At 66.5% G+C, this 55,184-nt stretch carries 57 protein-coding genes and 2 tRNA genes (2 of these 59 running past the window's edge); 28 read left to right on the top strand and 31 right to left on the bottom strand.

Annotated elements, in window-relative coordinates; genetic code table 11:
• The 3 genes from ASE90_RS01030 to ASE90_RS01020 all read left to right on the top strand — a co-directional run.
• Positions 1-1,304 carry the 3' portion of a BamA/TamA family outer membrane protein gene (locus ASE90_RS01030; protein ID WP_055994746.1) on the top strand. The gene continues 832 nt to the left of window position 1, outside the view, so only the last 1,304 of its 2,136 coding nucleotides appear in the window; the start codon falls outside the window, past its left edge; it ends in the stop codon at positions 1,302-1,304.
• Entirely contained in the window at positions 1,304-5,533 is a 4,230-nt protein-coding gene (locus ASE90_RS01025) for a translocation/assembly module TamB domain-containing protein (protein ID WP_055994743.1), read from the top strand. Before ASE90_RS01030 ends, ASE90_RS01025 begins: the two co-directional genes overlap by 1 nt.
• Positions 5,534-5,692: 159 nt before the next feature.
• Entirely contained in the window at positions 5,693-6,259 is a 567-nt protein-coding gene (locus ASE90_RS01020; RefSeq protein ID WP_055994741.1) for a nucleotidyltransferase family protein, read from the top strand.
• Between the two features lie 66 nt (positions 6,260-6,325).
• On the opposite strand, the gene ASE90_RS01015 is transcribed toward ASE90_RS01020, so the two are convergent.
• Positions 6,326-7,486 (bottom strand): endo-1,4-beta-xylanase, encoded by a 1,161-nt coding sequence (locus tag ASE90_RS01015; protein ID WP_055994738.1) that lies wholly within the window; start codon positions 7,484-7,486, stop codon positions 6,326-6,328.
• 551 nt (positions 7,487-8,037) lie between these two features.
• Here ASE90_RS01015 and ASE90_RS01010 point away from each other — a divergent pair.
• Positions 8,038-10,176 carry an alpha-glucuronidase family glycosyl hydrolase gene (locus ASE90_RS01010; protein WP_200910762.1) on the top strand — a complete coding sequence of 713 codons (2,139 nt, stop codon included), beginning with the start codon at positions 8,038-8,040 and terminating at the stop codon, positions 10,174-10,176.
• A 103-nt stretch (positions 10,177-10,279) separates the two neighbouring features.
• Here the strand turns inward: ASE90_RS01010 and lexA are convergent, their stop codons facing one another.
• The 6 genes from lexA to ASE90_RS00980 form a co-directional block, all read right to left on the bottom strand.
• The gene (gene lexA / locus ASE90_RS01005; RefSeq protein ID WP_055994735.1) at positions 10,280-10,942 is read right to left on the bottom strand and encodes a transcriptional repressor LexA; all 663 of its coding nucleotides are present in this window, start codon (positions 10,940-10,942) and stop codon (positions 10,280-10,282) included.
• A 53-nt stretch (positions 10,943-10,995) separates the two neighbouring features.
• A complete protein-coding gene (locus ASE90_RS01000) occupies positions 10,996-12,174 on the bottom strand; it encodes a molybdopterin molybdotransferase MoeA (RefSeq protein ID WP_055994732.1) in 1,179 nt (392 codons plus the stop codon).
• Between the two features lie 410 nt (positions 12,175-12,584).
• The gene (moaC, locus tag ASE90_RS00995; protein ID WP_055994729.1) at positions 12,585-13,052 is read right to left on the bottom strand and encodes a cyclic pyranopterin monophosphate synthase MoaC; all 468 of its coding nucleotides are present in this window, start codon (positions 13,050-13,052) and stop codon (positions 12,585-12,587) included.
• Positions 13,049-13,825 (bottom strand): indole-3-glycerol phosphate synthase TrpC, encoded by a 777-nt coding sequence (gene trpC, locus ASE90_RS00990; RefSeq protein WP_055994726.1) that lies wholly within the window; start codon positions 13,823-13,825, stop codon positions 13,049-13,051. The genes moaC and trpC overlap by 4 nt, the downstream gene beginning before the upstream one ends.
• Positions 13,822-14,814 carry an anthranilate phosphoribosyltransferase gene (trpD, locus tag ASE90_RS00985; protein ID WP_055994723.1) on the bottom strand — a complete coding sequence of 331 codons (993 nt, stop codon included), beginning with the start codon at positions 14,812-14,814 and terminating at the stop codon, positions 13,822-13,824. Before trpD ends, trpC begins: the two co-directional genes overlap by 4 nt.
• Entirely contained in the window at positions 14,811-15,395 is a 585-nt protein-coding gene (locus tag ASE90_RS00980; protein ID WP_055994720.1) for an anthranilate synthase component II, read from the bottom strand. Before ASE90_RS00980 ends, trpD begins: the two co-directional genes overlap by 4 nt.
• A 109-nt stretch (positions 15,396-15,504) precedes the next feature.
• Here ASE90_RS00980 and ASE90_RS00975 point away from each other — a divergent pair, with 109 nt between their 5' ends.
• Positions 15,505-15,909 carry a hypothetical protein gene (locus ASE90_RS00975; RefSeq protein WP_056400943.1) on the top strand — a complete coding sequence of 135 codons (405 nt, stop codon included), beginning with the start codon at positions 15,505-15,507 and terminating at the stop codon, positions 15,907-15,909.
• Between the two features lie 4 nt (positions 15,910-15,913).
• Here the strand turns inward: ASE90_RS00975 and ASE90_RS00970 are convergent, their stop codons facing one another.
• The 4 genes from ASE90_RS00970 to ASE90_RS00960 all read right to left on the bottom strand — a co-directional run bounded on the left by ASE90_RS00970 (position 15,914) and on the right by ASE90_RS00960 (position 18,934).
• Entirely contained in the window at positions 15,914-17,029 is a 1,116-nt protein-coding gene (locus tag ASE90_RS00970) for a GGDEF domain-containing protein (protein ID WP_055994714.1), read from the bottom strand.
• A gap of 107 nt (positions 17,030-17,136) precedes the next feature.
• Complete coding sequence (locus tag ASE90_RS18880; RefSeq protein WP_082439004.1) at positions 17,137-17,286, bottom strand: DUF2256 domain-containing protein; 150 nt, start codon at positions 17,284-17,286, stop codon at positions 17,137-17,139.
• On the bottom strand, positions 17,286-18,386 hold the full coding sequence (gene aroB / locus ASE90_RS00965) for a 3-dehydroquinate synthase (RefSeq protein WP_055994711.1): 1,101 nt from the start codon (positions 18,384-18,386) through the stop codon (positions 17,286-17,288). The genes ASE90_RS18880 and aroB overlap by 1 nt, the downstream gene beginning before the upstream one ends.
• Positions 18,383-18,934 carry a shikimate kinase gene (locus tag ASE90_RS00960; RefSeq protein ID WP_055994707.1) on the bottom strand — a complete coding sequence of 184 codons (552 nt, stop codon included), beginning with the start codon at positions 18,932-18,934 and terminating at the stop codon, positions 18,383-18,385. The genes aroB and ASE90_RS00960 overlap by 4 nt, the downstream gene beginning before the upstream one ends.
• Positions 18,935-19,024: 90 nt before the next feature.
• Between ASE90_RS00960 and ASE90_RS20245 the strand changes: the two genes are divergently transcribed.
• Genes ASE90_RS20245 through ASE90_RS00945 form a run of 4 tightly spaced genes read left to right on the top strand, consistent with a single transcriptional unit; the run spans position 19,025 to position 22,803 of the window.
• Complete coding sequence (locus ASE90_RS20245; RefSeq protein WP_200910761.1) at positions 19,025-19,162, top strand: hypothetical protein; 138 nt, start codon at positions 19,025-19,027, stop codon at positions 19,160-19,162.
• The gene (locus tag ASE90_RS00955; RefSeq protein ID WP_055994704.1) at positions 19,143-20,939 is read left to right on the top strand and encodes a hypothetical protein; all 1,797 of its coding nucleotides are present in this window, start codon (positions 19,143-19,145) and stop codon (positions 20,937-20,939) included. Before ASE90_RS20245 ends, ASE90_RS00955 begins: the two co-directional genes overlap by 20 nt.
• A gap of 5 nt (positions 20,940-20,944) precedes the next feature.
• Positions 20,945-21,844: a tyrosine-type recombinase/integrase gene (locus tag ASE90_RS00950; protein ID WP_156361434.1), complete on the top strand. Its 900-nt coding sequence runs from the start codon at positions 20,945-20,947 to the stop codon at positions 21,842-21,844.
• A gap of 11 nt (positions 21,845-21,855) precedes the next feature.
• A complete protein-coding gene (locus ASE90_RS00945; RefSeq protein ID WP_055994702.1) occupies positions 21,856-22,803 on the top strand; it encodes an acetyl-CoA carboxylase carboxyltransferase subunit alpha in 948 nt (315 codons plus the stop codon).
• 64 nt (positions 22,804-22,867) lie between these two features.
• Here ASE90_RS00945 and ASE90_RS00940 read toward each other — a convergent pair whose 3' ends face one another.
• Both ASE90_RS00940 and ASE90_RS00935 read right to left on the bottom strand, forming a co-directional pair.
• Entirely contained in the window at positions 22,868-23,047 is a 180-nt protein-coding gene (locus ASE90_RS00940) for a Flp family type IVb pilin (RefSeq protein ID WP_055997017.1), read from the bottom strand.
• Between the two features lie 130 nt (positions 23,048-23,177).
• On the bottom strand, positions 23,178-23,369 hold the full coding sequence (locus tag ASE90_RS00935; RefSeq protein WP_055994700.1) for a Flp family type IVb pilin: 192 nt from the start codon (positions 23,367-23,369) through the stop codon (positions 23,178-23,180).
• Between the two features lie 83 nt (positions 23,370-23,452).
• Between ASE90_RS00935 and ASE90_RS00930 the strand changes: the two genes are divergently transcribed.
• Complete coding sequence (locus ASE90_RS00930; RefSeq protein ID WP_055994697.1) at positions 23,453-23,839, top strand: (deoxy)nucleoside triphosphate pyrophosphohydrolase; 387 nt, start codon at positions 23,453-23,455, stop codon at positions 23,837-23,839.
• Position 23,840: 1 nt separating this feature from the next.
• Here ASE90_RS00930 and ASE90_RS00925 read toward each other — a convergent pair whose 3' ends face one another.
• Positions 23,841-24,671, bottom strand: coding sequence for a class I SAM-dependent methyltransferase (locus tag ASE90_RS00925; protein ID WP_055994696.1), 831 nt, complete (start codon positions 24,669-24,671; stop codon positions 23,841-23,843).
• 10 nt (positions 24,672-24,681) lie between these two features.
• Between ASE90_RS00925 and ASE90_RS20425 the strand changes: the two genes are divergently transcribed.
• Genes ASE90_RS20425 through ASE90_RS00905 form a run of 4 tightly spaced genes read left to right on the top strand, consistent with a single transcriptional unit; the run spans position 24,682 to position 26,981 of the window.
• The gene (locus tag ASE90_RS20425) at positions 24,682-25,446 is read left to right on the top strand and encodes a double zinc ribbon domain-containing protein (RefSeq protein WP_414888723.1); all 765 of its coding nucleotides are present in this window, start codon (positions 24,682-24,684) and stop codon (positions 25,444-25,446) included.
• A 31-nt stretch (positions 25,447-25,477) separates the two neighbouring features.
• On the top strand, positions 25,478-25,735 hold the full coding sequence (gene grxC, locus ASE90_RS00915) for a glutaredoxin 3 (RefSeq protein WP_055994693.1): 258 nt from the start codon (positions 25,478-25,480) through the stop codon (positions 25,733-25,735).
• Complete coding sequence (locus tag ASE90_RS00910; protein WP_055994690.1) at positions 25,732-26,556, top strand: carbon-nitrogen hydrolase family protein; 825 nt, start codon at positions 25,732-25,734, stop codon at positions 26,554-26,556. Before grxC ends, ASE90_RS00910 begins: the two co-directional genes overlap by 4 nt.
• Positions 26,553-26,981: a DUF1178 family protein gene (locus ASE90_RS00905; protein ID WP_055994687.1), complete on the top strand. Its 429-nt coding sequence runs from the start codon at positions 26,553-26,555 to the stop codon at positions 26,979-26,981. The genes ASE90_RS00910 and ASE90_RS00905 overlap by 4 nt, the downstream gene beginning before the upstream one ends.
• Here ASE90_RS00905 and ASE90_RS00900 read toward each other — a convergent pair.
• The 4 genes from ASE90_RS00900 to folE all read right to left on the bottom strand — a co-directional run bounded on the left by ASE90_RS00900 (position 26,978) and on the right by folE (position 28,841).
• Complete coding sequence (locus tag ASE90_RS00900) at positions 26,978-27,427, bottom strand: hypothetical protein (protein ID WP_055994684.1); 450 nt, start codon at positions 27,425-27,427, stop codon at positions 26,978-26,980. The genes ASE90_RS00905 and ASE90_RS00900 overlap by 4 nt on opposite strands.
• 86 nt (positions 27,428-27,513) lie before the next feature.
• Positions 27,514-27,590: transfer RNA gene (locus ASE90_RS00895), tRNA-Arg, on the bottom strand.
• Positions 27,591-27,637: 47 nt separating this feature from the next.
• A complete protein-coding gene (locus ASE90_RS00890) occupies positions 27,638-28,183 on the bottom strand; it encodes a hypothetical protein (protein ID WP_055994681.1) in 546 nt (181 codons plus the stop codon).
• A gap of 34 nt (positions 28,184-28,217) precedes the next feature.
• Positions 28,218-28,841: a GTP cyclohydrolase I FolE gene (gene folE, locus ASE90_RS00885; RefSeq protein ID WP_055997010.1), complete on the bottom strand. Its 624-nt coding sequence runs from the start codon at positions 28,839-28,841 to the stop codon at positions 28,218-28,220.
• A gap of 205 nt (positions 28,842-29,046) precedes the next feature.
• Here folE and ASE90_RS00880 point away from each other — a divergent pair, with 205 nt between their 5' ends.
• Both ASE90_RS00880 and ASE90_RS00875 read left to right on the top strand, forming a co-directional pair.
• The gene (locus ASE90_RS00880) at positions 29,047-31,698 is read left to right on the top strand and encodes a TonB-dependent receptor (protein ID WP_055994679.1); all 2,652 of its coding nucleotides are present in this window, start codon (positions 29,047-29,049) and stop codon (positions 31,696-31,698) included.
• A gap of 159 nt (positions 31,699-31,857) precedes the next feature.
• On the top strand, positions 31,858-32,130 hold the full coding sequence (locus ASE90_RS00875; RefSeq protein ID WP_055761337.1) for an SWIB/MDM2 domain-containing protein: 273 nt from the start codon (positions 31,858-31,860) through the stop codon (positions 32,128-32,130).
• Between the two features lie 282 nt (positions 32,131-32,412).
• On the opposite strand, the gene leuA is transcribed toward ASE90_RS00875, so the two are convergent.
• Complete coding sequence (gene leuA, locus ASE90_RS00870) at positions 32,413-34,089, bottom strand: 2-isopropylmalate synthase (RefSeq protein ID WP_055994676.1); 1,677 nt, start codon at positions 34,087-34,089, stop codon at positions 32,413-32,415.
• 254 nt (positions 34,090-34,343) lie between these two features.
• Between leuA and ASE90_RS00865 the strand changes: the two genes are divergently transcribed.
• On the top strand, positions 34,344-34,727 hold the full coding sequence (locus tag ASE90_RS00865; protein ID WP_055994674.1) for a BLUF domain-containing protein: 384 nt from the start codon (positions 34,344-34,346) through the stop codon (positions 34,725-34,727).
• 18 nt (positions 34,728-34,745) lie between these two features.
• On the opposite strand, the gene ASE90_RS00860 is transcribed toward ASE90_RS00865, so the two are convergent.
• The 5 genes from ASE90_RS00860 to miaA form a co-directional block, all read right to left on the bottom strand.
• Entirely contained in the window at positions 34,746-35,351 is a 606-nt protein-coding gene (locus tag ASE90_RS00860) for a YceI family protein (RefSeq protein ID WP_055994671.1), read from the bottom strand.
• 349 nt (positions 35,352-35,700) lie between these two features.
• Positions 35,701-36,720, bottom strand: coding sequence for a ketol-acid reductoisomerase (ilvC, locus tag ASE90_RS00855; protein WP_055994668.1), 1,020 nt, complete (start codon positions 36,718-36,720; stop codon positions 35,701-35,703).
• Between the two features lie 60 nt (positions 36,721-36,780).
• Entirely contained in the window at positions 36,781-37,296 is a 516-nt protein-coding gene (ilvN, locus tag ASE90_RS00850) for an acetolactate synthase small subunit (protein WP_055994666.1), read from the bottom strand.
• A 44-nt stretch (positions 37,297-37,340) separates the two neighbouring features.
• A complete protein-coding gene (locus ASE90_RS00845; protein WP_055994664.1) occupies positions 37,341-39,086 on the bottom strand; it encodes an acetolactate synthase 3 large subunit in 1,746 nt (581 codons plus the stop codon).
• 90 nt (positions 39,087-39,176) lie between these two features.
• Positions 39,177-40,106: a tRNA (adenosine(37)-N6)-dimethylallyltransferase MiaA gene (gene miaA, locus ASE90_RS00840; RefSeq protein ID WP_235531609.1), complete on the bottom strand. Its 930-nt coding sequence runs from the start codon at positions 40,104-40,106 to the stop codon at positions 39,177-39,179.
• Between miaA and serB the strand changes: the two genes are divergently transcribed.
• Positions 40,105-40,986, top strand: coding sequence for a phosphoserine phosphatase SerB (gene serB / locus ASE90_RS00835; RefSeq protein WP_055997007.1), 882 nt, complete (start codon positions 40,105-40,107; stop codon positions 40,984-40,986). The genes miaA and serB overlap by 2 nt on opposite strands.
• A 136-nt stretch (positions 40,987-41,122) precedes the next feature.
• Here serB and ASE90_RS00830 read toward each other — a convergent pair whose 3' ends face one another.
• Positions 41,123-42,013 (bottom strand): SPOR domain-containing protein, encoded by an 891-nt coding sequence (locus ASE90_RS00830; protein WP_055994660.1) that lies wholly within the window; start codon positions 42,011-42,013, stop codon positions 41,123-41,125.
• Between the two features lie 153 nt (positions 42,014-42,166).
• Between ASE90_RS00830 and ASE90_RS00825 the strand changes: the two genes are divergently transcribed.
• Genes ASE90_RS00825 through ASE90_RS00815 form a run of 3 tightly spaced genes read left to right on the top strand, consistent with a single transcriptional unit; the run spans position 42,167 to position 44,498 of the window.
• Entirely contained in the window at positions 42,167-42,871 is a 705-nt protein-coding gene (locus tag ASE90_RS00825) for an AAA family ATPase (RefSeq protein WP_055994657.1), read from the top strand.
• Positions 42,872-42,873: 2 nt separating this feature from the next.
• Positions 42,874-43,269, top strand: coding sequence for a hypothetical protein (locus ASE90_RS00820; RefSeq protein WP_055994655.1), 396 nt, complete (start codon positions 42,874-42,876; stop codon positions 43,267-43,269).
• On the top strand, positions 43,266-44,498 hold the full coding sequence (locus tag ASE90_RS00815; protein WP_055994654.1) for an SPOR domain-containing protein: 1,233 nt from the start codon (positions 43,266-43,268) through the stop codon (positions 44,496-44,498). The genes ASE90_RS00820 and ASE90_RS00815 overlap by 4 nt, the downstream gene beginning before the upstream one ends.
• A gap of 43 nt (positions 44,499-44,541) precedes the next feature.
• On the opposite strand, the gene ASE90_RS00810 is transcribed toward ASE90_RS00815, so the two are convergent.
• The 4 genes from ASE90_RS00810 to ASE90_RS00795 are packed head-to-tail and all read right to left on the bottom strand — an operon-like array spanning position 44,542 to position 48,347.
• Positions 44,542-45,744 carry a dihydroorotase gene (locus tag ASE90_RS00810; RefSeq protein WP_055994652.1) on the bottom strand — a complete coding sequence of 401 codons (1,203 nt, stop codon included), beginning with the start codon at positions 45,742-45,744 and terminating at the stop codon, positions 44,542-44,544.
• Positions 45,741-46,730, bottom strand: coding sequence for an aspartate carbamoyltransferase catalytic subunit (locus ASE90_RS00805; protein WP_055994651.1), 990 nt, complete (start codon positions 46,728-46,730; stop codon positions 45,741-45,743). Before ASE90_RS00805 ends, ASE90_RS00810 begins: the two co-directional genes overlap by 4 nt.
• 40 nt (positions 46,731-46,770) lie before the next feature.
• On the bottom strand, positions 46,771-47,241 hold the full coding sequence (ruvX, locus tag ASE90_RS00800; protein WP_055994649.1) for a Holliday junction resolvase RuvX: 471 nt from the start codon (positions 47,239-47,241) through the stop codon (positions 46,771-46,773).
• Positions 47,238-48,347, bottom strand: coding sequence for a DUF3089 domain-containing protein (locus tag ASE90_RS00795; RefSeq protein ID WP_055994646.1), 1,110 nt, complete (start codon positions 48,345-48,347; stop codon positions 47,238-47,240). The genes ruvX and ASE90_RS00795 overlap by 4 nt, the downstream gene beginning before the upstream one ends.
• A gap of 105 nt (positions 48,348-48,452) precedes the next feature.
• On the opposite strand from ASE90_RS00795, the gene gatC reads away from it, so the two are divergent.
• The 4 genes from gatC (at position 48,453) to ASE90_RS00775 (ending at position 52,459) form a co-directional block, all read left to right on the top strand.
• Complete coding sequence (gene gatC / locus ASE90_RS00790; protein ID WP_055994643.1) at positions 48,453-48,740, top strand: Asp-tRNA(Asn)/Glu-tRNA(Gln) amidotransferase subunit GatC; 288 nt, start codon at positions 48,453-48,455, stop codon at positions 48,738-48,740.
• Positions 48,740-50,221 carry an Asp-tRNA(Asn)/Glu-tRNA(Gln) amidotransferase subunit GatA gene (gatA, locus tag ASE90_RS00785; protein WP_055994640.1) on the top strand — a complete coding sequence of 494 codons (1,482 nt, stop codon included), beginning with the start codon at positions 48,740-48,742 and terminating at the stop codon, positions 50,219-50,221. The genes gatC and gatA overlap by 1 nt, the downstream gene beginning before the upstream one ends.
• Positions 50,222-50,348: 127 nt before the next feature.
• On the top strand, positions 50,349-51,833 hold the full coding sequence (gene gatB, locus ASE90_RS00780; RefSeq protein ID WP_055994637.1) for an Asp-tRNA(Asn)/Glu-tRNA(Gln) amidotransferase subunit GatB: 1,485 nt from the start codon (positions 50,349-50,351) through the stop codon (positions 51,831-51,833).
• Positions 51,830-52,459 (top strand): peptidylprolyl isomerase, encoded by a 630-nt coding sequence (locus ASE90_RS00775; protein WP_055994634.1) that lies wholly within the window; start codon positions 51,830-51,832, stop codon positions 52,457-52,459. The genes gatB and ASE90_RS00775 overlap by 4 nt, the downstream gene beginning before the upstream one ends.
• A 1-nt stretch (position 52,460) precedes the next feature.
• Here the strand turns inward: ASE90_RS00775 and ASE90_RS00770 are convergent, their stop codons facing one another.
• Positions 52,461-52,679: a hypothetical protein gene (locus ASE90_RS00770; protein ID WP_055994631.1), complete on the bottom strand. Its 219-nt coding sequence runs from the start codon at positions 52,677-52,679 to the stop codon at positions 52,461-52,463.
• A 1-nt stretch (position 52,680) separates the two neighbouring features.
• Entirely contained in the window at positions 52,681-52,911 is a 231-nt protein-coding gene (locus tag ASE90_RS18870) for a hypothetical protein (protein WP_082449489.1), read from the bottom strand.
• Between the two features lie 137 nt (positions 52,912-53,048).
• Between ASE90_RS18870 and ASE90_RS00765 the strand changes: the two genes are divergently transcribed.
• The 3 genes from ASE90_RS00765 to ASE90_RS00755 all read left to right on the top strand — a co-directional run.
• Positions 53,049-53,133 (top strand) — tRNA-Leu (locus ASE90_RS00765).
• Between the two features lie 66 nt (positions 53,134-53,199).
• Complete coding sequence (gene tig, locus ASE90_RS00760) at positions 53,200-54,810, top strand: trigger factor (RefSeq protein ID WP_055994628.1); 1,611 nt, start codon at positions 53,200-53,202, stop codon at positions 54,808-54,810.
• Between the two features lie 110 nt (positions 54,811-54,920).
• Positions 54,921-55,184 carry the 5' portion of a glycosyltransferase family 2 protein gene (locus ASE90_RS00755; RefSeq protein ID WP_055994626.1) on the top strand. 663 nt of this gene lie beyond the right edge of the window, so 264 of the gene's 927 nt are visible here — the first part of the coding sequence; its start codon is at positions 54,921-54,923; its stop codon lies off the right edge, out of view.

Below are 55,184 nucleotides of genomic sequence, written 5' to 3'. Positions count from 1 at the left end.
ACATCCTGCTCGACGACACGGCCTATACCGGCGCGTACACCCTGCCGGTGACGACCGGGCCGCGCTCGTCGTTCGGAACCTATTCCACCATCGGCAAGCTGGCGTTCGATGCCGATCATGTCGGTGTGCTTGCGCGGTTCGAGCAGGGCGAACTCTATGACAATCGCAAGGTCGACGATTTGCGCGCGGCGCTGGTGTCGACGGGCCTGTTCTCCAGTGTCTCGGTCGAACCGCAGCGGACCGGGCAGCTTGCCCCCGACGGAACGGAACTCGTAAACCTGCTGGTGCGGCAGGATGCCGGGCCGGCGCGGACGCTGGCGGGTGAGGGGGGCTACGGCACGGGGCAGGGCATCCGCCTCGAAGGATCGTGGACCCACCGCAATCTGTTCCCGCCCGAAGGAGCGCTGATCGTTCGCGGTGTCGCCGGCACGCAGGAACAGGGCGCGGGCGTCACGTTCCGCCGGTCCAACGCCGGTCGCCGCGACCGGACGTTCCAGATCCTCGCCAATGCCAGCCGCACCAATTACGACGCGTTCGAGGCGTTCACCGGGACGCTCGGTATCCGTTGGTCGTATGACTCGACACCGATCTGGCAGAAGCGGTTTACCTATGCCTATGGTGCCGAACTGATCGGCACCAACGAAGACACCTACGACTTCGACGTCGGAGAGCGTCGTCGCAAGACCTATGGCATCGCCGCGCTGCCGTTGTTCGCCGGGTTCGACACGTCGGACAATCTCCTCAACCCGACCAAGGGCTTCCGCGTGAAGCTGAATGCCAGCCCAGAAGCATCGGTGCAGGGTGCAGTGCGCCCCTATGGCCGGTTCATGGTCGAGGGCACCGGCTATTACCCGATCGGTGAGAGCATCGTCATCGCCGGGCGCGCCCGTGCCGGATCGATCCAGGGCATTGCCCGCAACGATCTGGCCCCGTCGCGGCGCTATTATGCCGGTGGCGGCGGATCGGTCCGTGGCTTCGGTTTTCAGGAACTCGGCCCCCGCACGCCCGAGGTCGATGAGGATGGCAACAATCTGAACCGTCCGATCGGCGGCCGCAGCCTGAACGAATTCGCGATCGAGGCGCGCTACCGCTTCGGTGATTTCGGGATCGTGCCGTTCCTCGACGCCGGTCAGGTCTATGAATCGAGCCTGCCGAAGGGGTCGGACCTTCGCTTCGGTGCCGGTATCGGCGGCCGGTTCTACACCAATTTCGGGCCGCTCCGCGTCGATGTCGCCACGCCGATCGCCCGGCGACCGGGTGAATCGAAGATCGCCCTCTACATCTCGATCGGGCAGGCTTTCTGATGACCGACGCCGAACTGCCCGCCGCCGACGCTGTGACTGTCCGCGACCGTCCGCTCTGGGTCCGCATCCTGAAATGGATCGGCATCGCAATCGTCGGCCTGCTGCTCCTGGTCGTGCTGCTGGTGTTCGCGCTGAACACCGGACCTGGTCGCGGTTTCCTCGTCCGGCAGCTCGACGGCTACACCACGGCGTCGGGGCTGAAGGTCAATGTCGGGCGCATCGACGGATCGCTGTACGGCGCGATGACGATCCGCGACCTGCGGCTGAGCGATACGCGCGGCGTCTTCGCGGACTCGCCCGCGATCGCACTCGACTGGCGGCCGTTCGCCTTCACCAACAGCCATGTCGATATCCGCAGCCTGACCAGCCCGCTGGTCCGCTATGCCCGTAATCCGGTGCTGAAGGACACGCCGCCGGGCGACCCGAACGCGCCGTTGCTGCCCGATTATGATATCGACGTGAACCGTCTGCGCGTCGACCGGATCGAGGTCGGCCCGGCCGTGACCGGCCAGCGTCACATCGCCCGTCTCGACGGTGCCGTACATATCGCCGATCGCCGCGCGCAGGTGACCGCCAACGCCGCGACCATCGCCGCGCCTGGTGTCGCCGGCGGCGACCGGGTCAAGCTGAAACTCGACGCGGTGCCCGACGATAACCGGTTCGATATCGATGCCCGCATCGTCGGGCCGGCAAATGGCATGATCGCCGCGATGGCCGGGCTGAAGGCGCCGGTCGTGGCGACGATCGCCGGCAATGGTGACTGGAACAACTGGCGCGGCCGGCTGGCCGGCACGCTCGGCGGGCAGCAGCTTGCCGATCTGGCCGTGACCGGGCGCGATGGTCGCTTCACCGTGCGCGGTTCGACGCGTCCGGGCCTGATCCTGCAAGGCCCGGTCGAACGGCTGACCGCGCCGCGCCTCGACGTCGCGATCGACGCCGCGCTTGCCGATCGCAAGGCCGATACGCGGATCCAGCTCCGCTCCAGCGCGCTTGCGGTCAACGCCGCCGGTCTGCTCGACCTCGGCAACAGCCGGTTCGGCAATTTCCGGACCGAAGCGATGCTGATGACCCCCGGTGCGATCCTGCCGAACCTCAACGGTCGCTCGGTTCGTGCGGCGGTGGTCCTCGATGGCGGCTTCGGTACCCCGACCGTCGATTATAAGGTACAGGCAGCCGCACTCGGCTTCGGCGAGACCGTGGTCGAACAACTCTATGCCGAAGGTCGCGCCACCATCGATGCCGACCGTATCCTGATCCCGATCGCGGCAAAGGCGCGTCGCATCACCGGGCTGAACGCTGCCGTGGGCGGGCTCGTCACCAATGTCGCGATCAACGGCGACCTCGCCATCTCCGGCGATCAGGTGCTGTCCGACAATCTGCGCATCCGCTCCGATCGGATCGATGCGACCGCGATCGTCGCCGCCAACCTGACCACCGGCCGCTATACCGGGGCGATCAAGGGGCGGATCAACGATTACGAGGTCGCCAGCATCGGCATCCTCAACCTGTCGACCGATGCAAATCTCTATGCCGCACCGGGCGGCGGCTTCGGGATCAAGGGGCGGGTCGTTGCCCAGACCACGCGACTGTTCAACGAAGGGGTGCGCAACTTCCTCGGCGGCAATGTCTCGACCACGCGGGTCGATGTCGGCGTCGCCCCCGATGGGATCATCACCTTTTCCAACCTGCGGATGAACGCGCCGCAGTTCCGCATCACGAACGGTTCGGGCCGCTATGATCCGGCCGGTCCGCTGCTGGTCAATGCCGATGCCGTTTCGACGCAATATGGCCCGCTGTCGGCGCGGGTGACCGGATCGGTCGCCGCCCCGCAGGTGCTGTTGCGCGCGGCCCGGCCGGGCGTCGGCGTCGGGCTCGTCAACCTCGAAGCGCGGGTGCGCGGGCAGGGCGGCCGGTACGCGATCCAGGCGACCGGTGGCACCAATTACGGTCCGTTCCGCGCCGATGTGCTGGTGTCGACCGCGCCGCGCCTTGTCGCCGACATCCGGTCCGCGACCTTTGCCGGCGTGAATATCGATGGCCGGGTCGAGGCCACGAATGCCGGACCGTTCGCCGGCCGCATCAACTTTGCCGGATCGGGGATCGCCGGCATCGCTCGCCTGTCGGCACAGGGCCGCTACCAGCGCACCGACGTTAACGCGCAGGCTTCGAACGCCGCGATCCCCGGCAACATGGGCATCCGCATCGGCCGTGCGATCGTGACCGCCACCGCGGTGTTGTACGACCAGCCCGAAATCGTTGCCGATGCGCAGGTCGCCAACCTGTCGATGGGCGACTTCCTGCTCGAACGCAGCCGTGCGAAGATCAATTATCGCGGCGGCAACGGCACGGCACAGCTGTTCGCGCAAGGATCGTCGGGCGTGCCGTTCCGCGTCGCCGCCAATGCCCGCCTGCGCCCGAACGACTATCTGGTCGCGTTGCAGGGCGTAGCAAACTCGATCCCGTTCAAGACCGTGAATCCGGCACGGATCGTGTCCGCACCGGGCGGCTATCGTATGTACCCTACGCGGATCGATTTTGCGCAAGGGTCGATTCGCGCCGCCGGCGTCTATGGCAACGGCATGTCGATCCAGACCCGCCTCGACCGGCTCGACCTCACGATCATCAACGCCTTCATGCCCGGAACCGGCATCGGCGGCACCGCGACCGGCAGCCTAGATTTCGCACAGGCCGCGGACCAGAGCTTCCCGCGCGCCGATGCCCGCCTGACCATCCAGAACTTCCAGCGGACCAGCCTCGCCTCGGTTTCCGAACCGGTCGATATCGTGTTCGCCGGTGACCTGCGTCCCGAAGGCGGCAGCGGTCGTGCGCTGATCCGTCGCGGTACGACAACGGTCGGGCGGATGGTCGCTAACCTGCGGCCCCTGCCGCCGGGCAGCGGATCATGGGTCACGCGGATGCTGGCGGCACCGCTGTCGGGCGGCATACGCTATAACGGGCCGGCGGGCGTGCTGTTCTCCTTCGCCGGTCTCGCCGATCAGCAGTTGAGCGGGCCGATCGGGATTGCCGCCGATTTCGGCGGTCGGGTACAGGCACCACAGCTCAACGGCGTGGTCCGCGCCAACAACCTGACCTATGATAACGAGACGCTGGGCACCCGGCTGACCAATCTCGGCATCAACGGTCGCTTCACCAACGATCGGTTCGAATTGACCCAGTTGCGCGCGCGTGCCGGCGAAGGAACGATCGCCGCACAGGGTTCGGTCGGGCTGGCAGCGAATAGCGGATTCCCGATCGATATCCGTGCCCAGCTGCGCGATGCGCAACTCGCGCGCAGCGATGCGCTGGCGGGGTCTGCAACCGGCGATATCCGTATCCAGAACGGTGCCGATGGCGGGCTGATCTCGGGCGATCTCACCATTCCCGAGGCCCGCTATGAAATCATCCGTCAGGGTGCGGCCGAAGTACCCGAACTGACCGGGGTCCGTCGCAAGAGCGATGCAAATCGCGGCGCGGCGGCACCGCAACAACGTCCGGCGGCGGCTTCCGCCGGCCTGTTCCGCCTCGCGCTGCGCGTTCGCGCCGACAACCGGTTGTACGTGTCGGGCATGGGACTGGAATCGGAGTGGGAGGCCGATCTGCGGATCGGCGGCACCTCTGCCGCGCCGGCCATTACCGGTCAGCTGCAACTGGTGCGCGGTACCTATTCCTTCGCCGGCAAGCGTTTCGACGTCGAACGCGGGATCGTCCGCTTCGAAGGCGAGAATTACACCAATCCCTCGATCGACATCGCCGCAACGACGACGGCTGAGGGGATCACCGCCTCGATCAACGTCACCGGGTTCGCACAGGCACCGCAGATCGCATTCAATTCGACCCCGGCACTGGCGCAGGACGAGGTGCTGTCGCGGTTGCTGTTCGGTAGTTCGGTGACCAACCTGTCGGCTACCGAAGCAATCCAGCTGGCGGCGGCGCTCAACTCGCTGCGCGGGTCGAGCGGCGGCGGTCTCAACCCGCTCGGCAAGTTGCGCTCGGCGACCGGCTTCGATCGCCTGCGCGTGCTGGGCGGCGATGAGGCGACGGGCCGTGGGACGTCGCTTGCCGCCGGCAAATACCTGACCGACGATATCTATATCGAGATCATCACCGACGCGCGCGGTTTCACCGCCACGCAGATCCAGATCGCGCTGACCCGCACCTTGAGCGTGTTGTCGCAGACCGGATCGTTCGGCGGATCGAATGCGTCGGTGCGGTACAGCCGGGATTATTGACGGATCGGGGTGTTGACGCACTCCGATCCTCATCGCCGGCGAAGACGGCTTCGGCTCGACGGGGCGTTCTCGCGACGGGCGCGGGCGCAGGCCTGCCGATCATGCGGTCCACCCGGCACGACCGTACCGTCGGGAGCTTGACGGGGATAGCCGCGGGACATGGACGCGCATTCACAGGTCATTGCCATTCTGCGGGCTGATCCGCTTCGATGGCATCTACTGGGGGTGGTGCGTGCGCTGAACCTGCGGGACGGCTGGATCGCAGCGGGTTTCGTCAGGAACGCGGTATGGGATCATCTTCATGGCCGTGCACCTTCCGCATCGACGGGCGATGTCGACGTCATCTGGTACGATCCGATCGTAATCGATCCGGTCGAAGACCGCCGCTATGAAGCGATGTTGCGAGCGGCGGAACCGGGCATCGCATGGTCGGTGAAGAACCAGGCGAGGATGCATGTTCGCAACGACGATCGGCCGTATCTTTCCGCGACCGATGCGATGCGCCATTGGCCGGAAACGGCAACCGCCATCGCCGTTCGCCGCCGGGGCGAAGAGGGTTGCGAAGTAGCGGCCCCGCTGGGCCTGAACGACTTGATGCACCTTATCCTGCGGCCGACGTCGCGCTTCATCGACGAAAAACGCGCCATGTACGACGGGCGGGTCGCGTCGAAACGATGGATCGAGAGTTGGCCGCGTCTACGGCAAGAGCCCGGCGAGGGCCGGTAGCGACGCAGGACATTTGCAACTGCAAGGCAGCAATCGGCCCATGATGCGTGCGTCGGCCTCCCGAACCTACGCCGCCTGGCCCACTTGCCGCACGCCGCCAGCCAGCGCCGCCAGCATCGCCGCCAGCAACGGCTTGGCCTTCAGGTCCGTATCATAGGGACAGCCGCGCGTGACTTCGCCGTCGGGACGCGGCTCAAACCCACGCAACCAGCTGTAGCGGTCGCTCAATCCCCAGGCGAGAACATCGCCAAGCTGCGGATAGGACAGCATGATGTCCAGATAGGCGCGGGCGAAGTCGGCGACCCCCCGGTCGCGTGGGCCGATCGCCGCTGGCAATCCCTTGTCGCGCACGTCGAATTCGGTGATGACCAGCCGATATCCCATCGCGGTGACCCGGTCGAGAAATGCCCTCCATTCGGGTTCGAGCCGCTTTGCCACCACGCCGGCGTCGGTCGTCGGCTGGAACAGTCCGATATGCGATTGCACGCCCAGCGCATCGACCGGCGTGCCGCGCCGGCGAAAATCGGCCAACAGCGCCAGCACGCCGGCACGGTGTTTGGCGTTGCCGTCTTCCCAGCTCATATAGTCGTTATAGACCAGTTCGGCATGCGGCGCGGCGGCGCGGGCGGTGCGGAATGCATGGTCGAGCACGTTCGCCGTGCCGCCCATCGCCCGCGACAGCGATGTTTCGCGCAGGTTGCCCGTATCGGGATCGACCGCTTCGTTCACCACGTCATAGCTGTCGATCTTGCGGCCATAGCGCTTGGTTACGGTGTCGATATGCTGGTCGAGGATGCGCGCAGCCTCGATCGCGGGGCGCTGGCCAAAGTCATGGTTGTTCAGCCAGGCCGGGAACCAGCGCGAATATGCCCAGAACAGCGTATGGCCGCGCAGCGCGAAGCCGTTCGTCGTCGCCCATTCGACCATCGGATCGAACCGGCTGAAATCGAACCGGTCGGCGGCGGGACGAATCGCCTGCCACTTCATCTGGTTTTCGGGCACCAGCACATCGCAGTCACGCCGCAGCAATGCGGCATAGGCCGGGTTGGCGAACGATCCTGCATCAGCTCCGGCCGGGCTCCACGCAAAGGCCGACCCGAAACGGCGGCCCTTGCTTGCAGTGGCGGCCTTCAAGGTGCCGGCGGGCGCATCGGCGGCGCGGACGGTGGTCGCGGCGAGGAGCGCGGCGCTGCCCGCCAAGATGCCGCGACGATCGATCATGGTCATGCGACGGCCTTTCCATCGATAGGGGTGTAGTTGGTCACGATCGGGCGAAGGTCGGTCGCTGCCGGCAATAGGTGCAGGCCGTGACGCGGAAGATCGGCTGGTATCCGCGGACCGTTTGGAGAATCAGTCTCGCGCGCGTCGCCACTGACATTCGGGGGAGCGCACCAGCCGGTCCGCCGATGCCGCCGACCGATCCGGCCAACCAGCAGGGGCACAGGTCGCCAGGCAAAGCATGAAGCTTGAGGGAAACGTGCCGACGCCCGGTACGCGCCAGTCGGATCGGTCCGACCGCGACCCGTCTGCTGCGTACCTCGACCGTGCGGGCGATCGGCGCAACGCTGGACGTCGCCGTCGTGTGTCGGCGCCTGCATCCGTCCGGCCAGCGGGGCAAACCGGTGGCGGACGACGCGGTAGGACTCCCCTCGATCAGGCGGATTCAGGAACATGCACTCTCCGGTCCCACGCTCTAGCGACGTGATAGCGCTACCATGATCGGTATGATATGGCCGTGTCAACGCCGTCGGTCAGACGGGATGGATAGAGGATGCCCGATGCTGAAATGGTTGGGGTGGGTCGTGCTTGCCGGTGCACTATGGGCCGCACCGGCGCGGGCCGAAGATGGCTATGACCTGTGGCTGCGCTATCGGTCTTTGCCGACGGCGCAGGCTGGAGCCGTTGCGACGCAGGCGACGGCGATCGTGCGCGACGAACGTGACCCGACGATCGAGCTTGCCGCAGTGGAACTGGCGCGAGGCCTGTCGGGACTGACGGGGCGGGCGGTTGCCGACGGCACTGTCACCGATGGTGCGATCGTGATCGGAACGGCGAAGTCCGCGCGGATCGCCGGGCTGGGGTTGCCGTTGCAGTCGATCGGCCGCGAAGGGTTCGTGCTGCGGTCGGTTGCGATCGACGGCAAACGGACGACGGTCGTCGCTGCGAACAGTCCGATCGGCGTGCTGTACGGCGCGTTCCGGTTGCTGCGGATTGCGCAGACGACCGGCAGCCTGGCCAATATTTCGGTGACCGATCGGCCGAAGCTGGGCCTGCGATTGCTCAACCATTGGGATAATCTCGATCGCTATGTCGAGCGTGGCTATGCCGGCCGGTCGCTATGGGACTGGCAGAAATTGCCCGGTTTCGCGGACCCGCGCTATACCGATTACGCGCGCGCCAACGCATCGATCGGTATTAACGGGACGGTCCTGAACAACGTCAATGCCAGCGCCGATATCTTGAAGCCCGAGTTCATCGGCAAGATCGAAACGCTGGCAGGCATTTTTCGCCCATGGGGCATCCGGGTCTATGTCTCGGCGCGGTTCTCGGCACCGATCGAGATCGGGGGGCTGAAGACCGCCGACCCGCTCGACCCGCAGGTCGCGGCGTGGTGGAAGACGAAGGCCGACGAAATCTATGCCCGCATTCCCGATTTCGGTGGGTTCCTGATCAAGGCCAATTCCGAAGGGCAGCCCGGACCGGGCGATTACCAGCGCAGCCATGCCGACGGCGCGAACATGCTGGCGGCAGCGGTCAGGCCGCATGGCGGGATCGTGATGTGGCGCGCGTTCGTCTATGCTAGCGAAAAGCCCGAGGACCGGGTGCGGCAGGCCTATAGCGAGTTCGCGCCGCTGGACGGCAAGTTCGCCGACAATGTCATCGTGCAGGTCAAGAACGGGCCGATCGATTTTCAGCCGCGCGAGCCATTCCATCCGTTGTTCGGGGCGATGCCGCGCACGCCGCTGATGATGGAGGTGCAGATCACCAAGGAATATATGGGGTTCGCCACCCACCTCGTGTACCTCGGCACGATGTGGCAGGAGGTCCTGCGCAGCGACACCTATCGTCCGCGCAAGGGCACGACGGTCGCCGATGTGCTCGACCGGCCGGTGCGGCCGGGGGCGCTGACGGGAATCGCGGGCGTGTCCAATATCGGCACCGATCGCAACTGGTCGGGATCGCAGTTCGATCAGGCGAACTGGTATGCGTTCGGGCGGCTGGCGTGGAACCCCGACGGCGACGCGCGCGAGATCGCCCGCGACTGGGCGGCGATGACCTGGGGTGCCGCCGCAGCGGAGCCGGTCGTCCCGATGATGATGCGGTCGCACGAGGCGGTCGTGGATTATATGATGCCGCTGGGGCTGAACCACCTGTTCGCGACCGGGCATCATTATGGGCCGGGGCCATGGGTCGACGATCTGGCGCGGGCGGACTGGAACCCGGTCTATTTCCACAAGGCGGACCGGAACGGGATCGGGTTCGACCGGACGCCGACGGGGAGCGATGCGGCGGCACAATATGCGCCGGTGCTGGCCCGGCGGTTCAGCGATCCTAAGGCGGTGCCGGAAAACCTGCTGCTGTGGTTCCACCATGCGTCATGGGATCGGCGGATGGAGTCGGGACGAACGCTGTGGGAGGAACTGATCGCACGGTACGACCGGGGCGTGGCCGAGGTGACGGCGATGCAGGGGCAGTGGGCGGCGATCGAGGGGCAGGTCGATGCGCAACGCTTTGCCGAGGTCCGACAGTTCCTCGCGATCCAGCGGCAGGAGGCGCAGTGGTGGCGCGATGCGTGTATCGCCTATTTCGCCGAGGTGTCGGGCCGTCCGCTGCCGGCCGGGGTGACGCCGCCGCCGCATCCGGCAAGCTATTACAAGGCGATACGGACGCCATGGGCACCGGGGAACGGCAAGTAACGACGACGCCCCGCCCGGCGATCAGCGCCGGACGGGGCGTCAAAGGTCACGAAAGTCACACTCGCACGCGTTATGCGCGCAATTGCGAATCGCTCTTATTCATTCAATATCGGCGGAGCAGGCCGGCAAGCTTGCCCTGTACGCGCACTTGTTCGGGGCGATAGCGCTGCGGGTCGTAGCTGCGGTTGGCCGGATCGAGACGGATCATGCCCCCTTCGCGACGGAAATATTTGAGCGTCGCTTCGCTATCCTCGATCAGCGCAACGACGATTTCCCCATCGCGCGCCGTTTCGGTGCGGCGAACCAGCGCATAGTCGCCATCGAGAATGCCCGCCTCGACCATCGAATCACCGGCGACTTCCAACGCATAGTGATCGCCGGCCCCGAGCAGCGCGGCGGGGACGGGCAGCGTCGCCTGACCCTCGATCGCCTCGATCGGGACACCGGCGGCGATGCGACCGTGAAGCGGCAATTCGACGACGTCGTTGGCGGGCTGCGGCGCGGGCCGGGGCGCGGCGGCGGGCTTGGCCGCCACCTTCTTCGCAACGGGACGTTCGGGCATCCGCAGCACTTCGAGCGCACGGGCGCGGTTGGGCAGGCGACGGATGAACTCGCGTTCCTCCAGCGCCGAGATCAGGCGATGCACACCCGATTTCGACTTGAGATCGAGCGCCTCCTTCATCTCCTCGAACGAAGGGGAGACGCCGGTCGCGCGCAACCGGTCATCGATGAAGCAGATCAGCTCGTGCTGCTTACGCGTCAACATGGGGTTCTCCGTCGGAACAGACGTGGAACCAATAGGAAACGATTTTCTTGCCGTCAAGCGAGTTGCAGGATTTCCGCCGAGTCGCCCGCATCCGCCGCCGACGCGTGCGGCGCGCGCACGATCAGGCAGTCCGAGCGGGCGAGCGTCCGCAACATCGAACTGTCCTGAATGGCGGCGGTCGATGCCTGCCCGTCGATGAGCGTCGCTCGCAGATAATCCTGCCGCGGTCCGTTGGCGGGCAGCGGATGCGCCAGCGTGGCGCGGGACGTGCGGGGCAGCGGATCGGCGGCACCGGCCAGCCGCGCGACCAGCGGACGGACGAACAACAGCGCGGTGATATAGGATGACACCGGATTACCCGGAAGCCCGAGCACCGCCGCGTCGCCGATCGTTCCCGCCAGCATCGGTTTGCCGGGCCGCAGGGCGATCCGCCAGAAATCGAGCGTCCCGCCCGCCGCCGCCAGTGCGGGCCGGACCAGATCATGGTCGCCCACCGACGCGCCGCCGGTGGTCACGAGCAGGTCGCAGTCTACGCCGGCAAAAGCGTCGACCAGCGCCTCCATCCGGTCGGGCAGGATGCCGAGATCGATGCGGTCGACCGGCAGGTCGCCGAGCAGCCCCGCCAGCATCAAGCCGTTGGTTTCGGGCAGCTGGTCGTCGCCGATCGGCTGTCCGGCGGGGACCAGCTCGTCCCCCGTGGCGGCGATGGCGACGCGGACGCGACGACCGACCGACAGTGTGCCGTGCCCGGCGATCGCGGCCAGCGCGGCGCGGGCAGGGGTAATGCGTTCGCCTGCCGGGATCAGCAGCTCGCCTTCACGAAAATCGAGGCCGGCGCGACGGACATTGCCGCCCCGGACCGGACCTTCGCCCGACAGGTGCAGGCAGTCGCCGTCACGCGTCGCTTCCTCCTGCACCAGCACGCAGTCGGTGCCGGTCGGCATCGCCGCGCCGGTGAAGATGCGGGTCGCCTGACCTTCAGCGACGGTGCCGGCGAAGGAGGCGCCGGCGGCGCTTTCGCCGATGACGTCCCATGGGCCGGGCAGGTCGTCGAAGCGGATCGCATAGCCGTCCATCGCCGATAGCCGGCGCGCCGGCTGGGTCCGTCGCGCGACGATGTCCGTCGCGGCGAACCGACCGATAGTGTCGGCGATGGGGAGAGTTTCGGCGGCGGTGGCGCGACCGAGCGCGAGGACACGGCCTTGGGCTTCGGCGACGGGGAGGAGGCGCATGGGTCGGCCTTCATATCGTTAGGAGGGGAGTTTCGTTGCTCCGGACTTGATCCGGAGTTTCGCTTTTGTCGAGCGGCGAGAAGGTGGCGGGAGCCGGGATCAAGTCGGGGCTTTTGCGAACGTACTTATTCCTGCCCTTCCGTACCCCCGCGCAGGCGGGGGTCCAGCCGGCCTTGATGGCGAGGCTTTCGTCGAGCGTAGCGTACCCCCGCGCAGGCGGGGGTCCAGCGCCAGACAGAACAACGGCTTACGCTTGGAACCCTGGACCCCCGCCTGCGCTGGGGTACGGCAGAGGCGAGGGATCGGTACTTTCGTACAGATCTCCGTCAAGTCCGGGGCGGCGTTTGGTGGCGGAAGGGTGGTACTTCAACACAGGGCGAGAGCAGGCGGAATAACGCGCCTGCTGTCGATCACTCCCGCACCCAGTCTCCGGACTTGCCGCCCTGCTTTTCCAGCACGCAGATGCCCTCGATTACCATCGTCTTGTCGATCGCCTTCGCCATGTCATAGATGGTCAGCAATGCGGTGGAAGCTGCTGTCAATGCTTCCATTTCCACGCCAGTCTTGCCATCGGTCGCAGCAGTTGCGTGGACGCGGACCGCGGTTTCCTCGAATGCGAACTCGATCGACGCTTTGGTCAACGGCAGGGGGTGGCAGAGCGGGATCAGGTCGCTGGTGCGCTTGGCGGCCATGATGCCGGCGACACGGGCTACGGCGAGGACGTCGCCCTTCTTGACCAGCCCGTCGCGGATTGCGGCCAGTGCTTCGGGTGACATGGTGATGCGACCGGTGGCGGTGGCGACGCGCTGCGTCACTGCCTTGCCGCCGACATCGACCATGTGCGCGCTGCCTTCAGCGTCGAGATGGGTGAGGCTCATCCGATCATCGCGCGGGTCGCGGCCTCGACATCGTGATGCCGCATCAGCGCCTCGCCGATCAGGAAGCAGCGGACGCCGTGTTCGGCCATCGCGTCGAGATCGGCGCGCGTGCTGAGCCCGCTCTCGGCAACGAAGGTGCAGCCCGCCGGGGCGTGATCGACCAGTTCATAGGTCCGATCAAAACTTACCGAGAAGTCTTTGAGATTACGGTTATTTACCCCGATCAGACGCGATTGGAGGGCGAGTGCCCGGTCCAGTTCGGCGCGGTCGTGGACCTCGACCAGCACGTCCATGTCGCGTTCGATCGCCGCTGCCTCGATCTCGGTCATCTGCGCATCCGACAGTGCGGCTACGATGATGAGGATCGCATCGGCCCCGAGCGAGCGCGCCTCGGCGACCTGCCACGGATCGACGTTGAAGTCCTTGCGCAGGACCGGGAGGTCGCAGGCGGCGCGGGCAGCGACCAGATAGTCGTCGGCACCCTGAAAATACTCGATATCGGTCAGCACCGACAGGCAGGCCGCACCACCGGCCTGATAGGCGCGGGCATGGGCCGGTGGATCGAAATCGGGGCGGATCAATCCCTTGGACGGGCTGGCCTTCTTGATCTCGGCTATCAGGGCGTGGCCCGGTTTTGCGTCGAGCGCGGCGCGAAAGCCGCGTGGCGGGGTGCGTTCGCTGGCGCGGGCGTCGAGATCGGCGATGCTGGCGCGGGCGCTGCGGGCGGCGACCTCGCTCTGCTTGGTGGCGAGGATGGTGTCGAGCATCGTCATGCGTAGGCGATCCATTGGTCGAGCAGGCGGTCGGCCGCGCCGCTATCGATGGTGTCGGCGGCGCGTGCGGCTCCGTCGCGAAGGTCGGTGGCGGCGTCGGCAACAAGCAGCGCGGCGGCGGCGTTGAGCAGGACCGCGTCGCGATACGCGCTCTTCTCGCCCTTCAGCAGTGCGCGCAGCGCCGCGGCGTTATGCGCCGCGTCGCCACCGCGGATCGCGCTGATCGGATGGCGGGGCAGGCCGGCGTCTTCGGGGACGATGCGGTCGGCCATGGCCATGCCAACGGGAACGACGATGGTCGGACCGGCACCGGAAATTTCGTCCAGCCCTTCCTCCCCCGACACGATCAGCGCGGTTTCGGCGCCGAGCAGCTCCATCGCTTCGGCGTAGACGACCGCATAGTCGGGGCGGGCGATGCCGATCAGCTGGCGGGTGGTGCGGGCCGGATTGGCGAGCGGCCCCATCAGGTTGAAGATGGTGCGACGGCCGATGCGCTGGCGGATCGGGGTGATGCGCCGCATCGCCGGATGGTGGTTCGCGGCGAAGAGGAAGGCGATGCCGATATCGCGCAGGCTGGATTCGGCCATCGCACCGGCCAGCGTCATGTCGAGCCCGAGCGCTTCGAGCGTGTCGGCGGCCCCGGCCTTGCTGGACGCGGCGCGGTTGCCATGCTTGGCGACGGGTACGCCGGACGCCGCGACGACGAGGCTGACGGCGGTCGAGACGTTGAGCGTGTGGTGGCCGTCGCCGCCGGTGCCGCAGACGTCGATCGCGTTGGCGACGGGGGCGATCGGAATCATCCGTTCGCGCAGCGCGCGGGCGGCTTCGGCGATCTCGATGCTGGTTTCGCCTCGGATGGCGAGGTCGGTCAGGAAGGTGGCGATGGCATCGTCGCCTACCGTGCCGTCGAGGATCGCGGCGAACGCTTGCGCCGCGCTTTGATGGCTGAGCGGCGTCGACGGATCGGGGAGCAGGGTGGTGACGGTCATGCGGGCATCGTCGCGGCCAAGCCGGCATGTTTCAGGAAGTTGGCGAGCATGGCGTGGCCATGTTCGGTGGCGATGCTTTCGGGGTGGAACTGTACGCCGTGGATCGGCAACTCGCGGTGGCGCAGCCCCATGACGCTGGCATCGGACGCGGTCGCGTTGACGGCGAGGCACTCGGGAATCTCGGTGACGATCAGCGAGTGATAGCGGGTGGCGGTGAAGGGCGAGGGCAATCCTTCGAACACGCCGGTGCCGTCATGTTCGACCGGACAGGTCTTGCCGTGCATCAACCCGCCGCGCACGACCTTTCCCCCGAAGTGCTGGCCGATCGCCTGATGACCGAGGCAGACGCCAAGCAGGGGCCGGCGCGCTTCGGCGCACGCCGCGACGAGGTCGAGCGAAATGCCCGCTTCGGTCGGGGTGCAGGGGCCGGGCGAGATCAGGAAACCGTGCGCGTTGCTGGCGAGCGCGTCGGCGGCGGTCATCGCGTCGTTGCGCTCGACGCGAACCTCGACACCCAGTTCCATCAGGTAATGGACGAGGTTCCAGGTAAAGCTGTCGTAATTGTCGATGACGAGGATCATGGCACCGCCATAGCGTGTAGCGGCGTGCGTGCAACGTCCCGAACGTGCGGTGCGTTCAGCCTGCGCTCATCCGGGACGGCGGTTATGACCGGGAGCGAGGAGAGTGACGATGACGCGTTGGGTTTTGGCGGGACTGGCATTGGCGATCGCGGGTCCGGCGATCGCGCAGGACGCGCCGGCCGATCCGCCGCAACGGGTGCGCAACGCAACCGTCTATGGTGACGAGCAATGCCCGAAGCCCGATGGCGACGACGAGATCGTGGTGTGCGCCCGGCTGAACGAAAACGAGCGCTATCGCATTCCGAAGCGCTTCCGCGATCCGCCGTCGCAGCGGTCGGCGGATGCAAGCTGGGCGCAGCGGGCCGATTTCGCGATGGAAGCGGCACGGGCGACGCGGCCCAACAGCTGCTCGGTGATCGGCACCGGCGGCCAGACCGGCTGTACCCAGGCGATGCTGCGCCAATGGTTCGCCGAGCGGCGCCAGCAGCAGTCGGCGGGCAGCGGCGTCCCCTGACCGTTCAGGCGACGTGGGTGAGCGCCGCCTGCGGATCGTACCGCCGGACCCCGCTGCCGCGTTTGGCGGAATACAGCGCATCGTCGGCGCGGTTGCGCAGGACGGAGAGCGAGGTCGCGTCGTCGGGGAAGCAGGCATAGCCGATGCTGACCCCGACCGTGATCGTTTCGCCGGAGTCGATGGGGTAGCTGCTGCCCGAAATCGTACGCGCAAGTTGTTCGGCGAGAGACTGTGCCTGTCCGGGTGACAGGCCGGGGAGGGCGAGCAGGAATTCGTCCCCGCCCAGCCGCACGATCAGTGCCTGTTCCCCAGCCACCGCGTGCAGCCGTTCGGCGACCCCGACCAGCACCGCATCGCCGGCGGCATGGCCGAACCGGTCGTTGATCGGCTTGAACCGGTCGAGATCGAGGCACAGCAGCGCCAGCGGATGTTCGGGTGAGGCGGTAAGCCGGGCCAGTTGGGCGTCGAGATCGTAGCGATTTGCGAGGCCGGTCAGCGGATCGTGTCCCGCCAGCAAGCGGTTGCGTTCGGCGGCGTTGAGCGATGCGGCAAGGATCGTGGTGAAATTGCGTAGCAGGACGCGAACGCTGGCCAGCAAGGGCACGGACAACGGGATCAGAATCCACAGGATCGGATGCCCGGTCAGCGCCAGTCCGATCTTGAACGGAACATCGCACAACAACACCAGCGTTACCGCGAGTCTGGGCGCGGGGTGGTTACGCGCGCAAATCGGTGCGACGAGGCCAAGGATGAAGGCGGTTTCGATGACGATCGTCGCCAGATCGCCGCTCAGCCCGATGGCGAAGGCGATAATACCCTGCAACGCGCACCAGGCGATCGTCAGCAGGACCGATCGATCGATCGTCGGGAGCGTCCCGGCCCGGAAATGACGCTGGCAGCGCCGGACCGCACGCAGGCGGAGCAGCAGCAGCGCGATGTCGATCGCGGCGAAGATCCAGAATTGCGTCAGCCCGGTGCGAATGGCTGCGGCGACGGTAATCAGGAGGCTGCTGAGTACGCCGATGACGACGACGCCCGGGGCGGCCAGCAGCGCGCCGTACAGGAGCGGACGGGCATCGCGGGGAATGTCGGTTGTCGGGTCGACCAGCCAGGCAAGCACCCCGCAGTTACCGCTGAGCCGCGCCCTTCGTTGATGATCCATGACGGCCAACCCACGCTCCAATTACCAGGAACGTCGCCGGATATCGTATGGCGCCTTCGATCGCGTTAACGCGGTGTTCCCGTACGGCGGCAACGGTCCGAACAATAAACGACATTGTCCCAGTCGCGTGCCCATTTCTTGCGCCACGCGAAGGGGCGTTCGCACACCGGGCAGATCTTGGTCGGCAGATCCCGCTTGGCGACGCCCTGCGGCATCAGCGGGGCTGACGGTTCAGGAATGCGGCGACCTGATCCAGATCGACCGAGCGATCGAGATAGGTCTGGCCGATGCCGCGAACGAGCAGGAAGGGCAGCGTGCCGCCTTCGCGCTTCTTGTCGTGGAGCATGTGCGCGACCAGCGCTTCGCCCGATGCGGTGATGCGGGCGGCGGCAAGTCCGTCGGGCAGACAGGCGGCGCGCAGATGCACGGCGACGCGATCGGCATCCTGCCGGCTGCACAATCCCTGTTCGGCGGAATAGGCGAAGGCCAGCGCCATGCCGGCGGCAACGCCCTCACCATGCAGCAGCGACCCGTCGAAGCCGGCCTCCGCCTCCAGCGCATGGCCGAAGGTGTGGCCGAGATTGAGCAGCGCGCGGGTGCCGGTCGTCTCGCGTTCGTCGGCACCGACGATCCGCGCCTTGGCTGATACCGAGCGGGCGATGGCATAAGCGCGGGCGGCGGGGTCGCCGGCCAGCAAGGCCGCGCCATTCGCCTCGCACCATCCGAAGAAATCCGGGTCGTCGATCAGCCCGTATTTGACGACCTCGGCATAGCCCGCGCGCACTTCGCGCGGCGGCAGCGTGTCGAGGGTGGTCGGGTCGATCAGGACGAGGGCCGGCTGATGAAAGGCACCGACCAGATTCTTGCCGGCGCGGGTGTTGATCCCGGTCTTGCCCCCGACCGACGAATCGACCTGCGCCAGCAAGGTCGTCGGCACCTGTACGAAGCCGCAGCCGCGCTTCAGGATCGCCGCCGCGAAACCGACCAGATCGCCGATCACGCCGCCGCCCAGCGCGACGATATGGTCGCCTCGCTCGATCCCCAGCGCAAGGAGCGAATCGAGCAGGCGTTCGAGCGTCGCCCAGCTCTTCGAGCCTTCGCCCGCCGCGATCTCGATCGCTTCGCTGTCCACGCCTGCCGCCGACAGCGAGTCGCGCAGCGTTGCCAGATGCATCGGCACATTGGCGTCGGCGACGATCACCATCCGCCGTCCGCGCGCGATGGGGCCGAGATAGTCGCCGGCACGGGCGAGCACGCCGTCCTCGATCACGATGTCGTAGCTGCGGTCGCCAAGCGCGACGGGGATGACGGTCATTGGCCGATGGCTTTCAGGATCGCGGAGACGGTGGCGTCGTGCGGTGCGTGCTGGCTGACGATATGGATCGGTGCAAGCGCGTAGACCGGATTGCGAACGCGGGCGAGTTCGGTCAGCACTTTTCGCGGGTCCTTTCCGCGCAGCAGCGGGCGCGTGTCGCGGCGACGGACCCGTTCGGCCAATATGTCGGGCGAGGCGTCGAGCCAGATCGCCAGCGACTGGTCGAGGATCAGCGTCCGGGTCTCCTCCTGCATGAACGCACCGCCGCCGGTCGCGATGATCTTGGGCGTACCATCGATCAGGCGGGCGATGACGCGGCGTTCGCCGTCGCGGAAATGCGCTTCACCGAACCGTTCGAAGATTTCGGAGACGGTCATGCCGGCGGCATGTTCGATCTCGTGATCGGCATCGACGAAATCGAGCTTCATCCGCTGGGCCAGACGCCGGCCCACGGTGGATTTACCGACGCCCATCAACCCGATGAGGACGATCGGACGCCCGGTCCAGGGCGGCGGCGGTTGGGGGATGGATTCTTGAATTTGCAGCATTGAACGATGGGCTATACAGCCGCCCAACCGATCGGGCAAAAGGCGCTTCGCCATCTTTGTCCGACCCAAATTACCGGGACGATTTGATCCATGTCGCGTTCGCTTGTCATTCTTCTCGTCGTCGTGGTCGCGCTGATCGCGGGCATGTTCCTGCTGGCGGGGCGGTCGACCGAGCAGCAGTCGACCCAGATCGAAAAGGCGGTCTCGCTTGAAAATCTCGCCAACTGACCGGTTGCGGATCGGCGTCGCGGCCGCGGCGCTGATCGCCATCGCGGTACCGGCGATCGGGCAAGACGTACCCGAATCGCTGTTGCCGCCGGGGTTCGGCGATGCGCCGGCTGCGACGCCGACGCCCAGACCCAGTGGATCGGCGGTGCCGGGCGGGCCGATCCTCGCGCCGCCCGCGCCGATCGTCCAGCCGTTGCCGGGCGTCCCCGGCGCGCTGCCGACCCCGACGCCCACGCCATCGGCATCGACGGTGCCGATCGATGCCGCGGCGTTGCGGCAATATGAATTGCCCGACTTCGCCCGCCGGTCGCTGAACAATATCGGCATTGCCGGACAGGGCAGCGACTTCGCGCGCGATGCGTTCGGCGCGGCCGACGGTCCGTGGCTGGAACGGATCATGCGCGCGCTCGACGCGCCGGTCGCGTCGCGCTGGGTCTCGATCGCGTTGCGCCGCGCACTGGTCGCCGATCTCGATACGCCGACCGGCGTCGACGGCGCGGACTTCGCCGCCGAGCGGGCGTGGCTCCTGGTTCGCATGGGCGAAGCACCGGCGGCGCGCGCGCTGGTCCAGTCGGTCGATCTCGATAACTACACCCCCAAATTATACCAGATCGCGATGCAGTCGCTGCTGGCGACCGGCGATCCGGGGGGGCTGTGCCCACTGGTCCAGCCGGCGATGCGGGTTTCGAACGAGCGCGGCTGGCGACTGGCGAACGCCGTCTGCCTCGGTCTGTCGGGGCAGCCGCGCGAAGCCGGGCGGATCGTCGATCAGGCGCGGCGACAGGCGCCGGGCGGCGGCGCGATCGACGTCGCGCTGGCGGAAAAGCTGGTCGGAAAGGGCGCGCAGGGTCGCCGGGCGGCGACGATCGAATGGGACGGCGTCGACCGGTTGACGGCATGGCGATACGGCATGGCCGCCGCCAGCGCGACGCCGGTGCCGCCCGCGATGTTCGACGGGGTCGGGCCACAGGTCCGCTACTGGCATGCGACCGCGCCGCAATTCGCGCCCAATGTCCGGCTGACCGATGGCGAGTTCGCGGCGGCGCAGGGCGTCTTGTCCAGCGAGGCGCTGGTCGACCTGTATGCGCAATTGCTGGCCGACGAGGATGCCAGCAGTTCGCAAAGCGCGCTCGCCACCGATTTGCGGACCGCCTTTACCGGTAGCGACGACGCGCGGCTGGCGGTGTTGCGGCAGTTCTGGGAACCGGCGGCGACCTCGCCGCTGGGCCATGCGCGCCGGGTGCTGACCGCGCGGGCGGCGGCGATGATCGCGCCGGTGGCCGACCATGTCGCCGATGCCGATTCACTGATCGCATCAATGCTGACCGCCGGGCTCGACCTGCCGGCGCTACGCTGGCGTTCGGTGGTGCCGGTCGGCAGCGACGGCTGGGCGATGCTGGCGCTGGCCGATCCGATGGGACGGTCGGTCGCGGTGGGGGCCGTATCCGACTATGCCGGGCAGAACGGGCGCAAGGGACAGCTGCTGTTCGCGGGGCTGGCCGGTCTCGGGCGGTTGCCGCAGGATCAGGTGCAGGGGCTGGCCCGCGACCTGAACGTCGCGATCGGTGCGCGCAACGCCTGGACCGACGCGATCGACCGGTCGGGCGTGCGGGGCGAGGCTGGCACGGTATTGCTGCTCGCCGCTACGGGTATGCAGACGCGCGACTGGCGCGGCGTGTCGCCGGTGGCGCTGTTCCACATCGTCGCGGCGCTGCGCGCGGCGGGGCGTGAGGGCGAGGCGCGGATGATCGCCGCCGAGGCGATCGCACGGTCGTGAGCGGCATCGGCGGCGATCGGGTGCTGATCGACCGCTTCCTCGAAATGATGGCGGCGGAGGCGGGGGCGGCACGCAATACCGTCGCCGCCTATCGCACCGATTTGTCGCTGGCATCGGCGACGCTGGGCGGGACACTGGCCGAGGCGGATGCCGCCGCCATCGGGCGGCTGGCCGATGGCTGGGCGACGCTGGCCAAATCGACCGTCGCGCGCAAGGCGTCGGCGCTGCGGCGGTTCTATGCGTTCCTTGCCGAGGAAGGGTTGCGCGCCGACGATCCGGGAAGCGCACTGCCCCGGCCGGGCACGTCGCGGCCGCTGCCCAGGACGCTGTCGGGCGGCGACATCGAGGCGATGTTCGCGGCGATCGACGTGCGGATCGCGCGGGTGCCGCCCGATCGCAACGACCTGCGGCTGTCGGCGCTGTTCGAGCTGCTCTATGGATCGGGGCTGCGGGCGACCGAACTGGTGTCGTTGCCGCGCGGGGCGATCGTGTCGGACCGGCCCTATCTGATCCTGAAGGGGAAGGGCGGGCGGGAGCGGATGGTGCCGCTGTCGGATCGCGCGCGCGCCGCCGTGGTCCGCTGGCGCGCGCATGTGCCGGCGGCCAGTCCGTGGCTGTTCCCGTCGGGCAAGTCGCACCTCAGCCGGATGCGGCTGTATCAGGTCGTGCGGGCGCTAGCGGGAGAGGCGGGGATACCGCCCGACCGGATCAGCCCGCACGTGTTGCGCCACGCCTTTGCCACGCACCTGCTGGAGGGCGGCGCCGATCTGCGCGCGTTGCAGGCGATGCTGGGCCATGCCGATATCGCGACCACCGAAATCTATACCCATGTCGATGCGTCGCGGCTGGTCCGACTGGTGAGCGAACTCCACCCGCTGATTGACGCCGGGCGGACACGGCCATAGGGCGCGGACCCATGGCAAGCTTCCTTGATTTCGAAAAACCCATCGCCGAATTGCAGGCGCGGATCGACGAACTGCGCGATACCGCCGCGGACGGCGAACTCGACATCGCCACCGAAATCGGGCGGTTGCAGACCAAGTCCGACCGGCTGCTGCGCGAAACCTATACCAGATTGACCCCGTGGCAGAAGACGCAGGTCGCGCGGCATCCCGAGCGGCCGCACTTCAAACATTATGTCGCGGGACTGATCGAGGATTTCATGCCGCTGGGCGGCGACCGCGCCTTTGCCGACGACTCGGCAATCCTCGGCGGGATGGGCCGTTTGCGGGGCCGCAAGGTCGTGGTCATCGGGCATGAGAAGGGCGACGACACCGCCAGCCGGCTGCGCCACAATTTCGGCATGGGCAAGCCCGAGGGCTATCGCAAGGCGATCCGGCTGATGCAGCTGGCCGACCGGTTCGGCCTGCCGGTGGTGACGCTGGTCGACACGTCGGGGGCATTTCCCGGCATCCAGGCCGAGGAGCGCGGACAGGCGGAGGCGATCGCGCGGTCGACCGAGGCGGCGCTGAACCTCGGCGTGCCGATGGTGTCGGCGATTCTCGGTGAAGGCGGGTCGGGTGGCGCGATCGCGCTGGCGGCGGGCAATGTCGTGCTGATGATGGAGCACGCGGTCTATTCGGTGATCTCGCCTGAGGGCTGCGCGTCGATCCTGTGGCGCACCGCCGACAAGGCACCCGAAGCGGCCGAGGCGATGCGCGTGACCGCGCAGGACCTGAAGTCGCTGGGCGTCATCGACCGGATCGTGTCCGAACCGCTGGGTGCGGCACATCGCGACAAGGGTGCGGCGATCACGGCGCTGGGCGATGCGATCGATCAGGCGCTGGGCGAACTGGCGGGTATGGAAGCCGCGTCGTTGCGGCAGACACGGCGTCAGAAGTTCCTGAAGATGGGCAGGCTGTAATCCGAAACAAAAGGGCGGCGGAACCGAAGTCCCGCCGCCCCCTTGCATCCGGCGATGGCGGATATCAGCCGCCGGCCTTCGTCGCACCCATCTGGCCCGAAACGTTGTTGAAGGTCTTGCTGAGCTGATTGCCCAGACCCTGCATGGCGGTGATGGCGGCAACGGCGATCAGCGCGGCGATCAGGCCGTATTCGATCGCGGTGGCGCCCTTGCTGTTCTTCAGGAAGGTGCGGATCTTCTGCATCTGGGTCTCCATGGTTCTGCGTACTTCAATTTCCCGGCCGTTCGGACGATGCCCGGTCAGCATGCGGACAGTAGGAAGAACTCGGTTGATAAAGTTTTAAGCAGAACGGTTACCGGCGATATTTTGATGGTTAACCGATCCGGCTGTGTGCAATGACGTTGGTCGCGACGCTATTCCAGATGCCGCCGTTCACATCGCCCAGCCCGGCGACGGCGGCAGAGATCGCGACGGCAATCATGGCGAGGAGGATGCCATATTCTATGGCGGTGGCCCCGCGCCGATCCCGCCAAAGACCGCGCAACAGGCGCAGCGTGCATCGCATGGATCACCTACTCCGCTATGACCGGACCGATCCCTACGGCGCAGGAGGTTAAGAAATTGTCGACTCGGAACTCCAATTTCCTGATGGTGAGCGCCGCCGCGATGATCGACGGCGATGGCCGCGTGCTGGTCCAGCAACGTCCGCCGGGAACGGCGATGTCCGGTCTGTGGGAATTTCCCGGCGGCAAGATCGAACCCGGCGAGACGCCGGAGGCGGCGCTGGTCCGCGAACTGGACGAGGAACTGGGGATCGTCGTCGATCACAGCTGCCTCGCGCCTGCCGCCTTTGCCAGCGAACCGCTGGGCGATCGGCATCTGCTGCTGCTGCTGTACGCCCTGCGCAAATGGCAGGGGATGCCGGTCGCGCGCCATGCGACCGCGCTGCGATGGCTGCGGCCGGTGCAGCTGCATGCGTTGGCCATGCCACCCGCCGACCGGCCGCTGATCGGCCTGCTCGAAGCGCTTGTCTAACCTATCTGGGCCGCAGCGTGTCCGCGAGCGAGGCGGTGGCGCTGCCGCGACGGGCCGGTTGCGGCTGGCTGGGGGCGGGGGCCCAGCCGGTCAGGTAGATCACCTCGAACTGCTCGGCGGTCCGGCCATCGGCATCGGCGCGATCGGCAAAGGCGCTGGCCGCTGCCATCAGCCCGGCCCGGCCGAGCGGGGCAGGTTCGAGCAGGCCGGTCGTACCCATGCCGCGCAGATCGTCGACCAGCTTGCCCATGCCGGCATAACGCACCGTCAGCGTTTCCGAATCGGCGACCGGCAAGGCAAAGCCGGCGCGGACCAGCAGGTCGCCCGCCGACCGCAGGTCGATTTGTGGATGGACCCGCGCAGCCGGCCGATCGGCCTCGGCCGTCAACAGCGACTGGCGCAGCGTCGATAGCGTCCGCCCGCCGGTAAAGGCGGCGAGGAACAGGCCGTCGGGGCGCAGCGTCCGCCGGATCAGCGTCAGCGCGCCGGGCAGGTCGTTGACGCTGTCCAGCACCCCGACCGACACCACCAGATCGAAGGCTCCATCGGCGAACGGCAACCGATCCTCGTCGCCCTGCACGCCGCCTGCCGCCCGCGCGAAGGCGAAGCCCGGATCGAGTCGTGCGATGCGGGTACCCGCCGGGGGCGTGAAGGCGGCATCGTGGCAACCGAGGTCGAGCACGTCGGTGAACTGACGGGTCACCGCCTGCAACCGTTCCTCGATCCCCTCCAGCATGTAACGATGCAGGAAATCGGCGCGCGCGAAGCCGGGCTGGGCGCGGTCGCGGTGCAGGCGGCGGCGATGGCGGGCGAAGAGGTCGGGGGCGGTCACGCGGCTGCTTGTGCCGGGCGGCGTGGGCGGCGACAAGGGGGCGATGCTGCTCGCCCGCGCCCCCGTCGCCGCACTGACCCGGCTGGTCGCGCTGGCGCTGCCGCCGCGCTGTCCGGGCTGTGGCGAGGTGGTCGAGGCGGACCATCGGTTCTGCGCGCTATGCTGGTCGGCATTGCGCTTTCTCGGCGATCCGGCCTGCGTCACCTGCGGCGCGCCGTTCGCGATCGATCGGGGACCGGGTCTGCGATGCGCGCCGTGCCTCATCCGGCCACCGGCGCATGACGGGCTGCGGGCTGCCGTCGCCTATGGCCCGGTGGCGCGCGATGTCGCGCTGAAGCTGAAATATGGTGGACGGCTGGCGCTGGCGACGACGATGGCGCGGTTGATGCACCGCCATCTGGCGAGCGATGCGACGCTGCTCGTGCCGGTGCCGTTGCACCGGCGGCGGTTATGGACGCGCGGCTATAATCAGGCGCTGTTGATCGCAGCCGGATTGTCGCGGCTGTCAGGTGTGCCGGTTGCGCGCGACGTGCTGCGGCGAACCCGCGCCACCCCGCCGCTCAAGGGCATGAACAGCCGCAAGCGTGCACAGGCGGTGCGCGGCGCATTCGTCATGGTCGATCCGGCGCGGGTCACCGGTCAGTCGGTGGTCCTGATCGACGACGTCCACACCAGCGGCGCGACGGTCGCGGCCTGTGCAAGGGTGCTGCGCGCGGCGGGTGCGGAGCGCGTCATGATCCTGTGCTGGGCACGGGTCGTCGGTCCGGACGATTGACAAGCCCGGTCGCCGGCCACACCTCAGCAGCATGACCAGTATCCTCATCTACACGAAGGCGTTCTGCCCCTATTGCACGCGCGCCAAGCGGCTGCTCGATGAAAAGGGCGCAGCCTATGAAGAGATCGATATTACCATGGGCGGGCCGCAGCGGCAGGAGATGCTGGCGCGATCGAACGGCCGGACGACGGTGCCGCAGATCTTCGTCGGCGATACCCATGTTGGCGGGTCGGACGATCTGGCGGCGCTGGAACGCGCAGGCAAGCTGGATGCGCTGCTGAACGCATGAAGCTTGCGCTGCTTCAGATGACGGCGGGGACCGACCCGCACGCCAATGCAGCGGTGCTGGTGGATGCGATCGAACGGGCGGCGGCGGGCGGCGCAGCGATGCTGTTCACCCCCGAAATGTCGGGGTTGATCGACCGCGACCGCGACCGTGCCGCCGCGTCGATCGCGACCGAGGACACCGATCCGGTATTGCGGGTGGTCTGCGCGGCAGCGGCACAGTCCGGCATCTGGGTTCATCTCGGGTCGCTGGCGATCCGGCTGGCCGACGGGCGACTCGCCAATCGCGGCTATATGATCGATCCGGCCGGCGCGATCCGGGCGCGGTACGACAAGCTGCATTTGTTCGACGTGACGCTGCCAACGGGTGAAAGCTGGCGCGAATCGGCAAGCTATGCGCCGGGCGAAAGCGCCAGCGTCGTCGCCACGCCGGTCGGGCAGGTCGGACTGGCGATCTGTTACGATCTGCGCTTTGCCGACCTGTTCCGGGCATTGGCCGATGCCGGTGCGACGCTGCTGTCGGTGCCGGCGGCATTCACCGTCCCGACCGGGCAGGCGCATTGGCATGTGCTGCTGCGCGCGCGGGCGATTGAGGCGGGGGCGTTCGTCGTCGCCGCGGCACAGACCGGGCAGCATGCGGACGGCCGCACGACCTTCGGTCATTCGCTGGTCATCGATCCGTGGGGCAAGGTGATGCTCGACATGGGTGAGGCGGCCGGGGTCGGGTTCGTCGATATCGATCCGGCGCAGGTCGATGCGGTGCGCGCGCGGATACCGGTGCTGGCGCATCGCCGGACGATCCCGCCGGTCGGGATCGTCGCGTGATCGTGTTCGACCTGCGTTGTAGCAACGCGCATGTGTTCGAGGCGTGGTTCGCATCGAGCGGTGCCTATGTCGATCAACGCGCGCAGGGGCTGATCCGCTGTCCGTTTTGCGACGACGTCACGATCGAGAAGGCGGTGATGGCCCCCAATATCAGCCCGAAAGGCGGCCGCTCCGCCGGACGGCCGCCCGAGGCAATGAAGGCGGCGTTGCAGGCTTTGGCGCAGGCGCAACAGGCGGCGCTGTCGAACAGCGAGTGGGTCGGTACCGCCTTTGCCGATCGCGCGCGGGCGATGCATGTCGGCGATGCCGAACCGGCCACGATCCATGGGCAGGCGACCCGGGCCGAGGCGAAGGCACTGGTCGAGGAAGGCGTGCCGGTCGCGCCGTTACTGTTGCCGGTCGTGCCGCCGGAACGCGCGAATTAACCCAAGTACGCGCGAACGGATGTCGGTCGGGGTCGGTCGGCTTCGACGTACCAGATGAACCAGAGGCAGTCGCCGAGGTTGCTGGCACTGGCCTCATAGGCCTGAAACGCAGCGGGGAATGCGTCGCGCCCTTCTGAAAGGAAGTCGTACCGATTGCCGATGTCCGCAAACTGCTGTCGGGCGACGGTGGCGGCGCGCGCGACGCGTTCGGTCCAGCGCAGGCCCCTTGGTTCCTGCGCCACGGCGTCGACCTCGACCCAATAGCATTCGCACGTGGCTCCCGGCATGCGGAACTGCAATTGGCCACCGATATTGAGCAGGCCTGCCTGTTCGGCGGCATCGACCACCTGCGGTATCGCGTCCGGTCGCCAGCCCCATTCGCTGTCGTTGCGACTGGCGATCGATCGTATCGTTTTCGGCAGGAGCATCTCGGGACGGTCGTGCATGGCAGGTTCCAGTCGGCGGCAGGATCAGGGCGATATCGCGACGGTTACACCCGGTTCGCCGACCGCAGCGGATCGTGGACGATGACTGGTGGCCTCGGAGGGACTCGAACCCCCGACGCCCGCTTTAGGAAAGCGGCGCTCTGTCCAGCTGAGCTACGAGGCCATTGACGCGCTGTAGAATGCCATCGCCGATGACGCAACGCCCGGCGATCAGCTGCCGCATTCCCAGCGACCGTCGCGATAGATGCGCTCGCCGCTGTCGGCGGTGCGCATCGTCAGCGTCGCGGGCCATGCGCGGGACGATCCCCCCGATGGCATGGCATCGCCCGGTTGACGGGCAAGGGTGAACGACACGCCGTCGCCGGCAAGGATCGCGCCGACTTCTATCGCCTCCCGGCCCGGCGTGGCGGCGGTGATGCGGTGGAAGCGCTTGTTATATTTGACCAGCCCGTCGCCTTCGTCCCGGACCATCAACAACGTCGGCGCGCCGGCACCGGCGTGGAAGGCGCAACCCGAACCGAGCAGATCCTTATCCTTCAGATCGTCATGGACCAGCGGCTGCAATTCGGACGCCGGATGGAGCGCCGGTGAGGTCGGGACACCGCGGGTCGACGCGACGGCACTGCCCGCCACCGAATCGACGCCGCCAAGCGACCCGACCGGCATCGCCGCCTGGGTCGCATTCGTGGAAGCGGGCGGTTCGGAAGAACAGGCGGCCAGCGCCAGCGGGATCAGCAGGGCGATGCGACGGTTCATCCTGCGCAAACGTCGGCCGGTCGCTCCCGTTCCGTCAGCCGCGTCCCATCAGCGCCAGCACCTCCTTGCGGCTGCGTTCGTCGTCGCGGAACACCCCCATCATGCGGCTGGTGGTCATGGTGACGCCGGGGGTGCGCACGCCGCGCGCGGTCATGCAGCCGTGCGTCGCCTCGATCACCACTGCGACGCCGCGCGGTTTAAGGCCGTTCCAGATGCAGTCGGCCACCTCGGCGGTCAGGCGTTCCTGCACCTGCAACCGCCGGGCATAGCCGTGCAGCACACGCGCCAGCTTCGAGATACCGACGACGTGATCGCGGGGCAGATAGGCGATGTGCGCCTGGCCGACGATCGGTGCCATATGGTGCTCGCAATGCGACTGGAACGGAATGTCGCGCAGCAGGACGATCTCGTCATAGCCGCCGACTTCCTCGAACACGCGTTCGAGATGCCGGGCGGGATCGTCGGCATAGCCCTGCGTATATTCGCGCCATGCGCGTGCAACCCGCAGCGGGGTTTCGATCAGCCCTTCGCGCGCCGGGTCCTCGCCGGTCCAGCGGATCAGGGTGCGGATCGCCTCCACGACGTCCTCGGGTACGGGAATTTTCGGCGGCGATGCCATCAGGTCGCCGGTCGCGGCATCGTCATTCGCGTCACACATCGTTGTCGTCCATTCCCGATATTCGAACTTGTTCGCATCCGCCGCGAGAAATGCCTTTAAAGTCGCAACTGTGGCTTCCATACCCGTTCGCCGGTAAAAGCTGTCCGAGAATGCAGGTTGCCCGTTGACGCGGGATAGATGCTCCGTCACCAAATGCCAACTGCGTTAGCCGGATCGATATCGGCAGCGCGGAGGAGGGGATGTCATGATGAAGTTCCAATTGCTGGCCGCAACCGCTCTATCGATGGTCGCCGGGGCGAGCCCGACGATCGCGCAGACCGCAACGCCCGCGACCGAACCCGCCGCCGTCCAGTCGCAAGGCACGACGACCGCCGACGACGATTGGGGGAACGAGATCATCGTCACCGCCAACCGTCGCGCCGAACCGATTCAGGACGTGCCGATCGCGGTGACCGCGGTGAATGCGCAGTTGCTCGACGATGCCGGTATCCGCGACATTCGCGGCCTCGAACAGCTTGCACCGTCGCTCCAGACGACCACCGGCCAGTCATCGGCGGTATCGACGTCGCTGTCGATCCGTGGCGTCGGCACGGCGGGCGACAATCCGGGGTTTGAACCGGCGGTCGGCGTCTTCATCGACGGCGTGTTCCGTTCGCGCGCCGGTATCGCCATCGCCGAACTGCCGGAAATCGAGCGTGTCGAGGTGTTGCGCGGGCCGCAGGGGACGCTGTTCGGGCGCAATACCTCGGCGGGTGCGCTGTCGGTAACGACGGCAATGCCCAAATTCGATCTCGGTGGCTATGTCGAGGGGGAGTATGGCAACTTCGACGCCTATGAACTGAAGGGCGCCTTGACCGGGCCGGTGTCCGAACAGCTCGCGCTGCGCGTCGACGGTGGGTATCGCAAGCGCGACGGCTATATCGAGGACGTCAACTCCGACCGTGCGTTCAACGACATCAACCGCTGGTACGTTCGCGGCCAGGCGCTGTACGACACCTCGGCGTTCAGCTTCCGGCTGATCGGGGACTATTACAAGACCGACGAACAATGCTGCGGCGTGGTCAGCGGGACGCGGGGGGCGACGGCACCGGCGATTCAGGCGATCGCCGCACAACAGGGTCGCACCGGCATCTATACCGGTGCGCCGTCCGACCGGCGCATGGCCGCATCGCCCAACCGCGACTATGGCGAGGCGGTCCGCGACTGGGGCGTGTCGGGTGAAATCAACGCCGATATTGGCGACCTCAAGCTGACCTCGATCAGCGCCTATCGCGATTTCCGGGTGCTGCGGAACCAAGACATCGATTATTCGGGCATCGATCGCGCCTATCGCGACGGCTATCGCTCGTCGTTGCGCGATATCACGCAGGAAGTGCGCCTGCAGGGCCAGTTGTTCGACGGGAAGCTCGATTTCCTCGTCGGCGGCTTCTACCTGAACGAAAAGCTCCAGCTGCGCGATACGGTGCGGCTGGGCAACGACGCCAACCGCTATGTCGATACGCTGCTGGCTGGCGTGCTGGGGCAGCCGCCTTCGGCGGGCGGGATCGGGCGACAGGCGCAGTTTTTCGGCAGTTTCAACGTGCCGACCTTTACCCAGCTGGTGACGGCCTTGCGGGGCGGCGCGGCGCTCCCGACCGGTACGGTGCCGTTGTTCGGTCAGCTGCTCTATGCCCAGAGCCCGCAATTGCAGGCGGCGGCCCCGCCCGGATCGGCACTGTTCACCTATCTGAACACGCCGCTGACGCCGAATGTCGCCGGACAGGGCAACAACAACGACGATTTCCAGGTCGATACCAACGCGTTCGCGCTGTTCACGCACAATATCGTCAACATCACCGATCAGCTCTCGCTGACGCTGGGCTTGCGCTATAATTACGAGCGCAAGGAACTGGCGGCGAGCGTCAACAGCAACCCGGCGGCGTGCGGCTTCTTCCTCGGCAACGATCCGCGTGCGGTCACCTATCGCAACGCGATCCGCGCGGCGAGCCCGGCGCTGTTCCAGAACCTGTTCCTGCTGAGCTGCAACCCGGCGGTGTCGAGCGAATTCAACGGCAACTACACGCACGATCGTTCGGAAAGCCGCCTGACCGGCACCGCCAAGCTGGCCTACAAGCTGACGCCTGACATTCTGGGCTATGCCAGCTATGACCGTGGCTTCAAATCGGGGGGCTACAATCTCGATCAGGCAAGCTTCGACACGACGGTGCTGGGCGGTGACGGGGCACAGGCCACCGACCTGGAATTCGGGGCCGAAACCGTCGACAGCTACGAACTGGGGTTCAAGACCAGCGTCACCCGCCAATTCTCGTTCAACGCCGCGTTCTTCTACCAGAAGTTCAAGGGGCTCCAGTCGCTGATCTTCGCCGGCAACAGCTTCGTGGTGCAGAACGTGCCTCGGTCGACGGCCAAGGGGGTCGAACTGGAGTCGCTGATTCAGCCGATCCGGGATCTGACCTTCCGGCTGGGCTATACGCTGCTCGATGCGTCCTATGATGCCGATAACGATTTCAGCGGTACTCCGTTGCAGAACCAGCAGGGGCGGCAGTTCCTGAACCAGCCGCGTAACGTCGTGACGGTCGCGGCGACATGGCAACCGCGCCTGACCGGCACGCTGAACGCGCTGTTCCATGTCGATATGCGCTACAATAGCGACGTGTCGATCGTCCGCGATGGCACCGGCGCGACCACGGTTGGCAATGACGGCTATCCGCTGCTGAACGGCAAGGTCGGCATCGCGACCGACGATCGTCGCAGGCAGCTTGAATTCTTCGTCGAGAATATCACGAACCAATATTACAATATTTCGGGCTTCGCGATTCCGGAACAGACCGGCACATATGGGGTGTACCCGGCGATGCCGCGACTCTACGGTGTGCGTGCCCGGTTTGGTTTCTGAACGCAGCCGACGCGGTATAGGCGGTTGCGAGCGTGATTTCGTAGGATGGACGGTGCGGTTTGTCGCTTTTCCCCCGCGACAACCGCTTCGTAACCTTGCATAACCACCGATCTGCCGTGCCCACAGGGTGCGGCCCTGCAGGGGGATAGGAGAAATATTATGGCCAAGGAAACCACGACGACCGGCGGTGCCCGGGGCGGAATCGCGAAGCCGGTGACGCCGTCGGCCGATCTGGCGAAGATCACCGGGTCCGATCCGCTGCCCCGCAGCGAAGTCGTCAGCAAGATGTGGGAATACATCAAGAAGCATGACCTTCAGAACCCGAAGGACAAGCGCGAGATTCTGGCCGACGAGACGCTCGAAAAGCTGTTCGGCAAGAAGTCGTGCTCGATGTTCGAAATGAACAAGCTGCTCAGCGCACACATGAAGTAACGCAGGCCGGCGCCACATCCGGCGCCGCCGTTACGAACCAGACGCCGTCCGGCCAATGCCGGGCGGCGTTTTTGGTTTGAGAACAATGCTTTACGGCGTCGATATGGAAGACACCCGCGTTCATTTCTGAAAATGAACGTATCGGGGCCGCCCGCAACAGGATACAGCGCGTTGACGATGGTCGCCGCCATGGACCAGGTACCGGCGTGGGCGCGGATCGTCTTCTGACGCCGGTTCGACCCTATCCGCGCCGATGCGAGGACAGGGTCGTTACAACCGAAGTCAGCCCCGCGCCACCGCGTTGGCCGCGCTGAGCGCCGCGCGGACCGTGGCGGTCGCGACGTCGCCGTCGATGCCGACGCCGAACACGCGCCGACCATCAGGCAGGCTGCATTCGAGATAGGCGGCGGCCTGCGCATCGGCACCATGGCCGATCGCGTGCTCGCTGTAATCGATGACGTCCATGTCGATCCCGCCTTCTTCGCGCAGTGCCGCTAGCAGGCCCGACAGCAGGCCGTTGCCCTTGCCCGAAATCGATCGTTCCTCACCGTCCAGCCGGACCCGGCCGACGAACGTGCGCGGTGGCCCGCCGCCCGGTGCATGGGTCTCGGCATAGTCGATCAGCGCATAGCGATCCTTGCCTTGCGGCAGATACGCGTCGTGGAAAGCCGTCCAGATGTCGGCGGCGTTCAGTTCGCGGCCGAGCGCATCGGCCATCGCCTGCACGTGGCGGCTGAAATCGGCCTGCAACCGCTTGGGCAGTTTCAGGCCCTTGTCCTGTTCAAGCACCCACGCCACGCCGCCCTTGCCCGACTGCGAATTGACGCGGATCACCGCTTCGTAGCTGCGACCCAGATCGGCGGGGTCGATCGGCAGATAGGGCACTTCCCACAGGCCGTCGTTGCGCACCGCCTGTGCCGCCATCCCCTTCTTGATCGCATCCTGATGGCTGCCCGAAAAGGCGGTGAACACCAGATCGCCGGCATAGGGCGTGCGCGGATGGACGGGCAGGTTAGTGCAGTAATTGACCGTGTTCACGACCTCGTCGATGTCCGACAGGATCAGTTGCGGGTCGACGCCTTGGGTGTAGAGGTTCAGCGCGACGGTCACGAGATCGCAATTGCCGGTCCGCTCGCCATTGCCGAGCAGACAGCCCTCGACCCGGTCGGCCCCGGCCATCAGCCCCAGTTCGGCGGCCGCGACGCCGGTGCCGCGATCGTTATGGGTGTGCAGCGAGATGACGACGCTGTCGCGGTTCGGCACGTTGCGACAGAACCATTCGATCTGGTCGGCATAGACGTTGGGCGTCGCCGCCTCGACCGTCGCGGGGAGGTTCAGGATCAGCGGGCAGTCGGGGGTCGGCTGCAACACCTCCATCACCGCCGCACACACCTCGACCGAGAAGTCCAGTTCGGCGGTCGAAAAGGTTTCGGGGCTGTATTCGAACCGCCAGTCGGTGTTCGGGCGTTTGGCGGCTTCGTCGCGCAGCACCTTGGCACCGGCAACCGCGATCGCCTTCACCTCGGGGCGTTCCATGCCGAACACGATCCGGCGCCATGCCGGGCTTACCGCATTGTACAGGTGGACGATCGCCTGCTTCGCGCCATCGAGGCTTTCGAAGCTGCGTTCGATCAGGTCACGGCGCGACTGCGTCAGCACCTGCACCCATACGTCGTCGGGAATGCGATCCTGTCGGACGAGGCCTGAGATGAAATCGAACTCGGTCGCGCCCGCCGACGGGAAACCGACCTCGATCTCCTTCAGGCCGACCTTCAGCAGCAGGTCGAAGAAGCGGTTCTTCTTCTCCGCGCCCATCGGGTCGATCAGCGCCTGATTACCGTCGCGGAGGTCGGTCGACAACCAGCGTGGCGCGCGGGTGATCGTGCGCGACGGCCATTGACGGTCGGGCAGGTCGACGGTGGGGAAGGGATGGTATTTGGTCGAAGGATCGCGCAACATATCGTGGTCTAGCCTGTATTTGGCGCGGGGCGCCGGTATCTGCCGAAAGGTTCGATACTCCCTCAGGACAGGCGCACGCGCGTGCGATCCGGCCCTAAGGGCGGCTAAGTCGCAGTTGGTTGGCGAATGCGCGGACCATGGCGCGTCTGTGGGCAAAAGCGGTTTGAAAGTCCAGAGCCGATGGTGCCGATACCGGTTGGTAAGATTTGATCGGCTACCGTCGACGCATTGGACGGGCAACCTACCGGAGCGTCATGCTGCAATTGATCTACGTCAGTACCGCGCGCAACGGTCTGACGGTCGACCTCGACGATATTCTTGCCAGGTCGCGCCGCAATAATCGCCGTGACGGGATAACCGGCCTGCTCCACGCCAAGGGCCGCCGGTTCCTGCAGGCGCTGGAGGGCGATCCCGCGAAGGTCGAGGCGGCCTATGCGCGGATCGCGACCGATCCCCGTCACTTCGCGCTCGTCGTGCTGTCACGGCGCTCGGTCGAGGCGCGCGAGTTCGGGGATTGGGCGATGGCCGCCGACGACGGCAACGGCGGTGCAGTGGCGCAGGTCGCGCAACTGGTCGAACATGCCGCACCCAGCGTGCGCGGCACCTTCGAAGGGTTTGCGGGGATGCGCGCGGCCTGAACCGCGCGCACCGACCGGTCAGGCTGCGACGAACGCGGCGTTGATGGTCAAATCTACCTTGTCCGATACCGCCGGCACCGCAAACCCGAGGCCGAACTGGCTGCGCATGATGCTGCCGGTGGCGGTGAAGCCGACGTTCTTCTTTTTGTTCATCGGGTTCTCACCCGCGCCCATGAAGCGGACGGTCAGCTGAACCGGCTTCGTCTGGTCCTTGATCGTGAGGTTGCCGGTCATCATCCAGTGGTCGCCCATCGGCTGAATACGGGTCGAGACGAACTTGGCGGTCGGATAGGTCGCTACGTCGAAGAAATCCTTCGACTTCAGGTGGTTTGCGAATTGCGGGCTGGTAACGGTCAGCGCATCGGCGATGTTGAAATCGATGCTGACCTTGGTCGCGGCCGGGTTCTTGGGGTCGATCGTCGCCATGCCGCCGGTCGCGCCGAACAGGCCGTCGAGCATCGTGAAGCCCATATGGTTCACTTGCCACGCGACCTGCGTATGGGCGGTGTCGACGGTGTAGTTGCCGGCGGTGACGCGGGCCTTGTCCGGGGCGCCCGGCATCTGGGCGACGGTCGGGGCGGCAACCGCGAACAGGGCGGCGGCGAGGATCAGGGGCGTGCGCATGAGAAGTGTTCTCCGGTCGAGGCGAAAATCGATGCGCCCTTGTCGGTGGCGCAGCGTTTCGGGTCAAATGCCGGATGCGAAACGATCGGTTTCGGTTTCGGTGCCGTTGGTTTGGTAGGAATGGTACGCCCTTCAGCCGTCATCCCGGCGCAGGCCGGGATCCATTGTGTCGGGCGATATCGATGGATCGCGACATGGTCATGTCCATGGATGACGGCTTTCGCCGGGATGACGACGGGGTAAGATCACCGCCCGCCCGTCGGTCGCGACAAAGCCGCGCCCCGTGGGGCGGCTTTGTCGCGCCGGCCGGTCGAAGACTTGTTGAGTTCAGCGTTTTCGCTGCGCTCCGTCAATTCTTCGACTGATCCACGAGCTTGTTCGCACCGATCCACGGCATCATCGCGCGCAGTTCGGCACCGGTCTTCTCGATCGGATGCGCTGCCGCCTGCTTGCGCGCCGCCTTCAGCTCGGGCTGGCCAGCGCGGTTGTCGAGGACGAAGTTCTTCACGAAGCGGCCCGACTGGATGTCGGCGAGGACCCGCTTCATTTCCTTCTTGGTCTCTTCGGTGATGATGCGCGGGCCGGTGACGATGTCGCCATATTCAGCGGTGTTCGAGATCGAATAGCGCATGTTGGCGATGCCGCCCTCATACAGTAGGTCGACGATCAGCTTGGTTTCGTGCAGGCACTCGAAATAGGCCATTTCCGGGGCATAGCCGGCCTCAACCAGCGTTTCGAACCCGGCCTGGATCAGGTGGGTGACGCCGCCGCACAGCACGGCCTGCTCACCGAACAGGTCGGTTTCGCATTCCTCGCGGAAGTTGGTTTCGATGATGCCCGACCGGCCGCCGCCGACGCCGCTGGCATAAGCAAGCGCGATGTCGTGCGCGTTGCCCGACGCGTCCTGATGGATCGCGACGAGGCAGGGCACGCCGCCGCCCTTTACATATTCGCTGCGCACGGTGTGACCCGGACCCTTCGGCGCGATCATGATGACGTCGACATCGGCGCGCGGCTCGATCAGGCCGAAATGGACGTTCAGCCCGTGCGCGAAGGCCAGTGCGGCACCGGGGCGCAGATTGGCGTGAATGTCGTCGGCATAGATCGCGGCCTGATGCTCGTCGGGCGCGAGGATCATGAGGATGTCGGCCCATGCGGCGGCTTCGGCGTTCGGCATCACCTTGAAACCGGCACCTTCGGCCTTGGCGGCGCTGGCCGAACCGGGACGCAGCGCGATGGCGACGTTCTTGACGCCCGAATCGCGCAGGTTCTGCGCATGGGCATGGCCCTGCGACCCATAGCCGAGGATCGCGATCTTCTTGTCCGAGATCAGGTTCAGATCGGCGTCGCGATCGTAATAGACACGCATGTGGATTCCCTTTCGAAAATTTGGCGCGGCCCGCCCTTTGGCGGCACGCGATGGATGGGTTCAGGCGGCCTCTCGTCCGCGGGCGATGGCGGCGATGCCGGTGCGAGCAACCTCGACCAGACCGACTTCGGCCATCAATTCGGTGAACTTGTCGATCTTTTCGATCGATCCCGTCACCTCGAACACGAAACTCGATACGGTCGCATCTACCACGCGCGCGCGATAGACTTCGGCAAGGCGCAGTGCCTCGATCCTGTGCTCCCCGGTGCCGACGACCTTGACCAGCGCCAATTCGCGTTCGACATGCGCACCCTGTACGGTCAGGTCGACAACCTTGTGGACGGGCACGAGCCGGTCGAGCTGCGCGATGATCTGTTCCATCACCGGCGGCGACGCGCTGGTGACGATGGTGATGCGGCTGACCGCCTTATCGGCGGTGATTTCCGACACGGTCAGGCTCTCGATATTATAGCCACGGCCCGAGAACAGCCCGGCGATACGCGCGAGGATGCCGGGTTCGTTGTCGACGAGCACGGCCAGCGTGTGCCGTTCCACTGATTCCTGACGTATGTGCATGTTCGTTCCTGTTCCTCCCCGTGAACGGGGAGGAGCTTGTTATCTCAAACCAGCGCCTTGGCCTCGTCGTCCATTTCGCCCGAGACTTCGTTTGCCTGCAGGATCATGTCGGTATGCGCCGCGCCGCTGGGGATCATCGGGAAGCAGTTGGCGAGCTTTGCCACCATGCAGTCGACGATCACCGGGCCGTCATGGTCGAGCATCGCTTGAATGCCGTCCTCCAGCTGGTCGGGCGTTTCGATGCGAATACCCTTCCAGCCATAGGCCTCACCCAGTTTCACGAAGTCGGGCAGCGAGTCCGAGTAACTCTCCGAATAGCGCGAGCTATAGGTCAGTTCCTGCCACTGGCGGACCATGCCCATATATTCGTTGTTCAGGATGAACACCTTCACCGGCAGGCGATATTGCGTCGCCGTCGCCAGTTCCTGAATGTTCATCTGGATCGACGCCTCGCCGGCGATGTCGATGCACAGCGCCCCCGGATTCCCGAGCTGCGCGCCGATCGCGGCGGGCAGGCCATAGCCCATCGTGCCGAGACCGCCGCTGGTCAGCCACTTGTTTGGTGCTTCGAACCCGAAATGCTGCGCGGCCCACATCTGATGCTGGCCGACCTCGGTTGAGATGATCGGCGCGCGATGCTTGGTCGCCGCGTACAGCGCACGGATCGCACGCTGCGGCATGATCTCCCTGGTCGATTCGGGGAAGTCGAGGCAACGCTTCGCACGCCAGCCGTCGATCTTCGTCCACCATCCCGACAGGTCCGGCTTTGGATGCTGACGCGCTTTCCAGACGCGGACCATGTCCTCCATCGCATGGCCCGCATCGGCGATGATGCCCAGATCGGCGCGCACGATCTTGTTCACGCTCGACCGGTCGATATCGATATGGACCTTGCGGCTGCGCGGGGAAAAAGCGTCGAGACGTCCCGTCACCCGGTCGTCGAAACGCGCGCCGATGGCGATGACCAGATCGGCCTCGTTCATCGCCATATTCGCTTCATAGGTGCCGTGCATCCCCAGCATCCCCAGCCAGTTCGGGCTGGAAGCGGGCAGGGCGCCGAGCCCCATCAACGTCGAGGTGACCGGCGCGCCCGACACCCGGACCAGTTCGCGCAGCAGCTGCGACGCGCCCGGACCCGAATTGATGATGCCGCCGCCGGTGTACAGCACCGGCCGTTCGGCCGCCGCCAGCATGTCGACGACCTGCTCGATCTGCGCCCGGTCGGCCTTCACCTTCGGACGATAGGTCTTGTGCTGGATCGGGCCGGGCTTGGTGTAGCGCGCGGTCGCGACCTGCACGTCCTTCGGAATATCGACCACGACCGGGCCGGGGCGGCCGGCGGTGGCGATATGAAACGCCTCGTGAATGACATGGCCGAGCTTCGCAGGGTCCTTCACCAGATAATTGTGCTTGCAGCAGTGACGCGTAATGCCGACGGTATCGGCCTCCTGAAACGCGTCGGTGCCGATCAGCGCGGTCGGAACCTGTCCGGTGATGACGACCATCGGGATCGAATCGAGCAGCGCGTCGGTGATGCCGGTAATCGCGTTCGTCGCCCCCGGACCCGAGGTGACCAGCACGACGCCCGGCTTGCCGGTCGAGCGGGCATAGCCCTCCGCCGCATGGGTCGCGGCTTGTTCGTGACGGACGAGGATGTGCTTGATCCGGCTATGTTCGAACAGCGCGTCGTAGATCGGCAGCACCGCGCCGCCGGGATAGCCGAATACGACTTCCACGCCGAGGTCGACGAGGGCCTCGACCAAAATGGCGGCTCCACTCTTCTCGGTCATGGGTCTTCAACTCCTCAACATTTTCGCAGGCGCGAATAGCACCGTTGGAGCGGCGTCGCTAGTCGCCATAAATGTACGTGTCAACCATCTTTAACGTAATAAAGTGTCGAATTGTGATGATAGCGCGCATGTTTCGGTTTCGCTGGTGCGAAGCCAGTTGGCCGGCGGCTGGTTGCGGAACCACGTATACTGCCGTTTGGCATATTGCCGCGTTGCGAAGCGGGCGGCGGTCAGTGCTTCGTCGCGGGTCCATGTACCGTTTTGCCAGCGTTCGATCTCGATCACGCCGATCGCGCGTCTGACCGACGCCTGTGGTGGGATGTCGTCGCGCGCCAGTAACGTCTCGACTTCCTCGACCGCGCCGCCATCGAACATGGCCGACAGGCGACGGTCGCAGCGATCGGTCAGCCAGTCGCGCTCGGGCAGGAGAATCATGGTCGACAGTGCGATGCGGTCGCCGATCCCGCCGGTCCGGTCGCGCTGCCAGTCGGCCAGCGTCCGGCCGGTCGAGCGCACCACTTCCAGCGCACGGGCGATGCGGGTGGTATCGGCCGGGTTCAGACGGGCGGCGGCTGCCGGATCGGCGATGCGGAGCGCCTCGGCAGACTCGGCCACCGGCAGCGCACGGACGGCCTCTCGGATGGCAGGGTCGATGTCGGGGACGGGCGCGATGCCGTCGATCAGGGTCCGCAGATGCAGGCCGGTGCCGCCGACCAGCACCGGCAGCTTGCCTGCTGCATGGGCTACGTCGATCTCTCGGATCGCGTCCTTCGCCCATGCCGGCGCCGAATAGCTGTCCGCGCCGTCGACATGGCCGAACAGCCGGTGCGGTGCCTGTGCCTCTTCTTCGGGCGAGGGGCGCGCGGACAGGATACGCAGGTCGCGATACACTTGCGCGCTGTCGGCATTGATGACGACGCCGTTGTGCGCCCGGGCGATAGCGATCGCCAGCGCGGACTTGCCGCTGGCGGTCGGGCCTGCGATGAGCGCGACCCTCGGACGGTCAGGAGATTTCGCCATGTTCATCGCCACGCTGATAGCAGCCGAATCGATCGCCGCGGGCGATATTTCCGCCGCCGCCGATCGGCTGGACGTGGCCGGCTGTCTGGTCGAGGGCTGGACGTGGATCGACGAAGGCCGCGCCGCCGATATCCGGTTCGCCAGCGATGCAGCCGCAGCGCGGAAAGCGATCGAAGGCATTGTTGTGGGAGCCGACGTCGCCGTTCAGCCCGCTGCGAACCGTGAGAAGAAGCTGCTGGTCGCCGACATGGATTCGACGATGATCACCGTCGAATGTATCGACGAACTGGCCGACTATGCCGGGATCAAGGCGCAGATCGCCGAGGTGACCGAACGCGCGATGCGCGGCGAACTCGACTTCGCATCGGCGCTCGATGCCCGCGTCGCCTTGCTGGAAGGCTTGGACGAAAACGCGATCCAGCGGTGCCTCGACGAAAGGGTCAGGCTGATGCCGGGGGCGAAGACGCTGATCCGGACGATGCGCGCACGCGGCGCAACGACGATCCTCGTATCGGGCGGCTTCACCCGCTTTGCCGAGCCGGTCGGCACCGAGCTGGGGTTTCACCGCATGATCGCCAATCGCCTGCTGATCGAGGATGGCAAGTTGACCGGCAAGGTTGCCAAGCCGATCGTCGATGCGACGACCAAGGAAGTCACCCTGCTCGGTGCGATCGATGAATTGGGCATCGACGAGCAAGCGACACTGGCGGTCGGCGACGGGGCCAACGACCTGCCGATGATCCGCCGCGCGGGGCTAGGCGTCGCCTATCATGCCAAGCCGATCGTCGCTGCCGAGGCAGGGGTCCGGATCGACCATAATGACCTGACCGCACTGCTGTATATACAGGGGATCGCTCCGTCGGAGTGGGTGCGCGGCTGATCGCAGCGCGCGGGAACGTCCGGGTCGCGCGAACAGCGTTACTGCGCGTCGCGAGCGGCCGTCACATGGCGATGTCGGCGCAGGCTTGCAGCAGCCCGAGCGCCGATCTGCACCATAATCAGCGGGGCGGCGGCAATCACCGCTTTACCGGGACGCAGGTCGTCGGGCGGATCGTGGCACAGGCGCGGCTCGCCTCGGCACTGCTGGCAAACGGGCCGATCTGCAACCGGGTGACGCCGCCGGCATCGTCGTAAAAGGGCTGGCGACCGGCGAACTGTCCCGCGACTTCGGTCCACAGCCGCCGCGCATTGCCCGCATCGCGGAACGCGCCGAGCTGCACCCGCCAGTTACCCGCGGCAACCGACGACGCCGACGGAGCGGTGCGAGGGACCGGCTTGGGGGCGGGGGGAGCCTTGGCAATCTGAGTGGCCTTTGCCGCCTCGGGCGCGGCGGGCAGGGAGGGGCGTCCGGCACCCCGCTCCAGATCGCGCGCCATCGCCAGCGCCGCCTGCCGGTCGGGCAGCGGAACATACCGGTCCATCTGCGCCAGCGTCGCCGCCGCCTGCGGCAATCCCGCCGACGACGCGCGCGTCATCAACGCATAGGCGCGCCGCCAGTCCTTCGGCACGGCGTCACCGTTGAAGAGCATCGTGCCGAGGACGAACTGGTTTCTCGCTTCGCCGCGGTTTGCCGATTTTTCGAGCCATTGGACGGCTTCGGGGCGCTTGCCGTTCTGGAACAGGATCAGGCCGTAATTTTCCTCGGCCTGCCGGTGCCCCTGTTGCGCAGCGCGGGCATACCATTGTTCGGCTTCGGTCAGGTTCATCGGCACGCCACGACCGAGCTTGTACGCCTGCCCCAGATTGAACTGGGCATCGGCATCGCCCGCGACCGCCGGCTCGCGCCATTCGCCGACCGCCGTCGTCCAGTCGCCCCGCGCCCATGCCTCGACCCCGGCCTTCACATCGGCAAACGCCGGTGCCGCCAGCATTGCCGCCGCCAGAGCCGCCCCCATCGCACCGCGCATCCAAGTCCCCCTTGCGATCATCGCCGTCCATTATCAGCGCTTGCCGATCGGCGGAACGGCTTTCGCGATCGGTCGATCCCGTACAGGACGTTAACCGCATTTTAGTCCTGTCCGTGCAAATCCCGGCTGCAAGTGAAGGGAGACGTAAGCGGCATGCGCGTTCTGGCGGTGGCATCGCAAAAGGGGGGATCGGGCAAGACGACATTGTCCGGGCATCTCGCCGTGCAGGCCGAGCGGTCGGGCGCGGGTCCGGTCGTCATGGTCGACATCGATCCGCAAGGGTCGCTGGCCGACTGGTGGAACGCGCGCGTCACCGACGAACCGGCGTTCGCGCAGACGCTGGTCGCGCGCCTGGCGGCCGATCTGGAAACGTTGCGCGCACATGGTTTCAAACTGGCGGTGATCGATACCCCGCCGGCGATCACGATGGCGATCCAGAGCGTGATCGCGGTTTCCGAACTGATCGTGGTGCCGACCCGGCCCAGCCCGCACGACCTGCGCGCTGTCGGCGCGACCGTCGACCTGTGCGATCGTGCCGGCAAGCCGCTGGTCTTCGTCGTCAACGCGGCGACGCCGGGCGCCAAGATCACGGCAGAGGCAACGATGGCCCTGTCGCAACACGGCACGGTCGCGCCGGTGACGGTCCATCACCGCGTCGATTTCGCATCGTCGATGGTCGACGGGCGGACGGTCATGGAGATCGATCCGACGTCGAAGTCGAGCGCCGAGATCGAGGCGCTGTGGAACTATATCCAGGATCGCCTCGAAAAGAATTTCCGTCGTACCGTGTTCGCCGTGCCGACGCTGTCGGGTGGTCCGCGTACTGCCGGGGGCTTTGGCCGTCGGGTGCGGGGCTAGTCATGGCCACACCACGCAACCCTTCGCAGATCAATCCCGGCCTGCTGGCCCGCAAGGGAGAGGCACGTCCGGCGATGCGGCCGCACGGGACCGGCGATGCGACCGATCCTGGTGACGATCTCGGCTGGAACGATCTGGGCGAGCCGACGACGCCGGTTCCGGCCGTCCTGCGCGAGCGGGCGATGCTCCAGGTCGCGCCGTCAGCGGGGGAAGGATCGATCGTCCTGACGCTCGATGCCGACCGGCTGTTGCGGTTGCGGCTGGCGGCGACGGTACGCAACCTTTCCCCGGAGGCGTTCGTGCGCGAAGCGCTCGATCGGTCCCTCCCGTCGACCTCCGACATCGCGGCGCTCGTTCAGCGCCTTGCCCCCGATGGGGCCGCAAAGGGCACGCAATGAAGACCCATCTGCTGATATCGGTCGGTCTGGCCACGGCGATGCTCGGCGGTTCGCTGGCGTTGGTCGCCAGCGGCACCGTGGCGGTGGCATCGTCCGAACAGAACATGGCGCAGAAGCTGGCGGGCAAGGCGACCAAGGCGCTCGCGAAGCGGCGCGGCGACGAAGCCGTGACCTTCGCCGAACAAGCGGTCTCGCTCGCCCCGCGCGATCCCGCTTTTCGCACGCTGTTGGGCAAGGCCTATCTTCAGGCGGGACGGTTTGCCTCCGCCACTCAGGCGTTCAGCGACGTGCTGGCGCTGAACCCGGCCGATGGCCGCGCCGCATTGAACCTTGCGCTGGCGCAGACCGCGACCGGCGAATGGGTGGCGGCGCGCGTGACGCTGACCGCGCATGCCGCGCGGATCGCAAATGCCGATCGCGGACTGGCGCTGGCGCTGGCGGGTGATCCGGCCGGTGGTATCGCGTTGCTCAGCGAAGCTGCGCGCGATCCGGCGGCGACCGCGACGATGCGACAAAATCTTGCGCTTGCGCTGGCCCTCGACGGGCGCTGGGTCGAAGCGCGCACGGTTGCGTCGGTCGACATGTCGCCCGAACAGGTCGATGCGCGACTGGTCGAATGGGCGGGTTTCGCGCGGCCGCAATCGGCGGCGCAGCAGGTCGCGGCGTTGCTCGGCGTGACACCTGCCGTCGATCGGGGACAACCGACGCAGCTGGCACTTTCGGCACCGGGCGATGCCGCACCGGTGGCGGTCGCTCTGGCCGAGCCGGTCATGGACGAGCCGGTGGCTGCGCCGACGCAGGTGGCGACCGTCATTCGCCCGGCCATCACCTTCGCGCCCCGGCAGGAGGTCGTGCAGGCGTTGCCGAGCGATTATCGCCCCCGTGGCAATTCGATCGGCCCGGTCCGCATGGCGGCTGCACCGAAGTCGCGTGACATTGGTGGGTATTATGTGCAGCTTGGCGCGTTCGATACCCCGGCGGTTGCCCGGTCCGCCTGGCGGCGTTTGAGTCGAAACGTACCCCGGCTTGCCGGAATGTCGCCACAGGGTATGCAGGCGAGCGTCCGTGGCGCCAGTTTCTACCGGCTGTCGGTCGGCGGTCTCGCCCGTGCCGATGCCGCGTCGCTGTGCGGTCGCGTACGGGCAAAGGGCGAACGCTGTTTCGTTCGTACCCATGCCGGCGAGCAACTGGCGAATTGGGCCCGTCCCGAACGCCTCGCCTCGCGCTGATCCAGTTTCCCGAGCCTCTCCCAGGAGGAGGCGGCGCGTTCCTTTACAGGAACGCGCCGCCCTTTATCACCCGAACCGCGCGGCCCTGCACCGGCAGGCCATCGAACGGCGTGTTCGCCGCCTTGCCCGCCAGTGCGTCGGCGCGGACCTGCCACGGCGTGTCCTGATCGACGACGATCAGGTCGGCGGGCGCACCGGTGGCCAATGTGCCGGTATCGAGGCCGAGCAGCTTCGCCGGGTTCCGCGCCAGCAACGCGAAGAGGCGGTCGAGTTCGATCAGCCCGTCGCGAACCAGCCCCAGCCCAAGCGCCAACAGCGTCTCCGCCCCCGCCATGCCGGGTTCCGAATCGGCGAAGGGCAGGCGCTTGGCCTCGGGACCGCGCGGATCATGCCCCGAACACAACACGTCGATCGTCCCGTCGGCCAGCGCGGCGCGCGCGGCGCGACGATCGCCTTCGTCGCGCAACGGCGGCGAGAGATGGGCGAAGGTCCGGAAATCGCTCATCGCGATGTCGGAGAAATAGAGATGGGCGGGGGTGATGCCGCAGGTGACGCGAACGCCGCGTCGCTTGGCCGCCCGGATCAGATCGAACCCGGCGGCAGTCGTCACCTGTCGGAAATGCAGCCGCGCGCCCGTATCCTCCGCCAGCATCACGTCGCGCGCGATCGCCAGCGCTTCGGCGATGGCGGGTGCAGCGGGCAGGCCGAGCCGCGTCGCCGTCTCGCCCGACGTCGCCACCGCGTCGCCAGCGACGCCGCCGTCCTCGGCATGGGCGACCACGACCAGATCGCAGTCGCGCGCATAGGCCAGCACCTTGCGCATCACGCCGCTGTCGGCGATCCATCGCCGCCCGGTCGCGACCGCCACCGCACCCGCTTCGGCGTTGATCGCCATTTCGGCGAGGTCGGTGCCGCGCAGCCCCTGCGTCGCGGCCGATAGCGGGTGGATCCAGATATCGGGCTTGCCCATATGCGCCGCCCGCGCGACGATGCCCGGATCGTCGAGGACCGGGGCCTGATCGGGCATCAGTCCGACCCGGACGATCCCGCCCGCCCGGCACGCGGCGGCATCGATGCCGAATACGCCGAGATCGACGATCGCGGGTGCCAGCAGTTTGCCGGTTATGTCGATGCGTTCGGCGTCGGCGGCGTCGATCGCGATGGTATCGCCGATGATGGTCAGGTCGCCGTTGTTCACCCCGGCATCGGGACAAACCAGCGTGCCGCCGGTAAAGATCATGCTCATGCCCAGCCCTCCACGCCGCGGCTGCGTCGGGTCAGCACGTCGAGGCACGCCATGCGCACCGCGACGCCCATTTCAACCTGTTCGGTGATGGTGGAGCGTTCGGGATCGTCGGCGACGTCGCTGGTAATCTCGATCCCCCGGTTCATCGGTCCCGGATGCATGACGATCGCGTGTGGTTCGGCCCGTTTCAGCCGTTCGCGGGTCAGGCCGTAGCGGAGATGATATTCGCGGGTCGAGGGAATGAATCCGCCGTTCATCCGCTCATTCTGCAACCGCAGCATCATCACGACATCGGCCCCCTCCAGCGCGGCGTCGAAATCGGTGAAGGGGGTGACGCCCATCGATTCGATCGCCTGCGGCATCAACGTCGTCGGCGCGACGACGCGGACTTCGGCGGCAAGCGTGGTGAGGGCAAGGATGTTCGACCGCGCGACCCGGCTGTGCAGGATGTCGCCGCAGATCACGACACGCTTGTGGGCGATTTCCCCCAGCCGCCGGCGGATGGTCAGCGCATCCAGCAGCGCCTGCGTGGGATGTTCGTGCCAGCCATCGCCCGCATTCAGCACCGGGCAATCGACCTTGTCGGCGATCAGCTGCACCGCGCCCGACGAACCGTGGCGGATGACGATCACGTCGGCGCGCATCGCGTTGAGCGTCACGGCGGTGTCGATCAGCGTCTCGCCCTTCTTCACGCTCGATTGGCCGGCATGCATGTTGACCACGTCGGCCCCCAGCCGCTTGCCGGCGATCTCGAACGACAACAGCGTGCGCGTGCTGTTTTCGAAGAAGGCGTTGATCTGGGTCACGCCGTCCAGCCGGTGGTCGCTGGGACCGCGGCTGCGATTGGCGTCTATCCATTGTTCCGCTTCGTCGAGCAGGAACAGGATCTCATGAGGCTGCAACCCCTCGATCCCGGTCAGGTGGCGATGCGGGAAAACGGCACCCCCATCGATCATGGCGGCGGGGCGGTGGTCTGAGCTATGCATTGAGGCGACCGGTTAGGCCGGGCCACGCGCTTGCGCAAGGTCAGCCGAGCGGAACGTTGACCAGTGCGTCGATCGCCCCTTGCAGGATATAGGCGGCAGCCAGCTTGTCGACGCGTTCGGCGCGTTTGGCGCGGCTGAGGTCTTCGGCGATCATCTGCCGTTCGACGGCGACCGTCGACCAGCGTTCGTCCCACAGGAAGATCGGCAGGCCGCTGTCGTCGAGATTGCGGGCGAACGCCCGGATCGACTGCGTCCGTGGCGAATCGGTGCCGTCCATGTTGAGCGGCAGGCCGACGACGATGCCGCGCACCGATTGCTGGCGGATCAGGGTCGTCAGTTGCGCCTTGTCGGCGGTGAATTTGGTCCGGTTGATCAGGATCGCCGGGCTGGCGAAGCTCCATCCGGCATCGCACAGCGCGGTGCCGATCGTCTTGGTCCCGACGTCGAGCCCGATCAGCCGACCGCCTTCGGGCAGCGCGTCGCGAAAGAAGGCGCGGTCTTCGGTAATCATCGTTTCTCCCATGCCGCCAGCCGGCGCAGTGCGTCGGCGCGGACATTCGCCCAGAACAGGCTGTAATCGTACACGTGCCAGTTATTGCCCGGCAGCACATAGGGGCCGAGATCGGGCGGGCTGTCGCCAATGAGCAGGACACCGCGTTCGTCGCAACGGGCGGGGACCAGACCCGGCGTCATCGTCGCATCGGTCAGCTCCTTGTCTGGGATCAGCGTGCCCTGATTCGCGCTGGCCGGCGCGGCGGCGTTGGCGGTGTCGGTCAGCGGGTTGGTGCATACCATCGGCGTCCCGCTGCGTGCACGTCCGTCGAACCCGGTCGACGCGTCATATCGCTCGACGATGAGCGTCGGGTCGGCAGGTTCGGCGAAGCTCTGCCACGACAGCAGACAGCGCGCCTGATCGGCGGTGGTGCATTCGGGCAGGCCAAGGGCGGTCAGGTCGGTCGCCTTCGATACCGGCCAGCCGACGACATAAGCCGCGACGATGCGGCGGGCGAGCGGGGTGCCGGCAACCTTCTCCCGCAGCAGTCGCGTCAGGTGCAGTGCGCCCTGGCTGTGCCCGGCGAGGATGATCGGGCGCTTCGGATCGGCTTCGGCGACGAACGTATCGAACGCCGCCGCAACGTCACGATAGGCGAGATCGAGCGCCTGCGTGGCCGCGGCGTCGCCGGTCAGGAAGGCACCGAACGTCGCTTGGCGATAGCGCGGTGCCCAGACCCGACCGGCGGCGCTGAACGCGCTGGCCTGTCCGCGCAGGAACACCTGCGCCCGGCCGTTCGATTCGCGATCATCGAGCGCGGCGTTCCAGCGATCGGTGCCGACGAACGACGTCGGATGAACGAAGAAGACTTCGGCATCGCCCGGTGCCGTCGGTGCGATACCCTGCGGCAGCCAGTCGACCGGCGTATTGGTCAGTCCCGGCCGGGCGAACCACAGGGCGCGGTCGGCATAGGCGTTGGCCGGCATCGCGGGTTCGGCGCGAAACGCGACGCCCGGGACCATCGCCCGGCGCAACAGGTGGTTGCCGAACAGGCGAAAGGCGAACAGCGCGGCGATCGCCAGCACGATCAGTGCCGCCACCACATACAGGAATTTGCGCGCCAACCCCGTCTCCGCCGTTATCTCGGCATTGGTGGGGGAAGCGGCGTTCCCACGCAACCGCTTTGCGGTGCTTGTGGGGGGCTCGCCGGAATGCTAGCCGCCCATGCCATGTCCGTCGAACCTGCAACCGTCAAACGCGTGGCCGGCCTTGCCCGTATCGCGATCACCGATGCCGAAGCCGAAAAGCTGGCACCCGAACTCGGCAATATCATCGGTTTTATCGAGCAACTGGGCGAGGTCGATACCAGCGGCGTCGAACCGATGACCGCGGTCATCCCCAATCATCTGCGCCTGCGCGACGATGTCGTCACCGATGGCGACGTCCGCGACCGTGTGCTCGCCAATGCGCCGCAGGGCGAGCATGGCTTTTTCACCGTTCCGAAAGTGATCGAATAGTGTCGAACCTGACCGACCTTGGCGTCGCCGCGATCCGCGACGGCGTGCGCGGCGGCGATTTTTCCGCCCGCGACGTCGCCGATGCGTTCATCGACGCGGTCTCCGCTGCAAAGCCGCTCAACGCGTTCCTTGTCGAGACCCCCGACCATGCGCGTGCCGCTGCCAGGGCAGCCGACGACGCGCGCGCCGCCGGCGAGACGCTCAAGCCCCTTGCCGGTGTACCGATCGGCATGAAGGACCTGTTCTGCACACAGGGCGTGGAGACCACGGCGGCGAGCGACATCCTGAAGGGCTTCGTGCCGCAATATGAATCGACCGTGTCGGGCAATTTGTGGAATGCCGGTGCGGGGATGCTGGGCAAGCTGAACCTCGACCAGTTCGCCATGGGATCGTCCAACGAAACCAGTGCGTTCGGCAACGTCATCTCGCCATGGCGTCGGCCGGGCGATACCGCGCCGCTGGCACCGGGCGGGTCGTCGGGTGGCTCGTCGGCGGCGATCGCGGCGCGGCTGTGCCCCGCGGCGACCGGCACCGATACCGGCGGCTCGATCCGTCAGCCGGCCGCGTTCGTCGGGATCACCGGCATCAAGCCGACCTATGGCCGCTGCTCGCGCTACGGCGTCGTCGCCTTCGCTTCGTCGCTCGATCAGGCGGGGCCGATGGCGCACGATACCCGCGACTGTGCGATCATGCTGGAGGCGATGGCGGGGTTCGATGCGAAGGACGCGACGTCGCTCGACCTGCCGGTGCCGGCATGGGAAGCGGGCCTCAACGCCGACCTGCGCGGCAAGCGCGTCGGTATCCCGAAGGAATATCGTGTCGACGGCATGCCCGCCGAGATCGAGGCGCTGTGGCAGCAAGGCATCGACTGGCTGAAGGATGCCGGCGCGGAGATCGTCGAGGTCTCGCTGCCGCATACCAAATATGCGCTGCCGGCCTATTACATCATCGCTCCGGCCGAAGCGTCGTCGAACCTCGCCCGCTATGATGGCGTGCGCTATGGTCAACGGGTGCTGCCCGATGGTGCCGGCCTGCAGGACATGTATGCCGCGACCCGCGCCGCGGGCTTCGGCGACGAGGTGAAGCGCCGGATCATGATCGGCACCTATGTGCTGTCGGCCGGTTTCTACGACGCCTATTATACGCAGGCACAAAAGGTGCGGACGCTGATCGCGCGCGATTTCGAAGCGGCGTTCGAGCAGTGCGACGTGCTGTTGACCCCGACCGCGCCGTCGGCGGCGTTCGCGCTGGGCGAAAAGAGCGCCGATCCGATTGCGATGTACCTGAACGACGTCTTCACCGTGCCGTCGTCGCTGGCGGGCCTGCCGGCGATGAGTGTGCCGGGCGGCGTCGACAAGGACGGGTTGCCGCTGGGGTTGCAGATTATCGGCCGACCGCTCGATGAACAGGGCGTATTGAACGCCGGACTGGCGATCGAGCAGCGGGCCGGATTTGTTGCCCGTGCGGATAAGTGGTGGTGATTCATTTCCTTGCCGAATTGCTCTTCCAGGCGATCGACGAGGTCATAACGGAATTGTTCGGAGTGTTGTTTGATCGGTGTGAAAATGCCGTCACCAAACGCTTTGGTCGGAGCAGAAGAAAAAGACGATGACCGAATCCACCTATCGCATCCGTGGCGCGACCGGCGACTGGGAGGTCGTGATCGGCCTCGAAGTCCATGCTCAGGTCACGTCGAACGCCAAGCTGTTCTCCGGGGCGGCAACCGCGTTCGGTGCCGAGCCGAATACGCAGGTGTCGCTGGTCGACGCCGCGATGCCGGGCATGTTGCCGACGCCGAATCGCGAATGCATTCGGCAGGCAGTCCGGACCGGGATGGCGATCGATGCGGTCATCAACAAATGGTCGCGCTTTGACCGCAAGAATTATTTCTACGCCGATCTCCCGCAGGGCTATCAGATCAGCCAGCTCTACCACCCGCTGGTCGGCGAGGGGTCGGTCACGGTCGTGCTCGACGAGAAGAATCCCGACAGCCCGACCAAGACGATCGGCGTGGAGCGCATCCATGTCGAGCAGGATGCCGGCAAGCTGATGCACGACCAGCATCCGACCCGCTCGTACGTCGACCTCAACCGGTCGGGCGTCGCGCTGATGGAGATCGTCAGCCGTCCCGACATGCGTTCGCCAGCCGAGGCAGGGGCGTATCTGTCGAAGCTGCGGACGATCCTGCGCTATGTCGGGTCGTGCGACGGCAATATGGATCAGGGGTCGATGCGCGCCGACGTCAATGTCTCTGTGCGCCGGCCGGGCGAGGAACTGGGCACGCGGACGGAGACCAAGAACGTCAACTCGGTCCGGTTCGTAATGGCCGCGATCGAATATGAGGCGAATCGGCAGGTCGCGGTGATCGAGGATGGCGGCCGCATCGTGCAGGAAACCCGCCTGTTCGATCCGGACAAGGGCGTGACCCGGTCGATGCGATCGAAGGAAGACGCGCATGATTATCGCTACTTCCCCGATCCCGACCTGCTGCCGCTCGAACTCGACGACGCATTCCTCGACGAATGCCGTGCGAGCCTGCCCGAACTGCCGGATGCCAAGCGCAATCGCTATGAGGGCGAGTTGGGCCTGTCGGCGTACAACGCCGCCGTACTGACCGCCGAGGTTGAAACGGCGCGCTGGTTCGAGGCGCTGCTGGCCGAATGCGGTTCGGACGTGCCGGCAAAGTCCGCCGCCAACTGGTTGATTTCTGACCTGTACGGGGCGCTGAACCGGTTGGGTAAGGGCATTGTCGACAGCCCGGTCTCGCCGGCACAAGGCGCGGAATTGCTGAAGCTGGTCGCCGACGGCACGCTGTCGGGCACGCTGTCGAAGCAGGTATTCGAATTCATGCTCGAAACAGGGCAGGGGGCGAACGCGATCGTCGAGGAACGCGGCCTGAAGCAGACCAGCGACACCGGTGCGATCGAGGCGGTGATCGCCGAGGTCATGGCAAAGAACGCCGACAAGGTCGCCGACTACCGCGGCGGCAAGGACAAGCTCTTCGGGTTCTTCGTCGGCCAGACGATGAAGGCGATGGGCGGCAAGGCCAATCCGGGCGTGGTCAACGACCTGCTGAAGAAGGCGCTGGGATGATGAAGACGACGCGACGCGCGTTGCTGTTGGCGCTGGCATGGGCAGGACCGGCGCTGGCACAGGCACCGGTTTCGACACCGGCCGAAGCGCCGCTGCCGCGCGTCGCGATCGTCACGACGGCGGGAACGCTGGTCGTCGAGGTGGAGACGAAGCGCGCGCCGATCACCGCCGCCAATTTTCTGCGCTATGTCGATCAGAAGCGGCTCGACGGCGTCAGCTTCTACCGCATCGTCAAGGTCGGCCCCGATTTCGGCTTCGTGCAGTTCGGCCCGCACACCGACGCGAAACGGTATCTGCCGCCGATCAAGCACGAACCGACGACTCAGACCGGTCTGTCGCACACCGATGGCACGCTATCGGTCGCGCGACTCGGCGTCGGAACGGCGCGGGGGGAGTTCACGATTTCGGTCGGGGATCAGCGGCGTTCGCTCGATGCCGCGCCGGGCGTACCGGCCGACGGGCAGGGCTATGCCGCCTTCGCGCGGATCGTCGAGGGGCGCGATGTCCTGACCAGGATACTCGATACGCCGGTCGATCCGGCCAAGGCGACCAATGGCGCGTTCAAAGGCGAAATGCCCGCCGCGCCGGTGAAGGTCATCACCGCGCGGCGGGTCGTTTCGCGCTGACCTATTGGCCGTCGCCTTCCTGATTGCGGACGACACCGCCCGACCCGCCTGCGCTGTCAGGCGAGACGGTCGGTTCGGTCGGTGACGTGGCACCGGCGTCGGTACCGGCCCGTTCGACGTCGCCATTGACGGTGTCGACCGCCTTTTCGATGTCGCTGCGGCGATCGGTGTCGCCTTCGGGCGGGCTGTCGGGGTGGCTGCTGCGATCGCGGTCGCTCATGTCAGTTCCCATCCATCACTGGTTGGCCAGGTACCGGCGTCACACCGGGGTCGCCCCCAGGCATGGGCGATGGCACGTCAATGTCGGGGCCGGGCACGTCGATTTCGGGCGGCGGGGCGGTCGGTTGTCCCGGCTCGGTCTGCGGTATCGGATATTCGGGCGGCGGCGTGGTCGGTGCGACGCCGGGATCGGGGGCGGGGGTTTCGGCGGGGATGGGTGGTTCTACGGGCATGAACGCGCTCTCCTTCATTTCCCTCAACGCGTCCCGTGGACACGGGTTGCGGCCCGCCCGCAACTCTGCGAAGCGTGGCGACTTGCCCCGGCGTGCATGGCTGCTATAGACGCGCCCGTGCCGGCGGCGTCCGCTCGGCGGGCGTGGCGGAATTGGTAGACGCGCTGGATTTAGGTTCCAGTATCGAAAGATGTGGGGGTTCGACTCCCTTCGCCCGCACCAGTGACGCCGCCGCCCGGTCGATGCTGGAGCCGCCCCGAATCGATTCCTTTGACGAAAGCTTCGAGAATGCAGACTGTCGAGACGTTGAACGAGGGCCTGAAGCGCGCCTACATGCTGACCATCACCGCGGCAGATATCGACTCAAAGGTCGATGCCGAGGTCAAGCGCGTTGCCCCGACCGTGAAGATGCCCGGCTTCCGCCCCGGCAAGGTGCCGGCGAACCTGGTTCGCAAGATGCATGGCGAGGCGTTGGCGCAGGATGCGCTCAACAGCTCGATCCAGGACGGCATCCAGACGCTGATCGCCGAACAGAAGCTGCGCCCTGCCACCGCCCCGCAGGTGTCGCTCGACGGCACCTATGCGCCCGGCCAGGACGCTGCGGTTTCGGTCTCGCTGGAAGTCCTGCCCGACGTGCCGGCCCCGGCGATCGACGGGCTGCAGCTGGAGCGCCTGACCGTCCCCGCCGACGAAACGGTGGTCGATCAGCAGATCGAACAGCTCGCCAGCAGCAACAAGCGCCACGAAGACGCCGAGGAAGGCCATGAGGCCGCGACCGGCGATCTGGTCGTAATGGATTTCGTCGGCAAGGTCGACGACGTCGCGTTCGACGGCGGCACCGGCGAAGGCATGTCGATCGAGATCGGATCGGGTCGTCTGATCCCCGGTTTCGAAGACCAGCTGGTCGGCGTGAAGAAGGGCGACGAAAAGACGATCAACGTCACCTTCCCCGACGACTATCAGGCCGAAAACCTGAAGGGCAAGGCCGCGACCTTCGACCTGAAGATCACCGATGTGAAGGTACCTGCCGAAGGCGGTCCGGACGACGAGTTCGCCAAGTCGCTGGGTCTCGAAAGCCTCGAGCAGCTGCGTGGCCTCATCAAGGGCCAGATCGAGCAGGAACTCAACGGCCTGACCCGCACGCACATGAAGCGCAAGCTGCTCGATCAGCTCGCCGCCGGCCATGATTTCGAAGTTCCGCCGTCGATGGTCGAAGCCGAGTTCGAGCAGATCTGGGCACAGCTTCAGCATGAAGCCGGCCACGAAGCCGATCCGGAAGCCGCCCGTGCCGAGTTGGAAGCCGAGCGTGAGGATTATCGCCAGATCGCCGTCCGTCGCGTCCGCCTCGGCCTGCTGCTGTCGGAAATCGGCCAGGCCAACGGCATCGAGGTCAGCCAGCAGGAAATGCAGCGCCTGATCATGCAGGCCGCGCAGCAGTACGGCCCGGAAGATCGCCAGCGTTTCATGCAGTATGTCCAGCAGGAGCCGATGGCGGCCGCCCAGCTGCGTGCCCCGCTGTACGAGGACAAGGTCGTCGACTTCCTGTTCGGCAAGGCCGAGATCACGGACCGCGAAGTGTCGCGCGAGGAACTCGAAGCCGCGATCGAGAGCGAAGAAGGTGCGGTGCCGCACGTGCATGGCCCGGACTGCGGTCACGATCACAGCCACGACCATGACCACGCTGCGGCGAAGCCGGTAACGGCCAAGGACGTCGAGCCGGCTTCGCCCGACGCGCCGGCCGAAGCCGAAGCGCCCAAGAAGAAGGCCGCGACCCGCAAGGCACCTGCGAAGAAGGCCGACGATGCGCCGGCCGAAACCGCTGACGCGGAGGCCGAACCGGCACCGGCCAAGAAGCCACGCGCCAAGAAGAAGGTCGAGACCGAAGCCGAAGAAGGCTGATCGGTCCGGACGGAACGGCATAAAGGCCGTCCGCTTCCCGAACGGGAGCGGGCGGCCTTTTGCTGTCGGGATGCTTGCTTTCGGCGACGCGGGATGTTGTACGCCCGGGCATGTCCATGACCGTCGCCGTCCTGCTGCCCTGCTATAACGAAGAAGCCGCGATCGCGGCGACCGTCGCCGAGTTCCGCGCCGCGCTGCCGCAGGCGACCGTCTATGTGTACGACAACAACTCCACCGATCGCACGATCGAGGTCGCGCAGGCGGCGGGGGCGGTGGTGCGGACCGAGCGCCTGCAGGGCAAGGGTGCGGTCGTGCGACGGATGTTCGCCGACATCGACGCCGACATCTACGTCATGGCCGACGGCGATGCGACC

The sequence above is a fragment of the Sphingomonas sp. Leaf67 genome, from assembly GCF_001421965.1.
In the GTDB taxonomy this organism is placed as follows: Bacteria; Pseudomonadota; Alphaproteobacteria; order Sphingomonadales; family Sphingomonadaceae; genus Sphingomonas.
The sequence above is the reverse complement of the archived record's forward strand: the minus strand, read 5'-3'. Positions and strand labels throughout refer to the sequence as shown.

Bases quoted from the DNA above. Each gene is read 5' to 3' on its own strand.
- ASE90_RS01025 (WP_055994743.1), top strand. From the start codon at position 1,304: ATGACCGACGCCGAACTGCCCGCCGCCGACGCTGTGACTGTCCGCGAC.
- ASE90_RS01020 (WP_055994741.1), top strand. From the start codon at position 5,693: ATGGACGCGCATTCACAGGTCATTGCCATTCTGCGGGCTGATCCGCTT.
- ASE90_RS01015 (WP_055994738.1), bottom strand. From the start codon at position 7,486: ATGACCATGATCGATCGTCGCGGCATCTTGGCGGGCAGCGCCGCGCTC.
- ASE90_RS01010 (WP_200910762.1), top strand. From the start codon at position 8,038: ATGCTGAAATGGTTGGGGTGGGTCGTGCTTGCCGGTGCACTATGGGCC.
- lexA (WP_055994735.1), bottom strand. From the start codon at position 10,942: ATGTTGACGCGTAAGCAGCACGAGCTGATCTGCTTCATCGATGACCGG.
- ASE90_RS01000 (WP_055994732.1), bottom strand. From the start codon at position 12,174: ATGCGCCTCCTCCCCGTCGCCGAAGCCCAAGGCCGTGTCCTCGCGCTC.
- moaC (WP_055994729.1), bottom strand. From the start codon at position 13,052: ATGAGCCTCACCCATCTCGACGCTGAAGGCAGCGCGCACATGGTCGAT.
- trpC (WP_055994726.1), bottom strand. From the start codon at position 13,825: ATGACGATGCTCGACACCATCCTCGCCACCAAGCAGAGCGAGGTCGCC.
- trpD (WP_055994723.1), bottom strand. From the start codon at position 14,814: ATGACCGTCACCACCCTGCTCCCCGATCCGTCGACGCCGCTCAGCCAT.
- ASE90_RS00980 (WP_055994720.1), bottom strand. From the start codon at position 15,395: ATGATCCTCGTCATCGACAATTACGACAGCTTTACCTGGAACCTCGTC.
- ASE90_RS00975 (WP_056400943.1), top strand. From the start codon at position 15,505: ATGACGCGTTGGGTTTTGGCGGGACTGGCATTGGCGATCGCGGGTCCG.
- ASE90_RS18880 (WP_082439004.1), bottom strand. From the start codon at position 17,286: ATGCCGCAGGGCGTCGCCAAGCGGGATCTGCCGACCAAGATCTGCCCG.
- aroB (WP_055994711.1), bottom strand. From the start codon at position 18,386: ATGACCGTCATCCCCGTCGCGCTTGGCGACCGCAGCTACGACATCGTG.
- ASE90_RS00960 (WP_055994707.1), bottom strand. From the start codon at position 18,934: ATGCTGCAAATTCAAGAATCCATCCCCCAACCGCCGCCGCCCTGGACC.
- ASE90_RS20245 (WP_200910761.1), top strand. From the start codon at position 19,025: ATGTCGCGTTCGCTTGTCATTCTTCTCGTCGTCGTGGTCGCGCTGATC.
- ASE90_RS00945 (WP_055994702.1), top strand. From the start codon at position 21,856: ATGGCAAGCTTCCTTGATTTCGAAAAACCCATCGCCGAATTGCAGGCG.
- ASE90_RS00940 (WP_055997017.1), bottom strand. From the start codon at position 23,047: ATGCAGAAGATCCGCACCTTCCTGAAGAACAGCAAGGGCGCCACCGCG.
- ASE90_RS00935 (WP_055994700.1), bottom strand. From the start codon at position 23,369: ATGCGATGCACGCTGCGCCTGTTGCGCGGTCTTTGGCGGGATCGGCGC.
- ASE90_RS00930 (WP_055994697.1), top strand. From the start codon at position 23,453: ATGGTGAGCGCCGCCGCGATGATCGACGGCGATGGCCGCGTGCTGGTC.
- grxC (WP_055994693.1), top strand. From the start codon at position 25,478: ATGACCAGTATCCTCATCTACACGAAGGCGTTCTGCCCCTATTGCACG.
- ASE90_RS00910 (WP_055994690.1), top strand. From the start codon at position 25,732: ATGAAGCTTGCGCTGCTTCAGATGACGGCGGGGACCGACCCGCACGCC.
- ASE90_RS00900 (WP_055994684.1), bottom strand. From the start codon at position 27,427: ATGCACGACCGTCCCGAGATGCTCCTGCCGAAAACGATACGATCGATC.
- ASE90_RS00890 (WP_055994681.1), bottom strand. From the start codon at position 28,183: ATGAACCGTCGCATCGCCCTGCTGATCCCGCTGGCGCTGGCCGCCTGT.
- folE (WP_055997010.1), bottom strand. From the start codon at position 28,841: ATGTGTGACGCGAATGACGATGCCGCGACCGGCGACCTGATGGCATCG.
- ASE90_RS00880 (WP_055994679.1), top strand. From the start codon at position 29,047: ATGATGAAGTTCCAATTGCTGGCCGCAACCGCTCTATCGATGGTCGCC.
- ASE90_RS00875 (WP_055761337.1), top strand. From the start codon at position 31,858: ATGGCCAAGGAAACCACGACGACCGGCGGTGCCCGGGGCGGAATCGCG.
- leuA (WP_055994676.1), bottom strand. From the start codon at position 34,089: ATGTTGCGCGATCCTTCGACCAAATACCATCCCTTCCCCACCGTCGAC.
- ASE90_RS00865 (WP_055994674.1), top strand. From the start codon at position 34,344: ATGCTGCAATTGATCTACGTCAGTACCGCGCGCAACGGTCTGACGGTC.
- ASE90_RS00860 (WP_055994671.1), bottom strand. From the start codon at position 35,351: ATGCGCACGCCCCTGATCCTCGCCGCCGCCCTGTTCGCGGTTGCCGCC.
- ilvC (WP_055994668.1), bottom strand. From the start codon at position 36,720: ATGCGTGTCTATTACGATCGCGACGCCGATCTGAACCTGATCTCGGAC.
- ilvN (WP_055994666.1), bottom strand. From the start codon at position 37,296: ATGCACATACGTCAGGAATCAGTGGAACGGCACACGCTGGCCGTGCTC.
- ASE90_RS00845 (WP_055994664.1), bottom strand. From the start codon at position 39,086: ATGACCGAGAAGAGTGGAGCCGCCATTTTGGTCGAGGCCCTCGTCGAC.
- serB (WP_055997007.1), top strand. From the start codon at position 40,105: ATGTTCATCGCCACGCTGATAGCAGCCGAATCGATCGCCGCGGGCGAT.
- miaA (WP_235531609.1), bottom strand. From the start codon at position 40,106: ATGGCGAAATCTCCTGACCGTCCGAGGGTCGCGCTCATCGCAGGCCCG.
- ASE90_RS00830 (WP_055994660.1), bottom strand. From the start codon at position 42,013: ATGCGCGGTGCGATGGGGGCGGCTCTGGCGGCGGCAATGCTGGCGGCA.
- ASE90_RS00825 (WP_055994657.1), top strand. From the start codon at position 42,167: ATGCGCGTTCTGGCGGTGGCATCGCAAAAGGGGGGATCGGGCAAGACG.
- ASE90_RS00820 (WP_055994655.1), top strand. From the start codon at position 42,874: ATGGCCACACCACGCAACCCTTCGCAGATCAATCCCGGCCTGCTGGCC.
- ASE90_RS00815 (WP_055994654.1), top strand. From the start codon at position 43,266: ATGAAGACCCATCTGCTGATATCGGTCGGTCTGGCCACGGCGATGCTC.
- ASE90_RS00810 (WP_055994652.1), bottom strand. From the start codon at position 45,744: ATGAGCATGATCTTTACCGGCGGCACGCTGGTTTGTCCCGATGCCGGG.
- ASE90_RS00805 (WP_055994651.1), bottom strand. From the start codon at position 46,730: ATGCATAGCTCAGACCACCGCCCCGCCGCCATGATCGATGGGGGTGCC.
- ruvX (WP_055994649.1), bottom strand. From the start codon at position 47,241: ATGATTACCGAAGACCGCGCCTTCTTTCGCGACGCGCTGCCCGAAGGC.
- gatC (WP_055994643.1), top strand. From the start codon at position 48,453: ATGTCCGTCGAACCTGCAACCGTCAAACGCGTGGCCGGCCTTGCCCGT.
- gatB (WP_055994637.1), top strand. From the start codon at position 50,349: ATGACCGAATCCACCTATCGCATCCGTGGCGCGACCGGCGACTGGGAG.
- ASE90_RS00775 (WP_055994634.1), top strand. From the start codon at position 51,830: ATGATGAAGACGACGCGACGCGCGTTGCTGTTGGCGCTGGCATGGGCA.
- ASE90_RS00770 (WP_055994631.1), bottom strand. From the start codon at position 52,679: ATGAGCGACCGCGATCGCAGCAGCCACCCCGACAGCCCGCCCGAAGGC.
- ASE90_RS18870 (WP_082449489.1), bottom strand. From the start codon at position 52,911: ATGCCCGTAGAACCACCCATCCCCGCCGAAACCCCCGCCCCCGATCCC.
- tig (WP_055994628.1), top strand. From the start codon at position 53,200: ATGCAGACTGTCGAGACGTTGAACGAGGGCCTGAAGCGCGCCTACATG.